This window comes from Kouleothrix sp., from assembly GCF_046328425.1.
Lineage (GTDB): Bacteria > Chloroflexota > Chloroflexia > Chloroflexales > Roseiflexaceae > Kouleothrix.
In genome coordinates this window covers 115343-169721 of the sequence record NZ_JAXLWP010000013.1, presented here as the reverse complement: position 1 = coordinate 169721, position 54379 = coordinate 115343, and the positions used below count along the sequence as shown (strand labels likewise).

Below are 54379 nucleotides of genomic sequence, written 5' to 3'. Positions count from 1 at the left end.
GGAGTGGTGCGGCGGCGGCACAACCAGCACGCTCGCCCCGGCCGGCACCTGCGCGCCCATGTCGAGCACCGCGAACTCGTCGGCTGTCCACAGCTGCGGCCCGGCGGCGCTGTAGCGCGCCTGCACCGCCCAGGTCGTCGCCAGGTTCAGCGCCACGATCAGCCCGGCCCCGGCGCACACGGCCGGCCACAGCAGCCAGCGCGGCCGCGCCAGGCGCCACAGCGCATGCCCGCCAGCCGCCAGCAGCAGCGCCAGCAGTGGCACGGCAAAGGTCGCGCCCTTGTAGAAGCCGTAGTAGTAGCCCACCGCAGCGGTGTACCCCTGGTACCCCGCCGCGCCCAGGCTCAGCGCCGCCAGCAGCGGCACACGCCGCGACGCAAGCGCCGTCACCAGCAGCGCCAGCGCCACCAGCAGCGCCAGCGCCACTAGCCACTCGCTGGCCACAAACGCCTCGCGGTTGAACGACGCGCTCAGGCCCAGCACATCGGCCTCGCCCACAAACTCGGTGATCTGAAAGCCCGTGGCGGCGTCGCCGATCTCTTGCAGAAAGCCCTGCTTGAAGAAAAAGAACGCCTGCGCCGCACCGCTCAGCCCCGCCGCCAGCACGCCAAGCGCGCCAATGCGCGCGGCGAGCTGCGAGCGCCGCACGCCCTGCGGCGGCCTGGCCAGCAGAAACAGCGCGGCCGGCGCAAGAAACGCCACGTACGCGGTGAGGGCCGGGTAGTAGCCGGTCGCCAGCCCCCCCGTCAGCAGCGCGCCGGCCCCGATCGCGCGCCGGCCGCCCCCGCGCAGCGCAGCGAGGCTACCTGCCAGCGCGGCGGGCAGCAGCGCCAGCCCGACGATGTGGTTCGAGAAGCTGTTGTACGCCACCCACAGCGGCAGCCAGCCCAGCGCGGCCAGCGCCGCGCCTAACAGCGCCGCCGGCCGCGCCATCCCCACCGCCCGGCCCAGCGCGTACGCCGCTGGCGGTATCAGCGCAAGCAGCAGCGCCATCATGCCGGCGTAGCTGCGCGCCGGGTCGGCCCCGGCCAGGCCGCTGGCCGCCGCGTGGAGGTACGAGAACGCGTGGATGCGGCCCGAAACCGGCGGCGTGGTGACGATCGCCACCAGCGGGTTGCGCGGCAGCAGCGCCAGGTCGCGCTGCGATGCGAGCTGGAGCACCCGCCCGAGCGGCACGTAGAACTCGGCGGCATCCCAGTTGCTGCCGATCGGCAGCGCCAGCCCCCAGCGCAGCGGCGGCAGCACCGCCAGCCAGAACGCCACGCCCGCCAGCGCCCAGGCCGCCAGCGGCGCGGCTTCGCGAACAAAGGCGCGGCGCGGCGAAGCCGCATTCGCGCAGCGCAGGGCTCGCTTCTTTGTGCTGGGGCGCAGCGCAGCCCACGCGTTCAGCGGCAGGGCCAGCAGCGCGAGGCCCGCCGCCACGCGCGTTGGCGCGAGCGCGGTGGTGGTGGTGAGCGCGGCGGTGACGCACAGCAACAGCGAGAGGCCCAGGTGTGGCATGAGCAGGGCGCGCTCGGCCCACGGGGCGGCCGGCAAAAGCAGCCGCGCGGGCGCGTAGCCCAGAAAGAAGCACAGCAGCAGCGCCAGCAAAGGGGGGGCCAGCAGATCGTACGTCGTGGCTAGATCCTCATGTCGCGAAGCTCAAGATGTCGATGCGCGATCGGCGCACCTCGATCCAGTCGCCCGGCTCAAGCTGCGACTTACCGATCGTCTCGGCGAGGCTCGCGGCGGTGACGCTGGTGCGCACACCGATCACGCCCACGCCAATGTCGAGCAGCAGCTCGGTGTACAGCGCCTCGTACGGCAGGTGCTCGCGCTCGGCCTCCCAGGCCGGCACCGCCAGCACGCGGCCATACGCCGTCGGCACGGTGCTGGCGCGCCCAGGCGCGAGGCCCTCCTCGGCCGCCAGGCCCTGGCGCGGCCGGCCCTCTTGCAGCCGTACGCTGCTCAGCAGAAACACCAGCTTGGCCACGCCTTCGCGCCCCTCCAGCGCCGGGTCGACGCGGTGGTGCCGGTCGACCACGCCGATCGGCGCGGGCGCGCCGGCCGGCCGCAGCACAATCAGCGGCAGGTAGCGCCGGCCGTCGGGGTGAAGCTGGCCGGGCACAAGGCCCTCGAAGACGCACGTCAGACCGAGTTTGTCGCTCTGGGGGAAACGCATGATCGTACTCTTGCTTGCACATGGCCGAATATCGAGTTCATTGTACCGCATTGCGCCGGTTCGTGCTCAGGCCGCAGCGGCGCGCGCTCGCCACCACCGAGCGGCGCAATCTCTCGCACGCTTTCCTTCAATCCCCGGCTTCGTACCGGCGCGATCTTTCCCGCCACTGCCTTTGCATCTGCGCGGGCACGCGAGACCGCGCCCCTTTCTTCAACGCCTCGCTCGGTATAGAAGTTCGACTCCATGTACGCGGAGTTTGCCTCCACACGCGCGGGGGTTCACTGCATGCACGCGGGGCTCGCCTTCACACGCTCGGGGGTTCACTGCACGCGTGCGGGGTTCGACGCCAGACACGCGGGGTTTGACTCCACAAGCACGGGGTTCGTCTTCGCACGCGCGGGGGTTCACTGCAGGCGTGCGGGGCTCGTCTTCACACGCGCGGGGGTTCAATGCATGCGTGCGGGGTTCGACTCCAGACACGCGGGGGTTCGCTGCAGGCGTGCGGGGTTTACATCGCTCTCCGCTCGACCGCTTTCCGCTCCCCATATAGGGGTCGGCGCTCCTGTCGCCTTGCGTTCCGGCCGCCCTCACGCCTCGGCGCTCTCGTCGGCCTCGGGCCGCTTGCTCAGCGCGTCGCGCAGATCCGCCACAAAGTCGCGCGGGCGCGCTGGGCTGACGATCAGCGGCGTGCGGTCGCGCCGCGCCAGTGCCACCAGCCGCTCGCGGTTGGTGGCCGCGAAGAAAACCGCGCCGTAGCGCTCGAGCTGGAACGGCCCCTGGTAGCCAAACACCCCGGCGTTGAACGATCGCCGCAGCCCGAAGCGCGGCACATCCGCCAGGCCCAGCGCCAGCGAAACACCGCTGACCTGCTCGAGCGGCACGCGCATCGCGCGCGGCCAGCGCCGCTTGATCACCAGCTGGGTGTCGTCGATCAGGTAGGCGGTGGGCTGCACCAGGTAGTTCAGCAGCAGCCAGATGAACAGCGCCAGCGCCACCGCCAGCGTGATCACCGCGCCCGTCACCGCCACGCCGTTCAATAGCATCCCGCTGAGGTACAAAAACAGCGCCGGAAGCGTCAGCACGCCGCCGAGCATCGCAATACCGCTGGTGATCTGCTCGGCGTAGCTGTCGAGCGGCGCCGCGTCGAATGTCGTCTGGCTCATACTTCCTCGGCCACACTTCCAGCTCTGCATGCGGGATTGCCCGCACCCTGCGTATCATACCACGACACAGCGAAAGCGTGCGACTGCCTGTTTCCCCCTTTGTGCTGCTGAATAATCTGTTATCAAACTGTTATCGTAATCGCTGCCTAGCGGCTTGTTATTCGTATTCGGCTGTGCTATAACAGCCCGTGTCGCTAGGAGAAGCATATGACATTGAAGCATTCAGGTTTGTCGCGTGTGGCCGCACTACTGCGACTACCTGTCGTCCGAATCTGGCTGCCTGCTCTGGTCATCAGCGCGGCGCTGACACTCGCGCTCGGCTTCCCGGCGCATCTCGACAGGTGGATCGGCGCGTCGGCGCTGCTGCTGCTGCTGATCGTCCTCGGCCAGGTGCTTTCCGTCGAGCTTGAAGACGGCAGCGCGCTCACACCCACGCCCGCGCTGCTGATCGCCGGCCTCACGCTGGTGGGCTGGCCGCTGCTGCTGCCGGCCGCGCTGCTCGCCTCGCTGGGCGGGCTGCTGGTCAAGCGCCGCTCGTTCGAGCAGGTACTGATCGAGGCCGGCAGCCGCTGCCTGATCGTCGGCTTCGCCACGCCGGTGTACCTGCTCAGCCAGCCGGCTGGCGCCCTGCCCTACAGCACGCCGGCCGGCCTGCTCGGCCTGCTGCTGATCGGCGCGATTGCCTACACGGTCAAGCTGATCATTGGCGTCGACGGCGGGCAGGAGCCGTTGCTGGCGCGGCTGCGCGGGCGCCTGCGCGCGCTACGCTGGTATGTCCTGGCGATGGTGCCGCTCGGTGGCCTGCTCGGCGTGCTGTGGTCGCTCAGCCCATACCTGTTTCTGCTGGGCCTGGCCCCGCTGATCGTCGCGCAGTACTTGTTCCGCAGCGCGGTGGCCCTGCGCCGCACCAGCGCCGACCTCGAGCGCACGGCGCGCCAGAGCGAGCGCCTCGCAACGCGCGTCGAGCGCCTGCAAGCCCTCGCCACCGCCATGCTCGGCACGCTCGACGTTCAGAGTATGCTCGAGCTGCTGTGCCAACGTTTGGCGGCCCTGCTCGACGCGCCCGCCGGCTGGGTGGTGCTGCTCGACGACAACGCCCAACCCCAGCTCATGACCCTGCACAACCTGCCGTACGGCGACAATACCACCATCGCCGAGCCGCGCAGCTTTCTCGCGCTGCTCGAGCGTGGCCGCGTGATGCTGGTGGCCGACGAGCGCGCCCAGGCGCTGGCCCCTGCCCCGGTGCCGCCTGGCGCGCCCGACTGGTCGGCCGTGCTGTGCATCCCGCTGCTCGGCGAGGGCGACGGCGTGGGCGCGACCATGCCGCTGCTTGGGGCGATCTGCCTGGCCTTCGACCGCGTGCGCGGCCTCGACGCCGACGAGCAGCGCGTGCTAAGCTCGTTCGCACACCAGGCCGCCGTCTCGATCGAAAACGCGCGCCTGTTCGACCAGCTGCGCCACAAGCAGGCCGAGCTGATCCAATCCTCGAAGCTCGCCGCAGTCGGCACGTTCGCCGCCGGCATCGCCCACGAGTTCAACAACCTGCTGGGCAGCATGCTGGGCTACGCCGAGCTGGGCTTCCAGAGCGACGACATAACCGATAAAGATCGCTCGCTCGAGGTGGTAGTGCAGGCGTGCCGGCGCGGCCGCAGCATCACGCGCGGCCTGCTCACCTTCGCCCGCCGCCAGGAACACCACCGCGCCATGGCCGATATCACCGACGCGGTCAACGAAACCCTCACGCTCGTCGAGATCGACCTGCACAAGTCGCGTATTCATGTCGTGCGCAACATCGAGCCAATCCCGCTCACCGTGTGCGACCTGGGGCAGCTCTCGCAGGTGGTGCTGAACCTGATCACCAACGCCCGCGACGCCATGCGCCCCGCCGGCGGCACGCTCACAATCAGCCTGCGCGAGCGCTTTGATCGGATCGAGCTGAGCGTCGGCGACACCGGCTCCGGCATTCCCGCCGAGCTGCGCGACAAAATCTTCGAGCCGTTCGTCACCACCAAGGGCGCGCTGGGCGGCAGCCAGACGCCCGGCACCGGCCTGGGCCTCTCGGTCTCGTACGGCATCGTGCAGGAGCACGGCGGCACGATCGAGGTCGAGAGCGCGCTCGGCCGCGGCACAACCATGACCGTGCGGCTGCCAATCATCACCGCCGAAACCTTCGAGCGCGAGCTGGCCGTGGGCGCCTAGCAGCAATGTGGGAGCGCGGGTGCGGCAAAGCCGCCCCACAGATGCTCTTTCGCGCTGTGGCTTTGGCACAGCGCGAAAAACGAATACCTTTAAAAAGCACCAAGGCACCAGGGCTCGTGCAACGTCTTTCGACGCCTCCCCCTACCCCTTCCCCTGACAAGGGAGGGGGTAACACATCTGGCTGTGTGGTGCGGTCGCGGCGGCGACCTCACCCCCCTTCCCCTTCTCCCGCGCGGGAGGGGGTAAGGGGGGTGAGGGCCGACGTTGCATGAGCCCTGACCAAGGCACCTGGCGGCCCACAAACCCCGCGCGCAATTTGGTATACTATCGGCATGAGCCAACCGATCACGCTTGTATCCTGGAATGTCAATGGCATCCGCGCGCTGGAGAAGAAAGGCTTCTCGGCGTGGCTGCAGTCGAGCGGCGCCGACATTGTGATGCTCCAGGAAACCAAATGCCACCCCGAGCAGCTATCGGCAGCGCTGCGGCAGCCTGCGGGTTTCCAGAGCGAGTGGTGCTGGGCCGAGAAAAAGGGCTACAGCGGCGTGGCGACGTTCTCGCGCCTGCCTGCGGCCACGGCTCGCGGCCTGGGCCAGCCGCACTTCGACAGCGAAGGGCGCGTGCTGATCAGCACCTTCCCGCAGTTTACGCTGTTCAACATCTACTTTCCTTCCGGCAGCAGCGGCATGGCGCGCGTCGCCTTCAAGCTCGAGTTCTACCGCCACGTGCTCGCGGTGCTGCGCGGCTACCTCGATGCCGGCCGGCCGCTGATCGTCGCCGGCGATGTCAACACTGCCTACGCCGAGATCGACCTCGCGCGCCCGCGCGAAAACCGCATGACCTCGGGGTTCCTCGCCGAGGAGCGCGCCGCGCTCGGCGAGTTCTTCGCCGCCGGCCTGGTCGACGCCTTCCGCCACGCCCGGCCGTCCGAAGCCAAGTACTCCTGGTGGTCGCAGGTCACCAACGCCCGCGAGCGCAACATCGGCTGGCGGCTCGACTACTTCCTGATCTCGCGCGACCTGCTGCCCTACCTGGTCGACGCCGACATCCACCCCAGCGTGCTTGGCTCAGACCACTGCCCGGTCAGCCTGACGCTGGCCTTGCCCGCCAGGTAGCCCGCTGCCAGGGGCGCCCGGCCAATGCCAGGCCATGCTATAATATCGCCAGCCTAGCACGTCCCATACCGGTACGATCATCGCTATTCGCATGCGCGCGTTGGCTGCTCGCTGGCACGCTCGGAATACCCAGCCTCAACCTACCCAAAGCCGCGAACAAGATATGGCGCCGGCAGCAGCACGCCGTGCGCCATGCTCCGAGGCTGCCAGGGTCGCCGTCGGCGAATCGCCACCAGCTGCGCAAACCCGTACGAGTCATTCATGCACGGCAAGGTCTGTATTGTCACCGGCGCGAGCTCCGGCCTGGGGCTGGCAATTGCCACCGGGCTGGCGCGCATGGGCGCCACGCTGGTGCTGGCCTGCCGCGACATGGCGCGTGGCGCAGCCGCACAGGCGCGTATCCAGGCGGCCACAGGCAGCCAGCTCATCGAACTCATGCGGCTCGACCTCGCCGAGCAGCAGTCGGTGCGCGACTTCGCCGCCGCCTACACCGAAAAGTTCAAGCGCCTGAATGTGCTGGTGCACAACGCCGCAGTGTTCGCCAGCCACCGCAGCGTCACGCCCGACGGCATCGAGACGATGTTTGCCACCAACCATCTTGGGCCATTTCTGCTGACGCACCTGCTGCTCGACGTGCTGCGCAACGGCGCGCTGGCGCGCGTGATCACCATCACCGGCCCGGCCGACACCCGGCTCGACCTGGCCGACCTGCAGAGCGAGCGAATGTTTCACGCCATCGACGCATTTGCGGCCTCGCGGCTGTGCAGCCAGATATGCTCCTTCGAGCTGGCCCGCCGCCTCGACGGGCGCGGTGTCACGTTCAACCTGGCGAACCCCGGCCTGGTGCGCAGCAACCTGATGCGCGAGGCTCCCGGCCTGGTGCGCTGGCTCTGGCGCGTGGCTGCCGCCTCGCCCGAGCGCGCCGCGCGCACCGCGATCTACCTGGCGTCGTCGCGCGAGGTTGCCGGCGTTACCGGCAAGCTATTCAAAGGCCGGCGCCAGGTCGCGCCTGCCCACGCCACGCGCGATCCCGAGCTGCGGCGCAAAGTCTGGGAGCTGAGCATGGAGCTTGCGCAGGTCGTCGGCTAATATCCGCGCCCTGCGCGCCGGCTCGCGCTGGCTGCAAGGCATATACCACAACCGACCGGTGTATCAAAGGCACATACGAAGGAGGTTTCGCGATGACGCGCCCGCCCGACGCTGGACACACCATGACCGACTACGAGGCCGAGCGGCGAAATTTCTCGCTTGAGGTACCGCCCGACTTCAACTGGGCCTTCGATGTGATCGACCGCTGGGCCGGCGACCCAGGCCACGAGGCGATGTTCTGGGTCGGCAACGACGGGGGCGAGCGCCGCCTGACATTCGCCGATTTCAAGCGCCGCTCGAACCAGCTGGCTAATGTGCTCGAGGCCTTGGGCGTGCGCCGCGGCGACCGCGTGTTCCTCATGCTGCCGCGCCTGGTCGAATGGTGGGAGGCGATCCTTGGCATCATGAAGGTCGGCGCGGTGTCGATGCCCGCCACGACGCTGCTGACGCCCAAAGACATCGCCTACCGCGCCAATCTGGCCGAAACGCGCGTGGTGATCACCGACGCCGCCAACGCCGCCAAGTTCGACGAAGTGCGCGCCCAGTGCCCCTCGTTCGAGGTGCTGATCGTCGTGGGCGGCGAGCGCGCCGGCTGGGTGAGCTACGAGCCCGCCGTGGCCGCCGCCGCCGATGCGCGCGCGCGCCTCGCCACCCCCAGCGCCGACCCGTGCATGATCTACTTCACCTCGGGCACCGTCGGCTACCCAAAGATGGTGCTGCACACCCACGCCTCCTACCCGATCGGCCACACGATCACCGGGAAATACTGGCTCGACCTGCGCCCCGGCGACCTGCACTGGAATATGTCCGAGACAGGCTGGGCCAAGGCTGCCTGGAGCAACCTGTTTGGCCCGTGGAACATGGGCGCGTCGCTGTTCATCTACGACGGGCGCGGCAAGTTCAACCCGCGCGAGACGCTCGAGTTCCTGCAAAAATACCCCGTCACCACCTTCTGCGCGCCGCCGACGATCTACCGCATGCTCGTGCTCGAAGACCTAGGCGCCTACTCGTTCGCCGCTCTGCGCCACTGCACCGGCGCGGGCGAGCCGCTCAACCCCGAGGTGATCGACACCTGGCGCGCCGCCACCGGCCTGACGATCCGCGATGGCTACGGCCAGACCGAGACCGTGCTGCTGTGCGCCAACTTCCCGCCGCTTGAGGTCAAGCCCGGCTCGATGGGCAAACCCTCGCCCGGCTTCGATGTGGCGGTGGTCGACCACGACGGCGCCATCCTGCCGCCCGGCAAAGAAGGCGATATCGGTGTGCGCATCGCGCCCGAGCGACCGCTCGGCCTGTTCCGAGAGTACTGGCGCAACCCCGACGCCACCGCCGGCTGCATCCGCGGCGACTGGTACATCACCGGCGACCGGGCGATCGTCGACGAGGATGGCTACTTCTGGTTCGTGGGCCGCGCCGACGACGTCATTCTCAGCGCAGGCTACCGCATCGGCCCATTCGAGGTCGAGAGCGCGCTGGTCGAGCACCCGGCCGTGGCCGAGGCCGCAGTCGTCGCCAGCCCCGACGACCTGCGCGGCGAGGTGGTGAAGGCGTTTGTGATCCTGGCGCCCGGCCACAGCCCCTCCGACGCGCTGGCGGCCGAGCTGCAAGAATATGTCAAAGGCGCCACCGCGCCCTACAAATACCCGCGCGAGATCGAGTTCGTCGCCGAGCTGCCCAAAACGATCAGCGGCAAGATCCGCCGCGTCGAGCTGCGCGAGCGCGAGCGCCAGAAGAAACAGGCCGGCTAGCCCATGCTCAAATTCTACGAAGACTATACCGTCGACAGCGAGCACGTCACGCCTGCGCGCACGATCGGCCCGGAGGACGTGCGCCAGTTTGCCGACGTGACCGGCGACCACCACCGGCTGCACCTCGACGCCGAGTTTGCGCGCGGCACGATGTTCGGCGAGCCGATCGGCCACGGCTTGCTCGGCTTGTCGCTGGTCAACGGCCTGGCTTACGGCAGCATCATCGACCCAGACTATGTCATGGCGTTTCTCGGGCTCGAGTGGAAGTTCGTGCGGCCAATTCGCATGGGCGCCACCGTACACGCGATTGTGCGCATCGCCGAGCGCAGGCCAACCAGCCACCCCGACCGTGGGATCGTCCGCGAGGCCATCCGCCTGGTCGACGCGCACGGCGACCCGCTTCAGACTGGCGAGTTTACGTTTCTGGTGCGGCGGCGGCCCGCGCTGTGAGCTGATGCAGCCTGCGGCAGAGGCACTTTCTAGCCTCGGTGCTCGGCTTGCGGCGCTCCGCGCCATAAGCGGAACCTTGGAAGGCACAGCCCTCCAAGGTTCTTTTACCAAGTCCGTTTGCTCACTTTCTTTTTGGTATGGCCTGCCCGGCTTTGCCGGGCAGGCCATACCAAAAAATTTCGGGGGCGGCAAAGCCGCCCCCGAACCCCCACCAAAAAAAGCAGAAGCAGGCACTATTCGCCGATCAAGACTGATCGGGCATGGGCGGCGGAATCGCCCCGGTGGCCAGCGCCCGCTCGCTTTGCGCGCCCTCAGGCTCGGGCGGCAGAACGATCAGCAGCTTGTCGATGCGCCGGCCGTCCATGTCCACTACCTCGAAGCGGTAGCCATTCCAGATCACATGGTCGCCCGCCTGGGGAATGCGCCCCAGCAGCGCCAGCACCAGCCCGGCCAGCGTCTCGAAGCTTTGCCCCGGCGCCAGGTCGGCGCTTTCGGGCAGGCCCAGCTGCTCGCGCACATCGACGTATGGCATCAGGCCGTCGACGAGGTAGCTGCCGTCGTCGCGCCGCACGATCGACTGGCCGGCTTCGTCGTACTCGTCGTCGATCTCGCCGACGACCTCCTCCAGAATATCCTCAAGCGTGATCAGCCCGGCGACCTGGCCATACTCGTCGATCACCATAGCCATGCCGCCGCGTTCCTGCTTCAGCTGCTGAAACACCACGATTGCACGCTGGCTCTCGAGTACGAAGCGCGCCGGCCGCAGCAGCTCGGCCAGGTCGGGTGGGTCAGGCCGGCCCCAGGCTTGCAGCAGGTCTTTCACATACAGCATGCCCACGATCTGGTCGAGCGAGTCGCGGTACACCGGCACGCGCGAGTAGCCCGCAGCCGCGATCGCCTCGAGCGCGGCGGCGAATGGCGTATCGGCCGCCACTGCGGCGATCTGCGTGCGCGGCGTCATCAGCGAGCGCACCGTGCGATCGGCAAAGCTGAACACATTGGTGATCAGCTCCTGCTCGGTCGCCTCGACCGTGCCTTCCGAGGCGCCCTCGCGCACCATGGCGATAATATCGTCCTCGGTGATCGGCGTCTCGGCCACGTTGTGGCGGCCAAGCACCCGCAGCACAAGTTCGGTCGAGAGCGTCAGGAAGCCCACAGCCGGCGATGCCGCGCGCGACACCAAGCCCATAAACGGCGCCACTGCGCTCGACACCGCCTCGGCGCTCTGCAGGGCCAGGCGCTTAGGCACCAGCTCGCCGACGATCAGCGAAAGGTAGCTCACCAGCAGCACCACCAGCGCCAGCGCCAGGCTGCGCGCGTAGGGAGCCAAGATGGGGATGCCCGCCAGCATCCCCTCGAGCGCCCCGCTTAGCCCGGCTCCGCCGAACACCGCCGCGCACGTGCTGATCAGCGTAATGCCCACCTGCACCGTCGAAAGAAAGCGGCTCGGATTCTCGGCCAGTGCCAGGGCTGCGGCCGCGCCGCGCTGGCCGGCCTGGGCCTGTTGCTCGAGCCGGCTCTTACGCGCCGACACAATCGCGATCTCCGACGCCGCAAAGAAGCCATTTGCCAGCGTCAGGCACAACAGAATCAGCAGCTCAAGCGCGATATTATTGGTCATGCATGCTCCTCGGCGGTGCCAGCCCACCTGCGCCAGCCGCCACAATCACCGCCGCCCGCATGATACCAAACCTGGCAAGCCCAGGCGCGCAAAAAAGCGGCCGCGCGATGCGCGGCCGCCAGGTACAGATTAGCAACAAAAGGCATTACTCGAGGTACGCCTGAAGCCGCGCACCCACCGCCGGCGAGCGCAAGTGCCGTAGCGCCTCGGCTTCAATCTGGCGCGTGCGCTCGCGGGTGATGCCAAACGTAACGCCCACTTCCTCAAGCGTTCGGCGGCGGCCGTCGGTCAGGCCGTAGCGCAGCTGCAAGATCGCGCGCTCGCGCTCGGGCAGCTCCATCAGCGCCCGGCTGAGATCCTGCTGAAGCATGCGCTGCGCCGCGATCTCCACCGGCGCCGACGACTCGTCGTCGGCCAGGTGGTCGCTGAGGTGGCCTTCGCCTTCGTCGCCCAGCGGCTGCTCGAGCGAGATCGGCTGGGCTGAAGCCTGCAGCAGGCGCTCGACCTTGCGCGGGCTCACGCCGAGCGCCTCGGCGATTTCCTCGGGGGTGGGGCTGCGCTCAAGCGCCTGCTCGAGCTGGTGCACCACTCGGCGCAGCTGGCCAATCGCGTCGCTCAGGTGCACCGGCAGGCGGATCAGCCGGCCCTGCTCGGCGATCGCTCTGGTCACGGCCTGGCGTATCCACCAGGTGGCGTATGTCGAGAAGCGGTTGCCGCGGGTGTAATCAAACTTTTCGACGGCGCGCATCAGGCCGATATTGCCCTCTTGCACCAGATCCATAAACGAGAGCGGGCCGCCGTGGTATTTCTTCGCAATGCTCACTACCAGCCGCAAGTTCGACTGAATCAGCCGGCGGCGCGCCTCCTCGCCCTGCGCAATCGCGCGCTCAAGCGCTATTCGCTCGCGCCACGGCGGGCTTTCCAGCTGGCCGAGCATCAGGCGTGCCTCGATGCCCTTGATGATCTCCTGGGCCAGCATCACCTCATCGGCAGCCGTGAGCAGCGACACCTGGCCAATCTCGCGCAGGTAGGTCTGCACCGAGTCCTCGATCGGCTCCGCATCGCGCTCGACCTCTTCGGCCACCACATCAGCCGCCTCCTCTTCCCACGCCTGGTCGGAAGAGTCGGCAGTGCTCGCGTTTGCAGAAGCGACGACGTATCCTGAGAGGGTGTTGAGCTGACTCATGTGTTGGTTCGCTCCGTGGCCAGCGCCAGGCAGCGCTCGCCAGCTGTGATGTGCTTCTGACTACTGTTCAGCACGCAGCTACACCGATTACGTAGGCAGCACGGCGCGTGGATGCATCGTTCAAGCCTGCTGAACATCTATAGTACCGTCACAGCGCCGCGAAAGTTGCGCTGGCGCACACGCGAACTCGTTATTCGCACCCTCCTAGACTTCACGATCGAGAATAAAGTCACCGATATCGATCAGCGCGCGCGCGGGCTGCGAAGGCGGAAATAGCGCCAGGTGCTCGTGTGCGCGCCTGACGATGCGGCGGGCTTCGTCCAGCGCACGGCTGACGCCGCCAGCGTCGATCACCGCCGCCACAAGCTGCGGCACGGCCGCCGGGTCGGGGCGGTTCGTGCGCGCCAGCTCGCGCAGCAGCGGGTTGTCGCTCTGCGCCACCGCGTAGAGCAGCGGCAGCGTCAGCGTGCCTTCGCGCAGATCGTTGCCGGCCGGCTTGCCCAGCGCAGCCTCGTTGCCGATGAAGTCGAGCACGTCGTCGACGATCTGGAAGGCGACGCCAAGATCGTGGCCGAATCGGCCCAGCGCCTCAACCTGCTCGGGCGCGCCGCCGCCTACGGCCATCCCGGCCTTGCAGGCGGCCTCGAACAGCGCCGCGGTTTTGGCGCTGATCTTGTAGAAATATTGCTTCAGCGCGACGTCGAGCGGCTCGACCTGCGTCACCGGCCGCAGCTCGCCTTCCACCACCGTCTGCGCGGCGTCGGCGTAGAATTTGATAATCCGCGGATCGGATTCGGCCGCAAGCTCGCCGGCCGAGAGCGCGAAGAAGTAATCGCCCAGCATCAGGGCGACATGCTGATCCCAGCGGGTGTGCACCGTCACGCGCCCACGCCGCCGCATCGTGTGATCGACCAGGTCGTCGTGCACCAGCGAGGCGGCGTGCAGCAGCTCGATCGCCACGGCTGGCCGGGCGGCACGCTCGAAATCATACGCGCCTAGCCGCGCCGACAGCAGCACCAGCATAGCGCGCAAGCGCTTGCCGCCCGACGAGACCGTGTAGGCGCCAGCTGCGGCCAGTGCGCGCGAATGCGAGGCAGTGCGCTCGAGCATCAGGTGCTCGATCGTTGCCAGATCATCGCCCAGCGCTGCGCGCCGGATGAGCTCCCCTACATTCATGGGCGCCGGCCGAACCCGCGCGGCAATATCTGGCACACCCGCGGCAGCGGCTGCGCGCGGTAGCGTGTGGGTGGCCATACCTGAAACCTTTCTAGCGCCGGTGCGGAAAACTTGTGATAGATAACACTGTTAAATATATCACAATTTCAATGAACGTCAAGAAACGGACTTGTTGAGCGCTTTAGCAACAGCAGCACTGCCAGATACTACGGTTCCGAGCACAAACAGGATTTATCGGCTTGAAACATCGCCCGAGCAGCGTATCGGGCAGCAGAACGGTGGCACGCGGCTTGCAATTGCCTCGCTGCCGTCCGGTATCGATAGCGGCTGCCTTCTGCTCAATATAACCCAGATCGAGTTGCGACATATGAGCGATCTCACGAGTTCTAGTAGCGTTCCAGCCGGGGCGGGGGCCGCAGGCGGAGCATCATTCTGGCAGCGGGTAACGCTCAAACAAGTCGCGATCGGCACCGCGATTGTGGCGCTGGTGGTCGCAGCGCTGGTGCTGCTCGCCGCGCTGCGCTACGTCTTCCTAATGCTGTTTCTTGGCATTGTGCTCGCCACCGCGCTGGCACCGGTGGTCGAGCGGCTGCGCAAATGGGGCGTACCCCAGAGCCTGGCCACGCTGCTCGCATTCAGCCTGCTGCTGCTGGCGATTTTTGGCATAGCTGCGGCGCTCATCCCATTTTTCGTCGGTCAGGTCGTGCAGGCGATCAGCGATCTACCCGGCTTTTACGCCGGCTTGCGCACCACCATATCGAACTCGCAATCGCGATTTCTGCGCGAGATCGGCGGCCAGCTTCCCAGCGACCCATTCAGCTCGCTCGCCAGCGAGAGCGGCACGCTCAATGCGCAGGTGGCCACGCTCACGCCGGCAATTGGCCGCGGCCTGCTCTTCAGTGCGCTGGTGGTGCTGATCAGCTACTACTGGCTATATTACCGCACCCTCGCGGTTCAGGCGATCGCCCTACTGATCCCGATCGACCAGCGCGCCGGCGCACTGGCGATCTGGAGCGAGAGCGAAGAAAAGATCGGCGCGTTCGTGCGCGGGCTGGCGATTCTCAGCTTTGTGATCGGCGCGCTCTCGGGCGTGGGCTACGTAGCGATCGGCTTACCATATGGCGTCACCATCGCGATCATCGCCGGCATCCTCGAGGCCGTGCCATACGTCGGGCCGCTCGTCACCTTGGTGCTGGCCGGCATCGTTGGGCTGACGGTATCGCAGCAGATGGCGCTGCTGGCAATTGGCATCGCAATGGTGATCCAGTTCCTCGAAAATACCATCGTTGTACCGCGCGTGATGGACAAGGCTGTGGGCGTCAGCCCGGTGGTGACGCTGCTGGCGCTGGCGGTGTTCAGCGACCTATTCGGCCTGCTGGGCGCGCTGCTGGCGGTGCCGCTAGCTGCTGTGATCCAGGTGCTGCTCGACCACGCAATGCTGCGCGCCAGCGCCCCGGCCGAGCAGAATATCGGCGGGCGCGACCGCCTGGCGCTGCTGCGCTACCAGGCGCAAGATCTAGCCAACGATCTGCGCGCGAAGTTCCGTAAAAAAACGAACGACACCGACCCGGAAGAAGATGTAGTGGAAGAAGAGCTGGAGTCGCTGCTGGTAGATCTCGATAGCCTGCTGGCGACCGCCCAGGAGCAGCGCCCATGAAGCGGCTTGCACAAATTACGCTGACGATCGGCGCCACATTGCTAGCGATCGGCCTGGTATGGGTGTTTCAGCCAACGCTGGCGTTGTTTGGCGGTTCGCTGGCGATCTCGGCGGCGCTGCGGCCGCTGGTGCAGCGCTTCGAAAGCCGCGGCATCAGCCGTGGCCGCGCCATTCTGATCTGGTACGCGCTGATCATGGCCGGCCTGGTAGTTGGCGCCCTAATCTACAGCGTCGGCATCGCCGACGAAGTATCGTCTGGCACCGAGCAGCTGCCACGCGCCTACACTGCGCTGATCGGCGCGTGGGCACACGGCACGCCAGCCCAGCAGGCGCTGGCGCGCAATCTGCCCGACTTCGAAACGCTCACGCGCGGCGCGATCAGCGGGGGTGGGCTGGCCACGCTGGGCAGCACCTTGCTTGGGCTATCGAGCAGCCTGCTTAACTTTCTGCTGTTTGCGTTTGCGGCGTTGAGCCTGGCCTACTACTGGCTGATCGAGGTTGCGCACTTCGAGCGGCTATGGCTCTCGTTCCTGCCGATCGCGGCGCGCGTGCCCGCCCGAAATATCTGGCGCAACGCCGAGATGGCCGTGGGCGCGTACATTCGCTCGACGGTGATCGCCATGGCGGTGGCGGCGCTTATGCTGCTGGCGCTATACCGCGTGCTACAGCTGCCATTCGCCACGCTGCTGGCGCTCGCCGGCGGGTTCAGCCAGCTCATCCCGCGGCTTGGCCCGGTGGTAGCGGTGCTCGCGGCATTCGGCGTGGCGCTAGCCGCGCTACCGCCGTGGCAGGCGTTTCTGCTGCTGCTCGCCGGCCTGGCGCTCCAATACGCCACGCACGTCTTCGCCGAGCGGGCCATGCAAGCCGACGCCCTGAAAGTCAATGCGCTGCTGCAAGTGCTGTTGCTACTGGCGCTGGCCGAGCTGGGCGGGCTGTGGGGAATGATCTATGCGCCGCCGCTGGCCGCGCTGATCCAGGTGCTCTACGCCGGATTTCTGGCCAGAGCCAGCGCCGTGCAACCGCCCGAGTCGCTGCTCGACACACTCAGCGCGCGGCTGGAGCGCCTCAGGAGCCTACCCGAAGCCGAGCGCGTCGACCTGATCAGCTCGCTGCGGCGCGGCGGCGAGCTGCTGAGCGAGACCCGCGCGCTGCTCGACGAGCACGAGCAGTTAGGGCAAAACGAGCACGCCATCGGCGCCAAAGCCACACCTGGCTAAAAACGTATGCGCCGCGGGTATCTCGGCAGCGACCACGGCATGCAGCCGGGCACAGCCGCGTGCGCGCGCCAGCGTTGCCACTGCTGCCACCAGCGCATGCCCGGCGCCGCGCCGCCGCAGGTCGCCACGCACCACCAGATCATCGAGCGTCGCGTACCAGCCGCGCGGCACCTGGTGGAAAGCCGACAGCGCAAGCCCGGCCAGCTGGCCATCGACTTCGGCTACCAAAACCGGCTTATCCGGGTCGTCCAGCCGGTCGTACAGCAGGGCCTCGGCCGCCACCACACGCGCGTCCTCCCACGATCGCCCGCCCAGCAGCATGTCGAGCGCCGCGCCGACATCCTCGCGCCTGGCGTAGCGCACCTGCACTGCGCCAGCCGGCGGCGTGGGCAGGCTCAGCAGCGCGGCCGCGCGGCGCTCGCGCCGCCAGCGATCGATCGCCTGAAGATGCGTGGGGAAGGCCATTGGATCGGGCAAGGCGTCGGTGGCGAAGACCCCCGCCTCGGTGGCGTCGTCGGCGGCCATCAGCGTGCCGCCGGTAGCGGTGGCCGCGTAGATGAGCAGCAGCCCAGTGCTCTGGCCCGCGCCGATTGAGAATACGCCCAGCAGATGATCGACCCGCACCAACAAGCCGGTTTCCTCGTGGCACTCGCGGATCGCGGCCTCCTCGGCGCTCTCGCCCAGCTCCATAAAGCCGGCCGGCAGCCCCCAGCAGCCAGCGCGCGGCTCGTAGCGCCGCCGCACCAGCACAACCTTGCCCTCGAGCGCCACCACCACGCCGACCGCCGGCACCGGGTTGCGGTACAGAATAAAGCCGCAAGCCGGGCACACCTCGCGCTCGCGGTCGTCGACGCGCCGGCGCTCCATTGGCGCCCCACAGCGCGCACAGTAGACGATTTGTGCCATGGTTCCTCCTGCGCTGCGATCCAAGGCGCTGTTGCTCGCTCGTCAGATCGCCTTCTGCCGCTCGCGCACTGTTTCGAGCCGCCCCAGATGGCACGCCTCACTCAGGCTGATCAGGTAGGGCAGATCGTCGCCATACTCGATCACGCTGATGCTGGCGTTCGTCACCCAGATGCGGTTGATGCGATCCATATTCATTCCCAGCGCGTCGGCCACCAGGATCTTCACAACCACGTCGTGCGTCGAGATCAGCACATTCCGGCCTTCGTACTCGCGGCACAGGTGCTCTTTGAAATCGAGCACGCGCTTGAGGATGTTGCTGAAGCTTTCGCCGTTGGGCATTTGCGCGCGGGTTGGGTGCCAGCGCCACTCGTATAGCCCGCTGGCGTAGCGCTCGATCACCTCGTCGGCCAGCAGCCCCTCCCAGTCGCCATGCGCGATCTCGAGCAGCGCCGGCTCGTAGGCCAGCGGAACCTGCGGGTGGTAGCGCGCAATCGCCTGAGCAGTGCGCGCCGCGCGCTGCAGCGGGCTGGTGAAGATTGCGTCGAACGGCTCGCGCTGCAGCCGGCCGGCCAGCGCCTCGGCCTGGCGTATGCCCAGCTCCGAAAGCGGCGCATCTTGCTGGCCCTGGTAGCGGCCGATCCGGTTCCATTCGCTCTCGCCATGGCGTACAATAATCAATCGCATATGTCACTCACATCCGGCTAGGGGCCGGGATCGCGGGCGCGCGGCCCAATGTCCCAGTCGGCGGCGGCGGCGAAACAGGCGCCACGCCGGTGTGGCAGGCAGCATTATAGCCGAAAGAGGCCATTCTATGACCAACCAGCACCATAGCGAGCTCTTCGTGCTCGCCAATGTCGACGCGCTGGCCGATCAGGCCGCGCAGCGCTTCGCGGCGCTGGCCGCGGCGGCAATCAACCGCCGCGGGCGCTTCAGCGTGGCGCTGTCGGGTGGCAGCACGCCGCGCGCGCTACACCAGCGCCTGGCCGCCGCGCCGCTGCAGCGCGCGATCGATTGGGAGCGCGTATTCGTATACTGGGGCGACGAGCGCATGGTTCCGCCCGACCACGCCGAAAGCAATTTCCGTATGGCCCGCGAGACGCTGCTGGCCCATGTGCCCATCCCGGCCGCGAATATCTTCCCGGTGCCCACAATCGGCGGCACACCAGCCGACGCGGCCCGCGCCTATGCCGAAACTATCGCCGCCGCGTTTGGCGCCGAGCAGCCGCGCTTCGACTTGATCCTGCTGGGCATGGGGCCCGACGCCCACACTGCCTCGCTGTTCCCCGGCCAACCCGAGCCCACCGCCCCCGGCGATGCCTTGGTGATTGCGGTCGGCGACGCACCAAAGCCGCCGCCCGACCGGGTGTCGTTCAGCTACCGGCTGCTCAATGCCGCGCGTGTGGTGATGTTTCTGGTGGCCGGCGCCGACAAGGCCGGCGCGCTGGGGCAGGTGCTGCAGGGGCCGCCCGATCGGGCGCGGCTGCCGGCGCAGGGGGTGCGCCCGGCAGAGGGCGAGCTGCTCTGGCTGGTCGATCAGGCGGCGGCCAGCGCGATCAGCCGCTGAGAACCAGCCGGTCGCACGGCCGGCTCCCGGCTGTGAGGCTACTCCGAAAACAGCTCGTCGATCGCGTCTTGGGCTTGCTGGCGCGTCACCTCGGGCCGGCCGACCGCGCGGTAGAACTCGGCGTCGTAGGCGCGGGTGCGCACCACCACCGGCATTGGCACGGCATGGCCCAGCACCAGCGCCTGCTGCCGCGTATCCAGGCTGGCCAGCACTGCCTTCAGGCTCGCGCTGCCGCTGACGCCGGTAAATACCGCGTCAATATCCTTCTCGTCGTTCAGCAGCGCCGTCACGCGGCTGCCGATCTGGCTCATTACGTCGGCGTCGATCGACGACGGCCGCTGATCAACAACCAGCAGCGTCACGCTGTACTTGCGCAGCTCGCGCGCAATCGTGCCGAAGATCGTCTGCTTTGCCGCCGCCGGGTTGAGGAACTTGTGCGCCTCCTCGATCGTGATCATCAGCTGGCGCGGCTTGTCGGCGGCGTTCTTGCTGCGGATGTACTGCTCGGTCTTCTCGACCCAGCGACGCCGGATGCGCCGCGTCAGCACATTCGCTGTCAGCATGTACGAGAGCGTGTCGCTGTAGCGGCCGAACTCCAGCACCACATGCCGGCCATGCTCGAGCTGGTCGATCATCCGGTCGATCACGCCAGCTGGCGCGCTTTCTTTCACAAAGCCCTTGCGCGCCACCTGCTCGAGCTTGCGCTTCAGCGCGCTGAGCGCGCCGGCGTGGCCGCCCGAGCTTTCGGCAAACTCGTTCAGCGCTTCTGCATCCATCGCCAGCAGCGCGCGCAGCCAGCTTTCTTTGAAGCGATCCACCAGCAAATACGCCGACTCGGCTGCCGTCGAGGTGAGGTTGAGCTCATCCTGCAGCAGCGTCACATCCTCGACCTCGATCTGATCGAGGCCAATCACCACCTCGGCGTCGAGTGGCACATTCCGATTGCGCGACGTCGCCGGATCGAGCGAGTACACCAGTACCTCGCCGCCAAACAGCTGGCGCAGGCCCTTCACAAAACCGCCCTGCTCCGAGGTGCTCTCCCAGCCATACTCGCTGTGCATGTCGAAGATCAAGTTCGACGCCACGCGCGCCTTGATCGTGCCGCAGATCAGCAGGCGCGTCAGAAAGCTCTTGCCCGTGCCGCTCTTGCCAAATACGCCATTCGAGCGCTCGACCAGGCGCTCAAGGTCGAGGCATACCGGCACATCCATGTCGAGCGGCCGCCCGATTTCGAAGTGCGTGCTGTCTTCCAGGCCGAATACGCGCTTGAAATCGTCTTCCTCGGCCTCAAGCACCTGTGCAAAATGCCGCGGGATCGTCTTGGGCGGCAGCAGCCCCTGGTTAACATCGCTCGGCAGCATCAACATCGGCTTGAGCGTAATCGAGCCATAGGTCGACGTGCCGGCCAGCACCTCGTGAATAAACGCATCCCCATTCGGTGGGTCGGCTAGTACTTTTTGGTTAGTTGCTTCAAGCACAACATCGGTTATCATAGAAAAGAATTCGTTTTTTTCGCCTTTGATCACCACGAACTTGCCAACGCGCATGTCTTCGACACTTTCGCGGCCTTCGAGCCGGGCGCATAGCCCCTCGACCAGCGAGCCGCTCGTGATGACACCCAGGCGATTACGAAGAGTAGGCGGCATACAGAACTCCAACCCGCTAGCACATCTCAGTTTGGCGCGATTCGACGGGGGAAGCGACAGGGAATGCCAGCAGAAAATCCGTCGTAGGTATGACGCAGCCCGTGTAGAACAAATATACCATTAAGCACGGCGGTGTCAAGCGCATACCAAACCGTGGTATATGCCCGCGCATTCCACCAAGCGACATAGGACGGGTCAGACGTGCCACATATCATCATCGCCGAAGACGAAGACGATGTTCGCGAATTTCTTACGCGCGCCTTCAGCCGCGCTGCCCCCGAGGCGCAGATCATCTCCGCCGCCAATGGCGCTTCCGCCTTGGATCTCGTGCAGGCCCACGAGTGCCATCTGCTGATCAGCGATCAGCGCATGCCCACCATGACCGGCATCGACCTGCTGCGGGCAGTTCGCGCCTGCGGCTACGTTTTCCCTTTTATTATGCTCTCGGCCGATGCGACTGTCGAGGCAGCCGCACTCCAGGCAGGCGTTACCGCGTTCTTCTACAAACCGCTGAGCCTGCGCCAGATCCGCGAGATCGTCGCAACATGGCTCGCACCACCTACCTACGTTTGATAATATCGCGGTAGCACGAGTGGCGCAATTCCCCGCCCAAACAATTTGACAGGCTATAGTCGCTGTGCTATACTCCACAATCGCTGTGCAAACAACAAAGCGATAATCGTTTGCACGCATCTCTGAGCCCTCTCTAAGGCGCGGCCTATGCCACGACCAGAATGGGGTTCGAGTTTTCTTTTGTGTTCAGGGCAAGAGTAAAGCGGGGTTCGCTGGACGCCCGCTGGGCATACAGATATAGAGCTTGTTTTGTTCCTGCCGTGTGTACGCACAGGCGCCTAAGGGAGGAAGTACACAGGATGCCGACTATCAATCAGCTGGTTCGCAAGCCTCGCAAGCCGGTCGTCAAGAAGACCAAAGCGCCCGCGCTGCGCTTCACCTACAACGCCATCAAAGGGCGGCTGACGCGCGGCAAGGGTTCGCCGTTCAAGCGTGGCGTATGTACCCAGGTGAAGACGATGACGCCCAAAAAGCCGAACTCGGCCCTGCGCAAGATCGCACGTGTGCGGCTCAGCAACGGCATGGAAGTGACGGCATATATTCCTGGCGAGGGCCACAACCTGCAAGAGCACTCGGTGGTGCTGATTCGCGGCGGCCGCGTGAAAGACCTGCCGGGCGTGCGCTACCATATCGTACGCGGTGTGCTCGACGCACAGGGCGTCGCCAACCGCAAACAGGGCCGCTCCAAGTACGGCACCAAGAAGGCCAGCGCGACGCCGGTGAAGAAGAAGTAGCACTCCAGTTCAGAGTTAGCGCTCAAATGAGGTGACCAATGCCCCGTCGAGGAACGATTGTCAAACGCATTCCCGCCCCCGACGCACGTTACAACAGCGTCGTGGTGCAGCAGTTTATCAACAAGGTCATGCAGCGCGGGAAAAAGAGCGTGGCCGAGCGGATCGTCTATCAGGCGCTCGAGCTCGCCGCTGATCGCCTGAAGAAGACGCCGATGGAAGTCTTCGAGGTGGCGCTGCGCAACGCCGGCCCGGCGATCGAAGTCAAGCCCAAGCGCGTCGGCGGCGCGACATACCAGGTGCCGGTTGAGGTCAAGAGCGACCGCCGCCAGTCGCTGGCGATGCGCTGGCTGCTGATCTCGGCGCGCGGCCGCACTGGCAAGCCCATGCACGAGCGCCTTGCCGCCGAGATCATGGACGCGTTCAACAACACCGGCAGCACGATCAAGCGCAAAGAAGATGTGCAGCGTATGGCCGAGGCCAACCGCGCATTCTCACACTACGGTAAGTTCTAAATCGAGAACCAGGAACCTGCGGGTTCGCCGAAATCGAGACCGTTGGATACACGCGGTTCCGGGTTCTCACAACACTAGAGAAGCCGAGGAAAGACAATCATGCCCCGCGAGATACCATTAGAGCGGACGCGAAATATCGGTATTATTGCGCATATTGATGCGGGAAAGACAACGACTACCGAGCGCATCCTGTTCTACACCGGCCGAACCTACAAGATCGGCGAGGTTCATGAGGGCACTGCCACCATGGACTGGATGGAGCAGGAGCGCGAGCGTGGTATTACGATCACCGCTGCGGCAACCACTGCCCAGTGGAAGGTCAACGACGACGTCTATCGCATTAATATCATCGATACCCCCGGCCACGTCGATTTCACCGCCGAGGTTGAGCGCTCGCTACGCGTGCTCGACGGCGGCGTCGTGGTGTTCGATGCAGTCGCCGGCGTTGAGCCACAATCCGAAACTGTTTGGCGCCAGGCCGATAAATACCGCGTGCCGCGCATCTGCTTCGTCAACAAAATGGATCGCACCGGCGCGAACTTCGAGCGCACCGTCGGGATGATCAAGGATCGCCTGGGCGCGAAGGCAGTGCCGATTCAGCTGCCGATCGGCGCCGAGGATCGCTTCCACGGCATCGTCGACCTGCTGACAAACAAGGCAGTGCTGTATCTCGACGACGCCGGCAAGCGTGAGGAGCTTTCCGAGATTCCCGCCGAAGTCGCCGCCCGCGCCGAGCAACTGCGCCAGGAGATGGTCGAGGCTATCGCCGAGACCGACGACGAGCTTACGCTGCTGTACCTTGAAGGCGAGGAGCTTGGTGTCGACGAGCTGCGCCGCGCTCTGCGCAAGGCCACGATCGAGGGCAAGCTGGTTCCGGTGCTCTGCGGCGCTGCGCTCAAGAACAAGGGCGTGCAGCGCGTGCTCGACGCGGTGGTGTACTATCTGCCGTCGCCGCTCGACATCCCACCGATCAGCGGCACGCTCCCCGGCCAGGTTCTAGGCGAGGAAGGTGTCGAGCCGATCACGCGCGAAACCAGCGAGACCGCGCCGTTCGCCGGCCTGGTGTTCAAGATCATGGCCGATCCGTATGTCGGCAAGCTGGCCTACTTCCGCGTCTACTCGGGCAAGCTCGAGGCCGGCTCGTATGTGCTGAATACCACGCGCGGCCAACGCGAGCGTGTCGGACGCCTGATCCAGATGCACGCGAATCACCGCGAGGAGATCAAAGAGGTCTACGCCGGCGATATTGGCGCAATGGTCGGGCCGAAGCAGACGTTCACCGGCGACACCATCTGCGATCCGGATAAGCCAATCGCGCTCGAGAGCATCCGCTTCCCCGAGCCGGTGATCCAGCTGGCGATCGAGCCCAAGACGAAGTCCGACCAGGATAAGCTTGGCATTGCGCTCCAGAAGCTCAGCGAGGAAGACCCGACATTCCGCGTCTTCACCGACGAAGAGACTGGCCAGACGATTATCGCCGGCATGGGTGAGCTTCACCTCGAGGTGCTGGTCGACCGCATGCGCCGCGAGTACAAGGTTGAGGCCAATCAGGGCAAGCCGCAGGTAGCCTACCGCGAGTCGATCAGCCAAATCGCCGATGTCGACTCTAAGTTCGTGCGCCAATCCGGCGGCAAGGGCCAGTATGGCCACGTCAAGCTGCATATCGAGCCGCTTGAGCGCGGAAAGGGCTTTGAGTTCGTTAACGCAATCGTCGGCGGCGCCATCCCGCGCGAGTACATCGGGCCGGTCGAGCAGGGCATCAAAGAAGCCATGCAGGGCGGCGTCATCGCTGGCTTCCCGGTCGTCGATATCAAGGCAACGCTGTACGATGGCTCGTTCCACGAGGTCGACTCGTCGGAAATGGCCTTTAAGATTGCCGCCTCGATGGGCCTGAAAGATGCCGTGCGTAAAGCTCGGCCGCAGCTGCTTGAGCCAGTGATGAAAGTCGAAGTGACTACGCCTGAGGATTTTCTCGGCACAGTGCTCGGCGACCTCAACTCGCGGCGCGGGCATGTCGAAGGTATGGAAGCGCGCGGCAATGCCCAGATCGTTAAGGCATTCGTGCCGCTGGCCTCGATGTTCGGCTATACCACTGATCTGCGATCGGCCACTCAGGGCCGCGCGACATCGTCAATGGAATTCGCCTACTACCAGCCGCTGCCTGAAAATCTGGCAAAAGAAATTGTCGACAAACGACGCGGATAATATCACGAGGGACGCAGGTCGCGGCTTGAAATATATCGAGCCACGGCTTGCGTGCCTCAGCCTCAACATTAAGGAGTGAGTCTCGTATGGGCAAGCAGAAGTTCGAGCGCACCAAGCCGCACGTCAACATTGGCACAATCGGCCACGTCGACCACGGCAAAACCACCCTCACCGCCGCCATCACCAAGGTGCTGGCCATGAAGGGCGCTGCCAAGTATACCTCCTACGACCAGATCGATAACGCGCCCGAAGAGCGCGCCCGTGGCATTACCATCGCCATCCGCCACGTCGAATATCAGACCGACAAGCGCCACTATGCCCACGTCGACTGCCCCGGCCACGCCGACTACATCAAAAACATGATCACCGGCGCCGCGCAGATGGACGGCGCCATCCTGGTCGTCTCCGCCCCCGACGGCCCCATGCCCCAGACCCGCGAGCACATCCTGCTCGCCCGCCAGGTGCAGGTGCCCGCCATGGTCGTCTACCTCAACAAGGTCGACATGATGGACGACCCCGAGCTGCTTGAGCTCGTCGAGCTTGAGCTGCGCGAGCTGCTCACCAAGAACAGCTTCCCCGGCGACGACATCCCGATCGTGCGCGGCAGCGCGCTCGCGGCGCTGTCGTCGGCCTCGACCGACCCGAACGCGCCGGAGTACCAGAGCATCCTCGAGCTGATGGACGCGGTCGACAGCTACATCCCCACACCCGAGCGCGCGGTCGACCAGCCGTACCTGATGCCGATCGAAGATGTGTTCGGCATCAAGGGGCGCGGCACGGTGGTGACGGGGCGGATCGAGCGCGGCAAGGTGAAGATGGGCGACACGATCGAGATCATCGGGATGAGCGAGGAAGCGCCGCGCAAGACGGTGGTGACGGGCGTGGAGATGTTCCAGAAGACGCTGGACGAGGGGATCGCCGGGGACAACGTGGGGGTGCTGCTGCGCGGCATCGAGCGGACGGACGTGGAGCGCGGGCAGGTGCTGGCGGCGCCGACGTCGATCAAGCCGCACACGAAGGTGAAGGCGAACGTGTACGTGCTGAAGAAGGAAGAGGGCGGGCGGCACACGCCGTTCTTCCCAGGGTACCGGCCACAGTTCTACATCCGGACGACGGACGTGACGGGGTCGATCTCGCTGCCGGAGGGGATGGAGATGGTGATGCCGGGGGACAACGTGGAGATGGGCGTGGAGCTGATCGTGCCGGTGGCGATCGAAGAAGGCTTGCGGTTCGCGATCCGCGAAGGCGGGCGCACCGTCGGCGCGGGCGTCGTCACCAAGATCGTCGAGTAAGCGAAGTATCTAGCGTGCCGAGTGCGGAGCAACCTCCGCACTCGACGCGCGTGTGCTTGCTACACAGGAGCGCAGAATGGCAAAGCAAAAGGTTCGCATCCGCCTCAAAGCGTATGACCACAAAATTCTAGATCAGTCGGCAAGGCAGATTGTCGAGGCGGCCGAGCGAACTGGTGCGCTTGTCGCCGGGCCAGTACCGCTACCGACCAAGATCGAGAAGTACAGCGTCATTCGCTCGTCGTTCATCGATAAAGACTCGCAAGAGCAGTTTGAGATTCGCACACACAAGCGCCTGATCGATGTGCTTGACCCAAGCCAGCAGACGATCAACGCGCTGATGAAGCTCAATTTGCCAGCGGGCGTCGATATCGAGATAAAGTTGTAGACGTGACGACCGACAGCCGGCGACCGAGCGTTTCACGTATGTCGGTGGTCGGCGGTCGGCAGTTCTGAGAAGCAGCCGCTGCGGCAGGTTCGCCATGAGTCCGCATGCTGCCGAGGTGCAATTATGATCGAAGGTTTGCTAGGCCGAAAAATCGGCATGACTCAAGTCTTTAGCGCAGCCGGCGAGGCCATTCCGGTTACGGTGATCGAAGTAGGCCCGTGCGTGGTCACCCAAGTGCGCAACAAGGATCGCGACGGCTACGAGGCTGTGCAGATCGGTTTTGGCGAGGCAAAGTCCAAAAGCCTCACCAAGCCCGAGCAGGGCCACCTAGCAAAAGCGGGGCGGCTGGTTCGCTATCTGCGCGAGTTCCGCGCCGATAACATTGCCGAGCACGAAGTCGGGCAGGTACTCACCGTCGATGTTTTTCAGCCCGGCCAGGTAATCGATGTCACCGGCACATCGAAAGGCCGCGGCTTCCAGGGTGTGGTCAAGCGCCACAATTTCCGCGGTGGCCCGAAGACCCACGGCCAGAGTGATCGCTGGCGCGCACCCGGCTCGATCGGCGCCGGCACCGACCCAGGCCGTGTCTGGAAAGGCACGCGTATGGCCGGTCGCATGGGCAACCGCCGCGTCACCGTACAAAATCTCCAGGTTGTCGAAGTCGTGTCCGACAAGCATATTCTCCTTGTCAAAGGTTCGGTTCCGGGCGCGAAGAATAGCTTGCTGATGGTTCGCCGGGCCGTGAAGGCTGCAAAATAGTTGTGGGCTGTGAGTTATTCGCGCGAAACACGGCATACTTCACAACTCATAACTGATGAACAGAGGATACGCGGTAATGGAAGCAAAACTCTTCAACCAATCCGGCGCCGAAGTCGGAACCATACAGCTAGATGAATATATCTTCGGCATTGAGCCGAACGTGCCAGTAATGCACCAGGCTATGGTTCGCCAGCAAGCCAATGCGCGCATGGGCACGCATAATACGCTTGGCCGCGGCGAAGTGGCCGGCAGCACGAAAAAGCTGTTCCGCCAGAAAGGCACCGGCCGGGCACGCCAAGGTTCGGTTCGCGCGCCTCATCGCAAAGGTGGCGGCGTGGCCCACGGCCCACATCCCCGCTCATACCGCCAGGCAATGCCTCGCAAGATGCGGCGGCTGGCGGTGCGCTCGGCGCTCTCGGCCAAGTACGCCGCTGACGAGATCCGCTTCATCGACTCATGGGCGTTCGAGCAGCCGCGCACGAAGTTGTTCGTGCAAAGCCTGGCCGCGCTTCAGATCAGCGGCAAAACGCTCGTCGTGCTCGATCGCAAAGATGCCGTCGTGCAAAAATCGGCGGGGAATATCACCGGCGTGAAGACATTGCTCGCCCACTACGTCAACGTCATCGACCTGCTGAGCTACGATAACATCATTATCTCGCGCGCGGCGATCGACGTACTGGCGAGCTTCCTGAGCCAGACCAACGCCGAGGCCACCTCGGCCACCGACGACGGAGAGGCCTAAATGAACGCGCATCAGATCATTATTCGGCCGCTAATTACCGAGAAAAATACCAACCTTATGTCGCTGAACAAGTACAGCTTCGAGGTTGACCGCTCGGCTAATAAAATGCAGATCAAGCAGGCGATCGAAGAGGTTTTCAACGTCACCGTCACCGCCGTTCATACCATGAACGTGCGCGGTAAGCTGCGCCGCCGCGGAATGCGCTATGGCTATACCGCCGATTGGAAAAAGGCGATCGTGACGCTGGCCGAAGGAAGCCGGATCGAGCTGTTCGAGGGCGTGTAATGAGTTTTGAGTTTTAAGTTTTGTGTGTCGAGTGTACCAACCATCAGCTCAACACACAGCGCTCGAAACTCAGCACTTCACGGAGTAAACCATGGGTGTTCGACGATACAAGCCAACCTCGGCCGGCCGCCGGAATATGTCGGTCGCGACGTTCGAGGAGATCACCAAGAAGAAGCCGGAGAAGCGCCTGCTTGCTCCGCTCTCAAAGAGCGGCGGCCGTAACAATTATGGGCGCATCACGACGCGGCATCGCGGCGGCGGCCACAAGCGCGCCTACCGCATCATCGACTTCAAGCGCAACAAGTTCGGCGTACCGGCGAAGGTTGCCGCGATCGAGTACGATCCCAACCGCAGCGCACGTATCGCACTGCTAAACTACGCTGATGGCGAAAAGCGCTATATCCTGGCGCCTCTGGGCCTGAATGTTGGCGATACCGTGATGAGCGGCCCCGACGCCGAGGTACGCGTGGGCAATGCGTTACCGCTACGTGCCATCCCGCTTGGCAGCCAAGTGCATAATGTCGAGCTCCAGCTCGGCCGCGGCGGCGTGATGGTACGCAGCGCAGGCGCCTCGGCACAGTTAATGGCCAAAGAAGGCAGCTATGCGACACTGCGCATGCCTTCGGGCGAGATGCGCCAGGTGCTGATCGACTGCCTCGCGACTATTGGCCAGGTTGGCAATCTCGATAATCAGAATATTCGCCTGGGTAAGGCTGGCCGTAAGCGCTGGCTCGGCCGGCGGCCCGAGGTGCGCGGGTCGGCGATGAACCCGCGGGACCATCCCCACGGCGGCGGCGAGGGCCGCGCGCCTCGTGGTATGTCGCCCAAGACCAAGTGGGGCAAGCCGGCGCGCGGCGTGCGCACGCGGCATAACCCCAGCACCGACCGCTACATCGTTCGGCGCCGTAAGCCGTAATCGTGAGGGTATGGGCGGCCCTACCCGCCCGCTGTTAGGTGGGAGTGCGCAGGCGCGTACCAGAGGCAGCGAGCCAATGCTCGACCTCTCCCTCCTCCCAAGATAAAGGAAGGGATGACATGTCTCGTTCGTCCAAGAAAGGACCTTACGTCGATATCAGGCTGCTCGGCCGGGTCGAAGATATGAACCGCGCGAATGAAAAGCGGGTGCTGCGCACCTGGTCGCGCGCGTCGACAATCTTCCCCCAGATGGTCGGGCATACCATCGCCGTTCACGATGGGCGCCGCCATGTGCCGGTGTATATCACCGAAAACATGGTTGGCCATAAGCTGGGCGAGTTTGCGCCGACGCGCTTCTTCCGCGGCCACGGCGGCAAAAAGGCCGACAAGCGCGGGAAGGTGAAGTAGCGATGCAAGCGAAAGCTATCAACAAGATGGTGCGCATCTCGCCGACAAAGGTGCGCCCGGTGATCGACCTCGTGCGCGGCAAGCCCGTGGAGCGCGCACTGGCGATACTGCGCTACATGCCGCAGAAAGCCGCTAAAGAGATCGCTCGCACCATCCAGTCGGCGGCGGCTAACGCCGAGAATAACTTCGAAATGGACCCCGAGACGCTGGTCGTTAAGACGATCTTCGCCGACGAGGGCCCGGCGTTCAAACGTATTATGCCGCGCGCGCGCGGCCGCGCCGACCGCATTCGCAAGCGCACGACACATATTACCGTGATCGTCGACGACGGCGAGGAGATTTAAATGGGACGTAAGGTACATCCAATCGGCTTCCGCTTAGGCTACATCAAAGACTGGCAGTCGAAGTGGTTTGCGGATCGCACCTATACCGATCAGCTGCACGAAGATTTCTTGCTGCGTCGGCTGATTATCAAAGAGCTTGCGAATGCCGGCGTCGCGCGCGTCGAGATCGAGCGCTCGGCAAACAAGATCGAAGTAACGGTGTACACCGCGAAGCCCGGTATTGTGATCGGCAAGCGCGGCGCCAAGGTCGATGAGCTGAAGTCCGACCTTGAGAAGCGCACCGCTAAAAAGGTCAAGCTCAATATCCAAGAGATCCACCAGCCCGAACTTGAGGCTCAGCTTGTGGCCGAAAGCATCGCCGAGCAGATCAACAAGCGCGTATCGTACAAGCGCGCGATGAAGCAGGCAGTGCAGCGCGCAATGCGCTTGGGCGCGCAAGGCGTGAAGATCAAGTGCTCGGGCCGCCTCGGCGGTGCCGAGATGGCACGTATTGCGAACGAGAGCGACGGCCGGGTACCACGCCACACGCTGCGCGCCGATATCGACTACGCCCAGGTGCACGCACACACGACGTATGGCCGCATTGGCGTCAAGGTGTGGATCTACAAGGGTGAAGTGTTCCCCGACGCAATGGGCAAGCTCCAGGTCGTGCAGACGGCTGCGGCACGCAACCAGGCGGCCGAAGAGGAAAATCGGCCGCGCCAGCGGAGCGGCCGTGGCGGCGGGCGCAACGAACGTGACCGCGGCGGCGAGCGTGAAGGCGGCGATCGCGGCGGTCGTGGCGGCGGCCGTGGCGGCCGTGGCGGCGGCACGCGCACGCGTGGTTAGAAGGAGCAACGACTATGTTGATGCCCAAACGCGTCAAATATCGAAAACAACAGCGCGGCCGCACCAAAGGCATGGCGCAGCGCGGGAACTCTGTGGCGTTCGGCGACTATGGCCTGATGGCGCTCGAAGCCACCTGGATCACGTCACGCCAGATCGAAGCTGCGCGCCGCGCGATCACCCACCACGTCAAGCGTGGCGGTAAAATCTGGATCCGGATCTTCCCCGACAAGCCAGTCACCGCCAAGCCCGCCGAAACCCGTATGGGTTCTGGTAAAGGCGCCGTCGATCACTATGTCGCGGTGGTCAAGCCTGGCCGGGTCATGTTCGAGCTGGGCGGCGTGCGGCCTGAAGTTGCGCACGAAGCACTGAGCCTGGCTGCGCAAAAAATGCCAATCAAGTGCAAGATCATCGGGCGTGAGGATGTGGAGGCCGGCGAATGAAAATCGACGAACTGCGCAACCTCGACTCCGACAAGCTGCAAAGCCAGCTTAAGGAGCACTACGAGGAACTCTTTAACCTGCGCTTTCAGCAGGTGATGGGCAAGCTGACTGCCAGTGGCCGCCCGCGGATCGTGAAGCGCGAGATTGCGCGTATCAAAACGATCCTGCGCGAGCGCGAGCTGGGCCTCTAACGACCAGGAGATCGAACGATGGCCGAAGGACGACGTCTCTACAAGATTGGCCGGGTGGTCAGCGATAAGATGGACAAAACTGTGGTGGTGGCAGTCGACTACCTGAAGCCGCACCCACTGTATCGCAAGATCATCCGCAAGACAAACAAGTTCCACGCGCACGACGAAAGCAATCAGTGCCATATCGGCGACGTGGTACGTATCGGCGAGACCCGGCCGCTCAGCAAGACCAAGCGCTGGGAAGTTGTCGAGGTCATTCAGCGCGGCGAGGAGAATTAGCAATGATTCAGCAGCAGACCCGCCTGAAAGTCGCCGATAATACGGGCGCGAAAGAGATCATGTGCATTCGCGTGATGGGCGGCTCGAGAGTGCGCTATGGCTTCGTCGGCGACGTCATTGTCGCGTCGGTCAAGGAGGCAACTCCTGGCGGCGCTGTGAAAAAGGGCGAAGTCGTACGCGCCGTGATTGTGCGCACCGCCAAAGAATATGTGCGGCCTGATGGTTCCCACATCCGCTTCGACGATAACGCCGCCGTAATCATCGGCAAAGAGAACAACCCACGCGGCACGCGTATCTTTGGCCCGGTGGCGCGCGAGCTGCGCGAAAAGGCGTTTATGAAGATTATTTCGCTCGCGCCCGAAGTGCTGTAGATTACAGATTACAGATTTCAGGCTTCAGATTGCAGAGCACGCTCAACTCGTGACTGCGATCTACAATCTGCAATCTGCTATCGAATTGGGGTTTGGACATGCACGTCAAAACTGGTGACGAAGTTCTGGTGATCACCGGGAAAGACAAAGGCAAGCGCGGTAAGATCAAAGAAGCGCGGCCGAAAGATCGCCGAGTGGTCATCGAAGGGCTCAATATCATCAAGCGCCACATGAAGCAGCGTGGCCCTGGTAAACCCAGCGGCATCATCGAGCGCGAAGCGCCGATCAACGCCTCGAATGTCATGCTGATCTGCCCGCGCTGTGGCCGCGCTTCGCGTACCGGCCATCGTTTCCTGGAAGAAACCGACGATCGTGGTCGCCAGCGCAAAGTACGCTTCTGCAAGGCGTGCAACGAGGCGATCGACGGGTAATAGCAATGAAAAGCGACGAGCTCCAAGCTACCGCGAGCAACACGCCCGCCTTCCGCTGAGCTGCTCGTACTTCATACCTTCGAGATCAAGGCCGGAGGGTTCAGTAGAGCTTTCCAAGCCCTTGAGGAGCAATTATGGCAACGCGACTCAAAGAAAAATACCAGAACGATGTCGTGCCAGCGCTGATGCAGGAATTCAGCTACAGCACGGTAATGCAGGTGCCGCGTCTCGAGAAAGTCGTGCTGAATATCGGCCTTGGCGAAGCGCTGCAGAACAACAAAGCGCTCGACGCGGCTGTGGGCGACCTGACGGCGATCAGTGGGCAGAAGCCGGTGATCACAAAAGCAAAAAAATCGATCGCCGCGTTTAAGCTGCGCCAAGGTCAATCGATTGGCGCAATGGTCACGCTGCGTGGCCCGCGCATGTTCGACTTCCTCGATCGGCTGATGAACCTGGCACTGCCGCGCCTACGCGATTTTCGGGGTGTCAGCCGACGCTCGTTCGATGGCCGCGGCAACTACAGCCTGGGCCTGCGCGAGCAGATCATCTTTCCTGAAATCGACTACGACAAAGTCGATAAAATTCGCGGTCTCGAGGTGGCGATTGTGACAACCGCACCCGACGACGCCCAAGGCTATGCGCTGCTCAAGCGCCTCGGCATGCCATTTCGTGATTAGCACGGGCCAGGAGCAGGGGCCACGCCAACGCCCCGCTCACCAGCCCGGGCATAGGAGGAATTCACATTGGCCAAGAAATCTCTGATCGTCAAAGCTCAGCGGACGCCCAAGTACCAGGTTCGCGCGTACCATCGCTGCAGGCTGTGTGGCCGATCACGCGCCTACATGCGTAAGTTCGGCATGTGTCGTATCTGCTTCCGCGAGAATGCACTCAAGGGGCTGATTCCAGGCGTTACCAAATCAAGCTGGTAATGCTGATTGTCGAGCAAGCCATGTATTTATCCAGCCCAAAACAGATGCTGGTCTTCAAGGAGGAGCGTCGTGAGCGTTAACGACCCAATTGCAGATATGCTAACTCGCATCCGCAATGCGTGCATGGCCCGCCACACGACAGTGGCAATTCCCGCCTCGAAGATGAAAATTGCAATCGCGGATATCCTGAAGCGCGAAGGCTTCATTCGCGATTACGAGGTTCAGAAGGGTCAGCCCGCCGATACGATTGTTATTACGCTAAAATATACAAGCGACCGTCGCCCGGTTATCACTGGCCTGAAGCGCGTGAGCAAGCCCGGTTTGCGTATCTACACAGGTCGCGCCGATATTCCGCGCGTGCGCGGCGGGCTGGGGTTGAGCATTCTATCGACCCCGCGCGGCGTGATGGCCGGCCACGAAGCGTGGCAGCAGCATGTCGGCGGCGAAGTGCTTTGCTACGTTTGGTAGCGGGGAGCAAACAAGCTATGTCGCGTATTGGTAAAAAGCCGATCTCGATCCCCAAGGGCGTTGAGATCAATGTCTCTGAAGGCAACTACGTCAAGGTCAAGGGCCCGAAGGGTGCGCTTGAGCAGCAGCTGCCCGAAGAGGTCACGATCGAGCAGCAGAATGGCGTTCTGACGGTCAGCCGGCCGTCAGACGATCAGCGCCTGCGCGCACTGCATGGCCTGACGCGCTCGCTGCTGGCGAATATGGTGACCGGCGTGACCGACGGCTACCAGCGGGTGCTGGAGATCAGTGGTGTTGGCTTCCGCGCCTCGCGCGAGGGCAAGAATATCATCCTGCAGGTTGGTTTCTCGCACCCCATCCGCGTCGTGCCGCCCGAAGGCATCACCTTCGAAATCCTCGACCGCAAAAGCGCCAACGAGCCGCAGCAGGTGATCATCCGCGGCATCAATAAGCAAACGGTCGGCGAAGAGGCTGCGAAGCTGCGCAACCTGCGCCCGCCGGAGCCCTATAAAGGCTACGGCATCCGCTACCGGGGCGAGAAGGTGCGCCGCAAGGCCGGCAAGACCGGAAAGACCAAGTAGTTATGAGTGCTGGGCTACCCGGCCTGCATGGTTCGGCTTCAAGCGCGAAACGCTACGCCGCTCGCTCAGCACTGATCAGACAGGGGATATAATCTCTGTCACCAGGAGAAACCGAACTATGGCAGGACGTTCACCACGAGAGCTGCGAATCCGGCGGCACCTGCGCGTACGCAAGCGCGTCGCCGGTACTACCGAGCGCCCACGCCTGAGCGTGTTTCGCAGTAATATCCATATTTATGCTCAGGTCATCGACGACAGTGCCAACCATACCCTGGTTTCGGCGTCGACGCAAGACGCAGAGCTAGCCGCGTCGATCAAGGGGAAAACCAAGATCGAGCGCGCCAAAGCGGTAGGCCAACTGATTGCTCAGCGCGCCAAAGCCGCTGGTGTCGATAAGGTCGTGTTCGATCGCGGCGGCTTTCAGTATCACGGCCGGGTACAGGCGCTGGCCGATGCCGCGCGCGAGGCCGGCCTGAACTTCTAATGAGTAGCCAGCCGGCAGATCGCAGCTGCCAGCACTACGAGTACTCGTTGTATGGTAGCTGCATACTGCATACCGGCTACTGATAACTGGAGGAATTGTGGCACAGAAACGCATCAACGCCGACGATCTTGAGCTCGAAGAGCGCGTGGTTCAGATCAACCGCGTTTCAAAAGTCGTCAAGGGCGGCCGGCGCTTCAGCTTCAGCACCGTCGTTGTGGTAGGCGACGGCAAAGGGCATATTGGTGTCGGCATGGGCAAAGCCGGCGAGGTACCCGAGGCGATCCGCAAGGGCGTCGAGGCGGCCAAGAAAAATGTCATTCGCATCCCGCTGAGTAACACCACGATCCCACACGATATCGAGACTGAGTTCTCGTCGGCGCGGGTACGGCTGCTCCCAGCGGCGCCCGGCACCGGCGTTATCGCCGGTCGCGGCGTACGGCCGGTGGTCGAGGCTGCGGGCATTAAAGATATTTTGTCGAAGAGCTACGGCAGCAACAACCCGGTCAACGTGGTGAAGGCAGCATTCAAAGCGCTCAGCGAGCTGACCTCGCTCGAGGAGCAGGCGCGCATGCGCGGGATGACGCCGCACGAACTGCACCAGCGACGTGTGCGCGCCGCCGAGGCGCAGGAGGCTTCGTGATGGCCAAGCTACAGATCACCTATACAAAAAGCGCGATTGGCTACAGCAAGGATCAAAAAGACACGATCAAGTCGCTGGGCCTGCGCAAGCTGTATAGCACCGCCATCCACGACGATACACCGGCGATTCGTGGCATGGCCTTCAAGGTACGCCATTTGGTGACTGTCAAAGAGCTTGGCGACGAGGTGGCCGCATCTACACCGGCACCAACCGCCCGGCCACGCGCTACTGCAACATTGGCGCCAGCTGCCGAGCCCGCCGTGCCGCAGGCCAGCGCAGCCGACGATCTCGTGATCATTGAGGGGATCGGCCCCAAGATCGCAGGCGTGCTCAACAACGCCGGCATTACCACATTTGCGCAATTGGCGGCAACCGAGGCAAGCACACTTGCCGAGATCCTGCAGCGCGCGAACTTGCGGCTCGCCGACCCCACCACCTGGCCCGAACAAGCTCAACTGGCGGCCGACGGCAAAATGGAAGCGCTTAAAGCCTTGCAAGATAGCCTCAAAGGCGGGCGGCGCGAGTAATATTCGCACTTTGAACGCCTGAAGGCAAAGGAATAGAGCCATGAAATTGCATGATCTAAAGCCAGCACCAGGGGCGCACCGCGAACGCAAGCGCGTTGGGCGAGGCCCCGGCTCGGGCAAAGGTAAAACGGCTGGTAAAGGTATGATGGGCCAGAAGGCTCGCTCGGGGCCGGGGCCATACCGAACCTTTGAGGGCGGCCAGAACCGTATGGTGCGGCGCATGCCCTACCTGCGTGGCTTCAAGAACCTATGGCGAACGGAATACCAGGTGCTGAACATCGGCGATCTCAGCGAGCTTCCAGCCGAGCACGAGCTGACGATCGAAGATCTGATCGCCTCTGGTACGATTAGCAAGCATAAGCCGCTGAAGATCCTGGGCGAGGGCGACCTGAATGTCAAGCTAACGGTGCAGGCGCACAAGTTCAGCACGAGTGCGCGCGCCAAGATCGAAGCGGCCGGCGGTACGGTAGTCGAATTGCCGTGGGAAACCGAGCGACGCAGCCGCAGCGCCGGGCCGAACCCGGCCATGCGTAACCGAAAGTAGGTACCTGGCGAAGAGCAGCGGCGCTAGTAGAATTGGTCTATCGCCGCCCGCTCAATCGCAAGGGCCTCGTTGAGGAGACATCGTCGATGCTACAATCGGTTTTACGAGCGCTGCAGCTGCCCGACCTACGCCGGCGCATCACTTTTACGCTGCTGATGCTGCTGGTATTCCGGCTGATCGCACACATCCCTGTGCCGAATATCGATGCAAGCGCGCTTGCGACCCTGCAGCAGGCGCTGCGCGATAATCAACTAGCCGCGCTTTTGAATATCTTCGCCGGCGGCGCGCTGCAAAATCTCTCGGTTGCAGCGATGGGCGTATACCCATATATCACCGCTCAGATCATTGTTCAGCTGCTGACGCCGCTCATTCCTGCACTGGAAGAAATGCAGAAAGAAGGCGAACAAGGCCGCATGCGCATGAACCGGATCACCTTCTGGGTAACGGTGCCAATGGCATATCTCCAAGCTTATGGCCAGACATTGACAATTGTGCGCGGCGTGAGCGGTGGCCAGAATGTGTTCCGCAGCGAATTTAACATTTTCAGCAATTTCTTCCCCACCTTTACCATCATCACTGCCATGGTGGCCGGCACGATGCTACTAGTGTGGCTCGGCGAGCAGATCCAAGAGCGCGGCATTGGCAACGGCATCTCGATGATCATTTTCGGTGGGATTGTTTCGCGCCTGCCCAACCTGATCAGCCAGGCCTTTACCACCGGCTCGCTTGGTGATGTTACGACCATCATTGGGCTGATCGCATTTTTGGTGATTGGCCTATTCACAATTATCGGTATTGTGCTCGTGCAAGAGGGCCAGCGCCGCATCCCAGTGCAGTATGCCAAGCGAGTACGCGGCAACCGCGTGTATGGCGGTCAGAGCAGCCATATTCCGCTTAAGGTCAATATGTCGGGGATGATCCCGCTGATCTTTGCGCAGAGCATTATTATCTTTCCCGGCACACTGGCTTCGTACGGTTGCCCCGAGCAGGTAGCGCCCGAGGGCGCAAGCTTCCTGAAGCAAGCGGCGTGTTTTACCTATCAAACATTCAGCCCGCAGTTCGGGCGCGGCACGCTGATCTACTCCATTCTGCTCTTTTTGCTGGTGGTTGGTTTCACCTACTTCTATACCATGGTTATCTTCAACCAGCAGAATATCCCCGACTCGCTTCAGCGCAACGGCGGCTTCATTCCGGGCATCCGGCCAGGCAAGCGAACCGAGGAGTACCTGAGCAAAGTAGTATACCGTATCACGCTGGTCGGTGCGTTCTTCCTCGGGCTTGTGGCGATCCTGCCATTTTTAACCCAGCAGGTCACTGGCGTACAGATCGGGCTCAGCGCGACCGCACTACTGATTGTGGTAGGCGTAGCGATTGATACCATGCGCCAGCTTGAGGCGCAGCTTGTGATGCGCAACTACGAAGGCTTTATCAACCGCTAGATGTGGAAAGGTGGCACGGCCGGCAAGGTGGCTTGGTAGCTCGATGACGAGTGGAAAGAGCTTGGCATGGATGTTATTCTACTTGGTGCTCCTGGAGCCGGCAAAGGCACTCAGGCACAGTATCTCGAACAACATACCGGGCTAGTCCATGTCGCAAGCGGAGATCTGTTCCGCGCAGCATTGCGCCAGGGTACCGAGCTTGGTATGCTGGCAAAATCATACATGGATCGCGGGGAACTGGTACCCGATGAGCTGGTCATTCGCATGATCATCGAGCGAATCAGCCAGAGCGATTGCGCCAATGGCGTGATTTTCGACGGCTTCCCACGAACCCGCGACCAGGCATTGGCGCTCCAGAGCGAGCTCGTCGACCATGGGCGCACGATTGATTATGTGTTATACTTGCGCGTGCCCGACGATGTGTTGCTGCGCCGTATAGCCGGCCGGCAAACTTGCAAAACCTGCGGGTATATTTATAATATATACTATTTCCCGTCGAAACGACCGGATGTATGCGATCATTGCGGCGGGAAATTATATCAGCGTAGCGACGACACGCTTGAAACTGCGCGGCATCGCCTGCAAGTGTATTTTGCACAAACGCGCCCGCTGATCGAGTACTATCGCGAACAAGGTAATCTGATCGAGATCGACGGCCAGCGCGAAATCTCGCTGGTAACCGAGACAATGACCGCAGCATTGGGTTTGAATGGCAGTGACACTGAAAAACCGATCTGAGCTTGAACTGATGCGCCGGGCCGGGCGCATTGTTGGTGAGTGTCACTTGCTCCTACGCGATGCAGTACGCCCAGGGGTAACAACCGCGCAGCTGGATCGGCTGGTTCACGACCATATCGTGCAACAGGGCGGTATACCATCGTTTTTGGGCTACCCGGGGGTCACGCCATTTCCGGCCGCGACGTGCATCTCGATCAACGACGAGTTGGTACATGGCATCCCCGGCCCCCGTGTGCTGCGCGAGGGCGATATTGTCAGCGTCGATATTGGCGCGATCTGGCAGGGCTACCATGGCGACTCAGCCTGGAGCTACCCAGTCGGCAGAGTATCGCCAGCGGCGCGCGGGCTGCTTGAGGTAACCGAGCACACGCTGTATCACGCGCTCGAGTTCGCGCGAGCCGGCGCGCGCCTAAACGATATCTCGCACGCTATTCAGAGCTACGCCGAGGCGCGTGGCTACGGAGTGGCGCGTAAATACATCAGCCACGGCATTGGCCGGCGGCTGCATGAAGACCCGCAGATCAAAAACTACGGCGAGCCCGGTAAAGGCATGCTCCTACGCCCAGGAATGACCTTTGCGATCGAGCCGATGATCACGCAAGGTCACTACGAGACGCGCGAACTAGCCGACGGCTGGACTGTGGTGACGCTCGACGGCAGCCTGGCGGCGCACTACGAGCATACGATTGCCATTACCGAGCACGCAGGGCCGGAAATACTAACCCGGCAAGACTGAACGATCATCAAAGGAGAGGTATGACCAAGAAGAAGGACGCCATTGAGATGGAGGGAACTATTACTGAGCCGCTTCCTAATGCGATGTTCCGTGTGCAACTGGAAAACGGCCACGAGGTTCTGGCGCATATCTCGGGGCGCATGCGGATGAACTACATCCGTATTCTCAAAGGCGACCGCGTGCTGGTTGAGCTATCGCCGTACGACCTGACGCGCGGGCGCATTACGTATCGCTACAGATAACCGAGCGGTGAAAGCAAAACAGCTGCCCGCTGAAAAAAGTGGGGCAGTGTATGTGTGTGTTTATTCAACATATGTTGGTAGTGGTGCGGGGCTTCGCCCGCTGTGATGGTTAGGAGATCGATATGAAAGTTCATGCGTCGGTCAAACCGCGCTGCGAATACTGCCGCGTGATCAAGCGCAAGGGCGTACTGCGCGTCATTTGCAGCCGGCAGCCGCGGCACAAGCAACGGCAGGGCTAGCGATCGGGCCGAACAGGCACTGTACGAAGCCGAGGATGGACGAGATGCAACCACACAGCGCCAAGGCGCAACCCGCGAATCTTCGATCCACCTCCTATATCAACAGCTAAGGGGAGCATATGGCACGTATTGCCGGGGTGGATATCCCGCGGAACAAAAAGATCGAAGTGTCGATCACCTATATCTTTGGGATCGGCCGGTCGAATGGCATGGACATTCTGAGGAAGGCAAATGTGAACCCGAGCACACGGGTGCGCGAGCTTACCGAGGAAGAAGTTGGTCGCATTCGCGAGGTTGTCGATCGAGAGTACCGGGTTGAAGGTGACCTGCGGCGCGAGATTCAGCTGAATATCAAGCGCCTCATGGACATCGCCTGCTACCGTGGGCTGCGCCACCGCAAGGGCATGCCAGTGCGCGGGCAGCGCACGCGTACAAACGCGCGCACACGCCGCGGGCGCAAGGGCCAGGCGATCGGCATCAAGAAGAAGACCACGAAGAAGTAACAGTATCGTTCTCAACCTTGGCAGCTGCACGTGCTGCCAGCGCGGTTGATCAGCGCACTATTCGGAGGAATAATGGCTAAACAGCAGCCAAAGGCAGGCACCGCTGCCGCCGCCAAGCGCCAACGTGGCAAGCGCCGTGAGAAGAAGAATGTGCCGCGCGGGCAGGCGCATATCCAGAGCACTTTTAATAACACGATCGTTACGATCACCGACCCATCAGGCAATGTGATCTGCTGGTCGAGCGCCGGCCAGAATGGCTTCAAGGGCTCGCGCAAGAGCACCCCGTACGCCGCGCAGATCACCGCAGAGATCGCGGCGCGCAAAGCCCTGGAGAACGGCATGCGCTCGCTCGAGGTGTTCGTAAAGGGCCCGGGCGCTGGCCGCGAGGCGGCGATCCGCTCACTCCAATCGAATGGCCTGCAGGTAACGGCGATCACCGACGTAACGCCGATCCCGCATAATGGCTGCCGCCCGCCCAAACGCCGGCGCGTCTAATGAGGAGGGTTTGAGAAACTCATGGCTCGTTATCGTGGACCAGTAGGTAAAATCAGCCGCCGCCTTGGCATCGGCATTACCGATAAAGGCCAGCGTATCCTGAACAAGCGCGCGTTTCCGCCAGGCCAGCATGGGCCGAGCGCGCGGCGCCGGCAGGTGTCGGATTACGGCCTGCAGCTGCTCGAGAAGCAGAAGGCGCGCTACATGTACGGCCTGCTCGAGCGCCAGTTCCAGCGTGTGTTTGAGAAGGCCCAGCGCTACCCCGGTGAGACTGGCGCACACCTATTTATTTTGCTTGAGCGCCGGCTCGACAACGTGGTGTACCGCCTAGGAATCGCCAGTACGCGCCAGCAGGCGCGCCAGCTCGTGAGCCATGGCCATGTGACGGTCAATGGCCGCAAGACGAACATTCCGTCGTTCACCGTGAAGGTAGGCGACACGATTGCAGTGCGCCCCGAAAGCCGGCGCCTGACATACTTTAAGAACCTGGTGGATAGCGGCGAGCTCAACCGCCGTAACACGCCCGATTGGCTGCGGCTCAACGCGGCCGACCTGGCTGGCGAAGTCGTGAGCATGCCGCGGCGCGAAGACGCTGAGCCGGAGATCAACGAACAGCTCATCGTCGAATACTACAGCCGCTAAAAATTGCAGATTGCAGATTGCAGATTGCTGCGCACTCGATGAGGCAATTTACAATCTGCACTCTGAAATGTGCAGAGGAGGCGATCCATGCTAGATATCGCCATGCCCAAAATTGAGGTCGTTCAGGCGGCTGAGAATTACGGACGGTTCAAGATCGAGCCGCTCGACCCGGGCTACGGTCATACATTGGGAAATGCGCTGCGCAGGGTGCTGCTGTCGTCGATCCCTGGCTCGGCAATTACAAAGATAAAAATCGATGGGGTGTACCACGAGTTTTCGACCATCACCGGCGTGAAAGAAGATGTCACCGAGATTGTGTTGAACATCAAGGGCATCCGCCTGCGCTCGTACGCCGAGCGGCCTGTAAAGGTGCTGCTCACCAAGCAGGGCGCTGGGATCGTTCGCGCCAGCGATATTGACACGCCGAGCAATGTTGAGCTCGTCAACCCCAATCACTATATTTGCACGCTGGACTCGGACGATGCGCACCTCGAGATCGAAATGACCGTCGAGCGCGGGCGCGGCTACCTTCCGGCCGATCAGCGCGACGCGCTGCCCATCGGCGAGATACCGGTGGATGCAATCTTCACGCCGGTGCCGAAGGTGAACTATGTCGTCGAGAATACCCGCGTGCAGCAGGCCACCGACTACGACCGGCTGCTGATCGAGATCTGGACCGACGGCACGATCAAGGCCGGCGACGCGCTGAGCCATGCCGCGCAGGTGCTGGTGCAATATTGCCAGACGATCTCGGCATTCAATCAGCTGACGGTCGATGCCGACGTGGCCAAAGCGCCAGACGGGCTAGCGATCCCGGCCGACATCTACGATACGCCGATCGAGGAGCTGGATCTTTCGACCCGCACGTACAACTGCTTGAAGCGCGCCGACATCACCAAAGTCGGTCAAGTGCTTGAGATGGACGAAAAAGCGCTACTGTCGGTACGCAACCTGGGCCAGAAGTCGATGGAGGAGATCCGCGACAAGCTGATCGAGCGGGGCTACATCCCGCAGCCCAGCGTGCTGCCAGCCGGCAACGGCGCCGCAGGAGAATAAGACGAACTGGGCAAGGAATGGTGAATAAGCCAGATTGGCCGCGTGCCGAGCGCTATGTCACCGTTCTTTGGCCCGCCCTTAGAGGATACGAACCATGCGACACCAACGAGTCGGCCGCAAGCTAGGTCGCTCCGCCGAGCACCGCAAATCGCTGCTACGCAACCTGATGATCGAGCTGATCGAGCATCGCAAGATCCAGACGACCGCCGCGAAGGCGAAAACTGTTCAGCCCGAGATTGAAAACTTGCTGGCACTGGCGCGCCAAGACACCCCGCAGGCGCGCAAGGTTGCGCTGTCGCGGCTCGACAGCAAAACAGCGATGCGGCTGCTATTCGACTTCGCGCCCGAGCAGTACGCCGGCCGCAATGGCGGTTTCACGCGCATTACCAAGCTGGGGCCGCGCCAGGGCGACGCCGCCGAGATGGTGTTGCTCGAACTGCTCTAGCGCTACGCTCGCGGCAGAAGCCTGGCATTGCCAGGTGGCCAGCCAATCGTACAGGCATGCGCAATATCGCCCTGAAAATAGAGTACGACGGGACTGACTTTGTCGGCTCGCAGTGGCAAAACAACGGCCGTTCGGTGCAGGGCGAGCTCGAAGGCGCGTGGCAGCAGCTGACGCAGGAGCAGCGGCGTATTCAGCTGGCAGGGCGAACCGACGCGGGAGTACACGCGCGCGGCCAAGTCGCAAACGTGCGCACAGAAACAGCGCACGATCTGCCGACGATCCAGCGCGGGCTAACGGCGATCCTGCCTGAAGATGTAGCGGTGCTGGAGGCGTGGGAAGTAGGGCCAGACTTTCACGCACGGCACACAGCAATTCGCCGCGACTACCGCTTTTTGATCGACAACGGGCCGGTTGCCTCGCCGCTGCTACGACGCCACGCGGTTCACGTGGGCGGGAAGCTACAGGCCGAGGCGGTGCACGAGGCGATGCAGGTGCTGCTAGGGACGCACGATTTCGCGGCGTTCGCCGGGGCAGGCCAGGCAGGCTCGACGGTACGCACGTGCTATATGGCAAGCTGCCAGGTGATCGCAGCGTGGCAGCAGCCGCTGATCGCCATCGACATTGCGGCAAATGCATTTCTTCGCCACATGGTGCGTAATATCGTAGGCACACTGCTGCCGGTTGGTGGAAATAGACGAGGGAACGATGACTTGGCAGCGGTGCTCGCGAGCCGCGACCGCCGCCGGGCCGGGCGCACCGCGCCAGCCCACGGCCTGTATCTTATGTCGGTGAGTTATCCATAAGGAACGAGCATGAAGACCTATTCGCAGAAAGCTTCGGAAGTTCAGCGCGACTGGCATGTGGTCGACGCGACCGGCCAGACGCTGGGCCGCCTGGCAACACAGATCGCGACGCTGCTGCGCGGCAAGCATAAGCCGACGTTCAGCCCCAACCTCGACGGCGGCGATTTTGTCGTGGTGGTGAATGCCGAGAAGGTGCGCCTGACGGGCCGCAAAGAAAATCAGAAGATGTACTACCGCCACTCGGGCTACCCCGGCGGCTTCAAGGCGATACCATACCGGCGCATGATGGCGACCCACCCCGATCGCATTCTGCGCTTCGCGGTCAAGGGGATGCTGCCGAAGACGCGCCTGGGGCGGCAGCAGATACTGAAACTGAAGATCTACGCCGGCCCGACGCACCCGCACGCCGCGCAGCAGCCGAAGGTATACGAGCCGCGCCCACGCGGCTAGCACGGACTTATCGTATTGCGTATGCTGCCCTCGGGGCGCTGGCGTGGCGCAATACGCAATATCGATAATTGTGTGAGGAATGCATGACTGAGAAACGCTACTATCAGGGCACCGGGCGCCGCAAGACTGCGGTAGCGCGGGTGCGGCTGTTCCCCGGCTCGGGCGAGTTTGTGGTGAACGGCAAGAATATCACCGAGTATTTCGGCCACCGCGAGCTATTCGCACGCGAGCTGGCGCGGCCGCTCGAGCTGACCGGCAACGCCACGTCGTTTAACGTGCTGGCGAAGGTGCGCGGCGGTGGCGCTGCCGGCCAGGTAACGGCGGTACGCCACGGCATTGCGCGCGCGCTGCTGGATCTGAACGGCGAGCTACGGCCGACGCTGAAGAAGGCCGGGCTGCTGACGCGCGACCCGCGCATGAAAGAGCGCAAGAAAGCAGGCCTCAAGCGCGCCCGCAAGCGGCCACAGTACACCAAGCGATAATATCAACTCCGTTTGATCACTTTCTTTGTGCGATGCCATTGTCCATGGCATCGCACAAAGAAATTTCGGGGGCAGCGAAGCCGCCCTCGAACCCTACATACAGCAAGTGATTAGCCGAATGTGGTATAAGACCAAGCCCGCTCTGAGCAACAGAGCGGGCTTGTTTGCGCATGATGAAACCGACAGGCGCTACTAGGCGGGTGGGTCGGCGGCAGGCTGTACGTAGCGCGTCACATATTCAAGCAGCATCTCGATATCAAAGGGCTTGGCAAGATACTCGATTGCCGCAACGCCCATCACCTGCTCGGCCGCACGCGGGCTGGCGGTCATCAGCACCACCGGAATATCGTTGACGCCCTGCTGCTGGAGCATTTCGAGCAGCCGGAGACCATCCATCTGGGGCATGTACATATCCATCAAGATAAGCGCGGGCGGCTGGTCGACAATCAGGGCCAGCGCCGCTGCACCGTTCGATGCCGAGCGAACCTGATAGCCCTCATCTTCGAGCAGCTCCACGATAAGGTTCAGGATATGCGCTTCGTCATCGACGACAAGGATATGACCAGAGCGCTGCATAGCTCTCCTCATGGCACAACAGCCAGATCGACTGGGCTATTATAGCATGCTTGCATGGCGTACGTGCTTGGCCGTCGCTCGGGCATATGAAAAGCGTATCTCACTTTAGGCGTTGGGCCTAGCGTGGATGCAGCACCGCGCGCAGCGCCTCGGCGTGTTCGGGCGCGCCAAGAAGCAGTGGGCTCTCGGCGCTGCGGCCATCGAGGATCGTCTGGCAATCGAACGGCGCCCCGGCCAGATCGATCGCCGTGCCGCCGGCCGCGTACAAGATAGCCAGGCCAGCCGCGACATCCCAGATCGAGTATTTGCTGATCAGCGCGCCGATCGCGCTGCCGCGCGCGGTGTAGCAAAACGTGCCGACAGTCGCGCCGATGCTGCGCGTCTTGCCGATAAAATCGAGGGTATAGCGGCGATGTGAGTTCGAGGGGGTTGAAATCCAGTCGTCGCCGGTAAATGGGCGCGGCTCGGCCACATGGATCGGCTGGCCATTCCAGAATGCGCCGCCCGTCGGGCCGGCCCAGTAGCAGTCGTCGAGCAGCGGCAGATAGATCACGCCAAGGTACGGCCGGCCGTGGCGCAGCAAGCCTAGCGAAACACCCCAGATTGGCAGGCCGGCGATGAACACAGCCGTGCCGTCAAGCGGGTCGATCGCCCATAAAAACTCCTGGTCGATCGAGCGGCGAGTCTGTTCTTCGCCAATAATGCCGTGATCCGGAAAGCGCTCGGCCAGGCGGGTGGTCAGCAGGCGCTCGATCGCCAGATCGGCCTCGGTGACCCAGCTGCGATCGGGTTTGCGCTGCGCCGCCACGTGGTTGAACGAGCGCAATGCGACCGCCCCGGCCTCGCGCGCCCAGGCGATCGGCTCCTCGATAGAAATATTAGTCATCGTCCTCCTCCAAATCCAGATACGCGCGAGTGTATGGTATCATATCTGGCCGGCATCACAAAGAGGAGCGCCACGTGGAAGTCGCCGACGGAATTTTTCAGATCCAGCTGCCGCTGCCCTTCCCGCTGCGGATCGTCAACTGCTATGCGCTGCGTGACGGGGCGGAATGGACGATCGTCGACACGGGGCTACACTACCCGCCAGGCGAAGCGGCCTGGCAAGTCGCTTTCGAAGCGTTCGGCATACGGCCGGCGCAGATCGGGCGAATTGTGCTGACGCACGCGCACCCCGACCATTTCGGCATGGCTGGATGGCTAGCCGGGCAAAGCGGCGCGCCGGTGCTGCTGGCACCCGGGGAAAACGCCTTCGCCGAGCGCGTGTGGCACAACGGCGCAGCCAACGAGCAGGCGATCGTCGAATTCTTCCGCGCACACGGGCTGCCGGCAGGCCTAGCCGAGCAGGTGCGCGAGACCATGGCCGAGAACCGCGCGATGACCACGCCCTGGCCCGAAGTTACAGCGCTGGCGCCGGGCACGGCGATCGAGATTGGCGCGCGGCGGTTCGAGGCGATCGCCACGCCAGGGCACAGCGACGAGCACCTGGTGTTCTACTGCGCCGATGAGCGGCTGATGCTGTGTGGCGACGCCGTGCTCACCAAGATCACACCGAACGTCAGCCGCTGGCCCGACGGCAACCCAAACCCGCTGGCCGATTTTCTGAGCTCGCTGGAGCGGCTGGGCGATCTGGACGTAGCGCTTGCGCTGCCGGGGCATGGGCCGCTGATCGACAAGTTTGGGCAGCGGCTGGGCGAGCTGCGCCAGCATCACCACGAGCGGCTCGAGATGATGGCGCGGGCCGCCGGCGACGGCGCGACCGCGTTCGAGGTATGTACGCGCGTATTCCCCACCAGCACGCTCTCACCGCACCAGCTGCGCTTCGCGATTGCCGAGACGCTGGCGCACCTGGAGCACCTGGTGAGCATAGGCCAGGCCGAGCGTATCGAGCAGCCGGCGATCATGTATCGCGCCGCCTAGCCGGGCAGGGGCGCTGAGTATAGGCTGACGAAGCGAATGCAATACCAAGCAATCTTGTTCGATCTTGACGACACACTGTACGACCTGCGCTCGTACTGGCGCGTGCGGCTAAGCGAGGCGCTCGCCGAAATTAGCACGCGCTACCCGCAGCTCGAGCGCGACGCCCTGGTGCGCGAGGCCATCGCGCAAAAAGTGTACATCGACAAAATGCCGGGGTTTTTGCGCAGCCTCGGCATCGACGACGAGCCGCTGATCGCCGGAACGCACAACAGCTTTGGCCGCGACTGGTTTGCGCGGCTGGTGCTCCACGACGACGCACCGGCTACGCTTGAGGCGCTGCGGCCGCACTACAAGCTTGGGTTGGTGACAAACGGGCCAAGCCGCACGCAGCGCCCGAAGATCGAGCAGTTCGGGCTAGGCGCCTTTCTAGACGTGCTGATCGTATCGGAGGAGGCCGGCGTCGCCAAACCCGACCCGGCGATCTTCCGCCTGGCGCTGGAGCAGCTGGACGTAACGCCAGCGCAAGCGCTGTACGTTGGCGACTCGCTGGAGTTCGACCTACCGGGAGCGGCGGCTGCGGGCATGCCGTTCATCTGGATGAACCCGCGCAATGAGCAGCTGCCGGTGCACCTGCCGCGCCCGCTAGCCGAGATCACGCGGCTGACCGAGCTGGTGCAGCTACTGCTCTGAGCCAGCAGGCTGGCGGGCCATGCTGTGATACTCGCGATTAGGGCGCAGCTCGAGCGCGCTGGCAACGCGGTTGCTGTAGTTGAAGAACGCCGCGGTTTGGATGATATCCATCACATCTTCGTCGCTGAAGCCGTGCGCGCGCAGCTCGTCGATATCGGCATCCGAGCAGGTATCGGACGCGCGCGTTATCTTGACGGCAAAATCGAGCATGGCGCGCTGGCGCGGCGTAAGCGCTGCAGCGCGGTAGTTCGCCGCAACCGTATCGGCCAGCACCTCGTCTTTGGCGCGCACGCGCAGCACCGCCCCGTGGGATGTCAGGCAGTAGAAGCAGTGATTCTGCGCCGACACCGCCACCGCGATCATTTCACGCTCGGCCTTGGTCAGCCCCGAGTCCTCGATCATGATCGAGTCGTAGAGTGCCACGAAGCCGCGCAGCTGCTGTGGGCGCAGCGCGTAGGCGCGGTACACATTCGGTACGAAGCCGGGCTTGGCGCGCATCTGATCGAACAGCGCGCGGACATCGTCGGGCAGCTGCGCCTCGTCGGGCACCGCCAGGCGGCTAATGCGGGCGTTGGGCTGGTCGCTCATGGTAAGACCTCCTGTGATACTCTCGTAAGAACTCGATTGGCGTAACGTAAGAAGTGGGCTCGATACTCTATGCAAGGCAGGCAGTAGCGCGTAGAGAAAGGGGCCAGCAATGTTCGCCAATATGATCCGCAGCTGGAATGCGATGTCAACCTACCGCAAGATCCGGCGCGTGATCTCGCTCGGGCTGATCGCATTCGGCATATGGGCGCTCTCGCCATACTTGTATACCAGGCGTGTGAACGAAGCCTTTCCCGTGCCAGGGCCAGCCGCGATGAGCGAGCCCACCGCCATGGCCGCGCAAGATGCGATGGCCAAGCCCACCGCGATAGCCAATGCGATGAGCGAGCCCACCGCCATGGCCGCGCAGGATGCGATGGCCAAGCCCACCGCGATGGCCAATGCGATGAGCGAGCCTACCGCCATGGCCGCGCAAGATGCGATGGCCAGGCCCACCGCGATGGCCAATGCGATGAGCGAGCCTACCGCCATGGCCAATGCAATGAGCGAGCCGGTGGCTCTTTCGCGCGGCAGCTTTGTGCCCGGCAGCACACCAGGCGACCGCGCCAGCGGCAGCGCAACGGTGTATGCAATCGAGCACGGAACGCAAGTACTGCGGCTAGAAGACTTCGCAACCACCAATGGGCCGGATCTGTTCGTGGTATTGTCGGGCAATGCCAACCCCGACGCCGACGGCATTGGCGCAAAAGAGCACTACGTGCAGCTGGCCGCGCTGAAGGGCAACCAGGGCAACCAGAACTACGATCTGCCGACGAACCTCGACTTAGGCCAGTATAAGTCGGTGGTGATCTGGTGCCGCACCTTCAACATCGTGTTTGGCTACGCGGCGCTGCAGCCGGCTAGCTAGTACACACCTTACATCCGCCGTACGACCAGCACGCGCCTGCCAGCGCGATCCCAGCGCTGCAGCACAAACCCCGGCTGGCCAAGCTGGCCGGGGATAGCTTCGAGCAACGGCAGAATACGTGGAGCATCGGCGAGGCTGCTGAAGCGAAACTTGCCGACGCGCGCTACGATACTCGGCTGGCCTGGTCGGCGCTCGACGACGAGCTGGGCTTGCGCCTCCGCCGGCGGCAGCGCCGCCAGCAGGTAGATCGACGGCGTATCGATAGCATCGGTATCGAACCACACCTCATCGAACTGTGCGGCGTAGCCGGCCGCGCGCGCGCAAGCATCGATCAAGGCATCGTAATTAGGCGTAGCCGGCGCCAGGCCCGCCGCCGGGCGAAGCAGCCAGCCAGCCATGGGCCAGCAGATCAGCGCCGACAGCGCCAGGGTAAGCCCGCGCTGCGCCGGCTGGCGCCAGCGCGGGCCGGTGCCACGGCCAATCGCCCATAGCAGCGCCGCCGCGCCGGCGCCCACCAGCAGCGCCAGCAGCGGTACGAGCAGCACGGCAGGTGGCGAGCCAGCTGGGAGCGCCGCGCCGGCTGGAAGCGGCGCAATCAGCAGCGCGCCTGCCAGCAGCCACCAACCGGCGGGCACAGCCGGGCGCGGCGTTAGCGGCCCAGGTGCGCGGCGAAGACCAAGGGCCAGCCGCAAGGCAAACAGCCCCAGACCCAGCAGCAGCAATGGAACGGCGGCGCTAGCAACCGGCGGGTAGCCGCCGAGCGCATCGGCGCGGCCGCCAATGCCGGTGGCGGGGCCGCCTGGCGCCCTCAACAAAGCACCGTAGGCTTGCCACCAGGCCGCGAGCCGGCTCGGCTCGGCATTCATTCTCAGGCCAATGGCCGGGTTCGCCAACACAGCATAGCCAAATGGCAGCCAGAGCAGCGCCAGCAGCGCCAGTGCCGGCCAGCAGCGCGCAAACCAGCCCCGGCCATACCGGAGCCGCGCCAGCAGCAAAGCCACAAGCACCAGCAGCGGCAGCGCCAGGCGCAGCGAGCGATCGGCATACACCGCAACGCCAGCGGCCAGCGCCAAGCCGGAAGCCGAGGCACGGCCGGCATACCCAACGAACCGCAACGCCGCCAGCAGCGCCAGCACCCACAGCGCCGGCGCCAACGCCTGCGGCGCGGCGACGCGCCCAAGGCCGATCAGCCAAGGCGCCGCAGCAGCAAACAGCCCGGCCAGGGCAGCGGCGGCACGCGGGATCTGCAGCCGCAGCGCGAGGGCGTAGCAGAGCGGGGCCAGCAGCGCGCCGGCAAGCGCGGCAACCAGCCGCCCAGCAAGCGGCGTAGCGCCGAGCAGCGCGACCAGCGGCAGCTCAAGGTAGGTCAGCAGTGGAGCATCCCACCCACCCAGCCCCTCGATCGCGGCGATCGGCAGCACCTGGCCGAGGTGATCGCGCCCGGTTGCCAGCAGGTGCCAGGCGTCGGCCAGGCTTACGGCCTCGGCCGGGCCAAGCGCAATCGGCGATCGCCAGAGCGCGGCCAGGCGCAGCGCCAGCGCCAGCACAAACAGCGCCGCCTGTGGGCCAAGCCCATTGGCCGCGCACCAGGCCCCGAGCAGCGCCGCCAAGCCCAGCAGCGCTGTAGCGAGCAGCGCTGCCGCCACCAGGCGCGGCGAAAAGCCAAGGGGATACGCGCGCAGTTCGACAACCTGCACGCCGAGGTAGCGATGGTCGTCGAACGGCGAGCGATCGGCGGTGCTACGCAGCACCAGCGCCGCTGTGCCGGGCGGTAGCTCGGCATGGTAGCTGGTAGGCAGCTCTGGCACATCGAACGCCGCCAGGGGCTGCGTATCGGCTAGCAGCGCCACATGCGGCGGCGCCCGGCCAGGCCAGCGTGGCGCGGCCAGCGTCAGCTGAATATCGATCGGCGCCGAGCTACGCCAGATCGGCACTACCAGGCGGTCGCCCGTCCAGCGATAGGAGGTTTGATCGCCCTGCTGGGCATACCAACCGCGCACGTCGGCCCAGCGTATCGGCGATTGCGCGCTCAACACCAGCAGCAGCGCGGCCCACAGGCCCAGCAGGGCCAACGGCAGATGCCAGTAGCGGTTCATCGTCTCTCATCAACAGGGCGCGGTTGATGCGCGCATTATACCGCCAGCGCCAAAACGCACAATCTCATGTTATACTGCTGCGCAACGATACAGCTTCGTAACGGTGCATAAGTACGCGGAGGCCCGCGTAAAGAGATGTTCTGAGGGCACGGCCCTCTACGATGGTCTTTTGCCGTTCGCTGCCGCTATGGCTGCAAACGGCAAAAGGCGGTTTTCGGTGGCGAGTGCACCGCCCCACGCCCCACCGCGTAACCTGTGTAACGGTGAGGACATGCCGCACCTGTCGTTTGTGACACCGGCAGCACTCGCGCTGCTGGCGCTCGCGCCACTGCTGTGGGCGCTGGCGCTGCTGACGCCCCGCCGCGTTGCGCGCTGGCGCTTTTGGGCGAGCCTGCTGCTGCGCAGCGCCATGCTCGTGGCGCTGGTGCTTGGGCTAGCCGGCGCACAGCTAGTGCAGCCGGTGCGCGCGCTCACCACGGTGTTTCTGCTCGACGCCTCGGACTCGATCGCCCCAAGCCAGCGCGAGCGCGCGGTCCAATATATCGACCAGGCGCTGCGCAAGCTGCCCAGCGGCGACCGCGCGGCCGTGGTGGTCTTCGGCGCCGGCGCGCTGGTCGAGCGCGCTCCAGCCCGCTTATCGGCGCTAGGCCAGATCAACTCGCTGCCGGTCAGCACCCGCACGAACATTCAGGAGGCTATGCAGCTCGGGATCGCGCTGCTGCCAGCCGACTCGCAGAAGCGGCTGGTGCTGCTCTCGGATGGTGGCGAAAACAGCGGCCACGCGGTCGAGGCCGCGCGGCTGGCGCTCGCGCGCGGCGTGCCGCTCGACGTAGTGACGCTCCGCAGCGAGCGCGGCGCCGACGTCATTCTTACCGCCGTCGAGATGCCGGCGCAGGCGCGCGAGGGGCAAGAGGTCGCGCTGACAGTTGCGCTGACCTCGAACATAGCCACGCGCGGCCGCCTGCAGATCCTCGTCGACGGGCAGCTAGCGCGCGAGCTGGACGTCGCCATCCCGGCCGGGGCGAGCAGCGTGGCGGTGCGGCTGCCATCCGGCACGGCGGGCTTCCGGCGAATCGAGGCCAGGCTCGCGGCCGATGGCGACACCGAGCCACAGAATAACCGCGCCGGGGCTTTCACCGAAGTGCTCGGGCCGCCGCGCGTGCTGCTGATCGCCGCCGACCCCACGCGCGCCGCGAACCTCCAGGCCGCGCTTGAGTCGACTGGCGTGCGAACCGACCTACGCGCGCCGAACCAGGCCCCCGCCAGCCTCGACCAGCTGAGCAACTACGCCGGGGTGGTGCTCGTCGATACGCCCGCGCGCGACGTGCCGCGCGAGCTGCTACGCGCGCTGCCCAGTTATGTGCGCGACCTGGGGCGCGGCCTGGCCATGATCGGCGGCGGCGAATCGTTCGGCGCCGGCGGCTACCGGCGCGCGGTGCAGGACAACAGCGGGGCAAGCATCGAAGACGCGCTGCCGGTGAACCTCGACCCGCTTGACACTGCGCAGCAGCCTGACCTGGCGCTGATGCTGGTGATCGACCGCAGCGGCAGCATGGGCGAGCCAGGCGGCGGTAGCCGCACCAAGCTCGATCTGGCCAAGGAGGCGGTATACCAGGCCACGCTCGGCCTGAGCAAGCGCGACCAGGTGGGCCTGGTGGTGTTCGACGACGCGGCCGAGACGATCCTGCCGCTGCAAAAGCTGCCATCGACCGTGGAGATCGAGCAGGCGCTTGGCCGCTTCGACCAGGGCGGCGGCACCGATATTCTGCCTGGCTTGCAGACAGCGGCGAACGCGATCAGCGGAGCCAACGCCAAGATCAAGCATATTATTCTGATGACCGACGGCCTGGCGCCCAGCAACTACAGCCAGCAGGTCGACGAGCTGCGCGCGGCGGGTGTGACGATCTCGACTGTGGCGATCGGCAGCGACGCGAACCCAAACCTGGAAGACATTGCCACGCAAGGCGGCGGGCGCTACTATAAGGTGGAAAACGCCGCCGCCATCCCGCGGATCTTTCTGCAAGAAACCGTGATCGTGGCCGGGCGCGACATCATCGAAGGCAAATTCACGCCGGCCGTGGCGCTGCAGGCGCCGGTGGTGCGCGGGCTTGGCGGGCTGCCACCGCTGTATGGCTACAATGGCACCGAGATCAAGCAGGCCGCGCGCGCCATTCTGGTGACACCCGACGGCAAGCCGATCCTGGCGCAGTGGCAGTATGGCCTGGGGCGCGCGGTGGCGTGGACGAGCGACTTCAAAGGCCAGTGGGGCCGCGAGTGGGTCGGCTGGGATCAGTTCCCGCGCTTCGTGGGCGGCCTGGCCGATATGCTGCTGCCGCCGCGCCCGTCCGGCACGCTCACGCTGCGAGCCAGCGCCAGCGCCGGCCAGACCGCGTTTGAGCTCGACGCGCAGGACGACCAGGGCCGCACGGTTAACCAGCTCACGATTCGGGCGCAGCTGGTCGCGCCCGATAATACCAGCGCCCCGCTGAACTTCAGCCAGATCGGCCCCGGCCGCTACCGCGCCACCGCCCCCGCCGACACGCCGGGCGTATACCTGGCGCGGCTGGCGGCTACAAACGCCGATGGCCAGCCTATTGGCACAGCCGCCA

General features: G+C 64.0%; 64 protein-coding genes and 1 pseudogene (2 of these 65 cut by a window edge). 52 read left to right on the top strand and 13 right to left on the bottom strand.

Annotated features, from left to right (window positions below; all coding sequences use genetic code 11):
- The 3 genes from U0177_RS14075 to U0177_RS14065 form a co-directional block, all read right to left on the bottom strand.
- Positions 1–1590, bottom strand: the 5' portion of a protein-coding gene (locus tag U0177_RS14075; protein ID WP_409571269.1) for a hypothetical protein. It extends 1425 nt beyond the left edge of the window; 1590 of the gene's 3015 nt are visible here — the first part of the coding sequence; the start codon lies at positions 1588–1590; its stop codon lies beyond the left edge, outside the window.
- Positions 1591–1627: 37 nt separating this feature from the next.
- Entirely contained in the window at positions 1628–2161 is a 534-nt protein-coding gene (locus U0177_RS14070; RefSeq protein WP_409571268.1) for a hypothetical protein, read from the bottom strand.
- 587 nt (positions 2162–2748) lie between these two features.
- Positions 2749–3324 carry a PH domain-containing protein gene (locus U0177_RS14065; protein ID WP_409571267.1) on the bottom strand — a complete coding sequence of 192 codons (576 nt, stop codon included), beginning with the start codon at positions 3322–3324 and terminating at the stop codon, positions 2749–2751.
- A gap of 207 nt (positions 3325–3531) precedes the next feature.
- On the opposite strand from U0177_RS14065, the gene U0177_RS14060 reads away from it, so the two are divergent.
- From U0177_RS14060 to U0177_RS14040, 5 genes are all read left to right on the top strand, one after another.
- On the top strand, positions 3532–5523 hold the full coding sequence (locus tag U0177_RS14060) for a sensor histidine kinase (protein ID WP_409571266.1): 1992 nt from the start codon (positions 3532–3534) through the stop codon (positions 5521–5523).
- A gap of 332 nt (positions 5524–5855) precedes the next feature.
- Positions 5856–6638 (top strand): exodeoxyribonuclease III, encoded by a 783-nt coding sequence (locus U0177_RS14055; protein ID WP_409571265.1) that lies wholly within the window; start codon positions 5856–5858, stop codon positions 6636–6638.
- A 261-nt stretch (positions 6639–6899) separates the two neighbouring features.
- Entirely contained in the window at positions 6900–7727 is an 828-nt protein-coding gene (locus U0177_RS14050; RefSeq protein ID WP_409571264.1) for an SDR family NAD(P)-dependent oxidoreductase, read from the top strand.
- Positions 7728–7819: 92 nt separating this feature from the next.
- Positions 7820–9475, top strand: coding sequence for an AMP-binding protein (locus U0177_RS14045; RefSeq protein ID WP_409571263.1), 1656 nt, complete (start codon positions 7820–7822; stop codon positions 9473–9475).
- A 3-nt stretch (positions 9476–9478) separates the two neighbouring features.
- A complete protein-coding gene (locus U0177_RS14040; RefSeq protein ID WP_409571262.1) occupies positions 9479–9925 on the top strand; it encodes a MaoC family dehydratase in 447 nt (148 codons plus the stop codon).
- Between the two features lie 244 nt (positions 9926–10169).
- Here U0177_RS14040 and U0177_RS14035 read toward each other — a convergent pair whose 3' ends face one another.
- From U0177_RS14035 to U0177_RS14025, 3 genes are all read right to left on the bottom strand, one after another.
- Entirely contained in the window at positions 10170–11546 is a 1377-nt protein-coding gene (locus U0177_RS14035) for a hemolysin family protein (RefSeq protein WP_409571261.1), read from the bottom strand.
- A 145-nt stretch (positions 11547–11691) separates the two neighbouring features.
- Entirely contained in the window at positions 11692–12732 is a 1041-nt protein-coding gene (locus tag U0177_RS14030) for an RNA polymerase sigma factor RpoD/SigA (protein ID WP_409571260.1), read from the bottom strand.
- Positions 12733–12936: 204 nt separating this feature from the next.
- Positions 12937–13908: a polyprenyl synthetase family protein gene (locus U0177_RS14025; RefSeq protein ID WP_409571259.1), complete on the bottom strand. Its 972-nt coding sequence runs from the start codon at positions 13906–13908 to the stop codon at positions 12937–12939.
- 367 nt (positions 13909–14275) lie between these two features.
- On the opposite strand from U0177_RS14025, the gene U0177_RS14020 reads away from it, so the two are divergent.
- Both U0177_RS14020 and U0177_RS14015 read left to right on the top strand, forming a co-directional pair.
- Positions 14276–15565, top strand: a complete 1290-nt coding sequence (locus U0177_RS14020) for an AI-2E family transporter (protein ID WP_409571258.1) — start codon at positions 14276–14278, stop codon at positions 15563–15565.
- Complete coding sequence (locus U0177_RS14015) at positions 15562–16782, top strand: AI-2E family transporter (protein WP_409571257.1); 1221 nt, start codon at positions 15562–15564, stop codon at positions 16780–16782. The genes U0177_RS14020 and U0177_RS14015 overlap by 4 nt, the downstream gene beginning before the upstream one ends.
- Here the strand turns inward: U0177_RS14015 and U0177_RS14010 are convergent.
- Both U0177_RS14010 and U0177_RS14005 read right to left on the bottom strand, forming a co-directional pair.
- Positions 16735–17688, bottom strand: a complete 954-nt coding sequence (locus U0177_RS14010; protein WP_409571256.1) for a GNAT family N-acetyltransferase — start codon at positions 17686–17688, stop codon at positions 16735–16737. The genes U0177_RS14015 and U0177_RS14010 overlap by 48 nt on opposite strands.
- Before the next feature lie 42 nt (positions 17689–17730).
- A complete protein-coding gene (locus tag U0177_RS14005; protein ID WP_409571255.1) occupies positions 17731–18372 on the bottom strand; it encodes a histidine phosphatase family protein in 642 nt (213 codons plus the stop codon).
- A 127-nt stretch (positions 18373–18499) separates the two neighbouring features.
- On the opposite strand from U0177_RS14005, the gene pgl reads away from it, so the two are divergent.
- Complete coding sequence (gene pgl, locus U0177_RS14000; protein ID WP_409571254.1) at positions 18500–19252, top strand: 6-phosphogluconolactonase; 753 nt, start codon at positions 18500–18502, stop codon at positions 19250–19252.
- Positions 19253–19290: 38 nt separating this feature from the next.
- Here the strand turns inward: pgl and U0177_RS13995 are convergent, their stop codons facing one another.
- Positions 19291–20898, bottom strand: a complete 1608-nt coding sequence (locus U0177_RS13995; protein ID WP_409571253.1) for a helicase HerA domain-containing protein — start codon at positions 20896–20898, stop codon at positions 19291–19293.
- A 201-nt stretch (positions 20899–21099) separates the two neighbouring features.
- Between U0177_RS13995 and U0177_RS13990 the strand changes: the two genes are divergently transcribed.
- The 40 genes and pseudogenes from U0177_RS13990 (at position 21100) to rpsI (ending at position 45035) form a co-directional block, all read left to right on the top strand.
- The gene (locus U0177_RS13990) at positions 21100–21471 is read left to right on the top strand and encodes a response regulator (RefSeq protein WP_409571252.1); all 372 of its coding nucleotides are present in this window, start codon (positions 21100–21102) and stop codon (positions 21469–21471) included.
- A gap of 299 nt (positions 21472–21770) precedes the next feature.
- Positions 21771–22205, top strand: a complete 435-nt coding sequence (rpsL, locus tag U0177_RS13985; RefSeq protein ID WP_409571251.1) for a 30S ribosomal protein S12 — start codon at positions 21771–21773, stop codon at positions 22203–22205.
- A gap of 38 nt (positions 22206–22243) precedes the next feature.
- Positions 22244–22717, top strand: a complete 474-nt coding sequence (gene rpsG / locus U0177_RS13980) for a 30S ribosomal protein S7 (protein ID WP_409571250.1) — start codon at positions 22244–22246, stop codon at positions 22715–22717.
- Positions 22718–22816: 99 nt separating this feature from the next.
- The gene (fusA, locus tag U0177_RS13975; RefSeq protein ID WP_409571249.1) at positions 22817–24922 is read left to right on the top strand and encodes an elongation factor G; all 2106 of its coding nucleotides are present in this window, start codon (positions 22817–22819) and stop codon (positions 24920–24922) included.
- Positions 24923–25008: 86 nt separating this feature from the next.
- Positions 25009–26214, top strand: a complete 1206-nt coding sequence (gene tuf / locus U0177_RS13970; protein WP_409571248.1) for an elongation factor Tu — start codon at positions 25009–25011, stop codon at positions 26212–26214.
- 76 nt (positions 26215–26290) lie between these two features.
- Entirely contained in the window at positions 26291–26599 is a 309-nt protein-coding gene (gene rpsJ, locus U0177_RS13965) for a 30S ribosomal protein S10 (RefSeq protein ID WP_409571247.1), read from the top strand.
- Between the two features lie 123 nt (positions 26600–26722).
- Positions 26723–27358 (top strand): 50S ribosomal protein L3, encoded by a 636-nt coding sequence (gene rplC, locus U0177_RS13960; protein WP_409571246.1) that lies wholly within the window; start codon positions 26723–26725, stop codon positions 27356–27358.
- Between the two features lie 76 nt (positions 27359–27434).
- On the top strand, positions 27435–28100 hold the full coding sequence (gene rplD, locus U0177_RS13955) for a 50S ribosomal protein L4 (protein WP_409571245.1): 666 nt from the start codon (positions 27435–27437) through the stop codon (positions 28098–28100).
- Positions 28101–28385, top strand: coding sequence for a 50S ribosomal protein L23 (gene rplW / locus U0177_RS13950; RefSeq protein WP_409571244.1), 285 nt, complete (start codon positions 28101–28103; stop codon positions 28383–28385).
- 91 nt (positions 28386–28476) lie between these two features.
- The gene (gene rplB / locus U0177_RS13945) at positions 28477–29301 is read left to right on the top strand and encodes a 50S ribosomal protein L2 (protein ID WP_409571243.1); all 825 of its coding nucleotides are present in this window, start codon (positions 28477–28479) and stop codon (positions 29299–29301) included.
- Positions 29302–29420: 119 nt separating this feature from the next.
- Positions 29421–29708, top strand: coding sequence for a 30S ribosomal protein S19 (gene rpsS / locus U0177_RS13940; RefSeq protein WP_409571242.1), 288 nt, complete (start codon positions 29421–29423; stop codon positions 29706–29708).
- 2 nt (positions 29709–29710) lie between these two features.
- On the top strand, positions 29711–30052 hold the full coding sequence (gene rplV / locus U0177_RS13935; RefSeq protein ID WP_409571241.1) for a 50S ribosomal protein L22: 342 nt from the start codon (positions 29711–29713) through the stop codon (positions 30050–30052).
- Positions 30053–30880, top strand: a complete 828-nt coding sequence (rpsC, locus tag U0177_RS13930) for a 30S ribosomal protein S3 (protein ID WP_409571240.1) — start codon at positions 30053–30055, stop codon at positions 30878–30880.
- A gap of 14 nt (positions 30881–30894) precedes the next feature.
- A complete protein-coding gene (gene rplP / locus U0177_RS13925; RefSeq protein ID WP_409571239.1) occupies positions 30895–31320 on the top strand; it encodes a 50S ribosomal protein L16 in 426 nt (141 codons plus the stop codon).
- Positions 31317–31511, top strand: a complete 195-nt coding sequence (gene rpmC, locus U0177_RS13920) for a 50S ribosomal protein L29 (protein ID WP_409571238.1) — start codon at positions 31317–31319, stop codon at positions 31509–31511. Before rplP ends, rpmC begins: the two co-directional genes overlap by 4 nt.
- 18 nt (positions 31512–31529) lie before the next feature.
- The gene (gene rpsQ, locus U0177_RS13915; RefSeq protein WP_409571237.1) at positions 31530–31790 is read left to right on the top strand and encodes a 30S ribosomal protein S17; all 261 of its coding nucleotides are present in this window, start codon (positions 31530–31532) and stop codon (positions 31788–31790) included.
- Between the two features lie 2 nt (positions 31791–31792).
- Entirely contained in the window at positions 31793–32161 is a 369-nt protein-coding gene (gene rplN / locus U0177_RS13910; RefSeq protein ID WP_409571236.1) for a 50S ribosomal protein L14, read from the top strand.
- Positions 32162–32259: 98 nt separating this feature from the next.
- Complete coding sequence (gene rplX, locus U0177_RS13905; RefSeq protein ID WP_409571290.1) at positions 32260–32592, top strand: 50S ribosomal protein L24; 333 nt, start codon at positions 32260–32262, stop codon at positions 32590–32592.
- A gap of 134 nt (positions 32593–32726) precedes the next feature.
- Positions 32727–33269, top strand: a complete 543-nt coding sequence (rplE, locus tag U0177_RS13900) for a 50S ribosomal protein L5 (protein ID WP_409571235.1) — start codon at positions 32727–32729, stop codon at positions 33267–33269.
- Between the two features lie 66 nt (positions 33270–33335).
- The gene (locus tag U0177_RS13895; RefSeq protein WP_409571234.1) at positions 33336–33521 is read left to right on the top strand and encodes a type Z 30S ribosomal protein S14; all 186 of its coding nucleotides are present in this window, start codon (positions 33336–33338) and stop codon (positions 33519–33521) included.
- 69 nt (positions 33522–33590) lie between these two features.
- The gene (gene rpsH / locus U0177_RS13890) at positions 33591–33989 is read left to right on the top strand and encodes a 30S ribosomal protein S8 (RefSeq protein WP_409571233.1); all 399 of its coding nucleotides are present in this window, start codon (positions 33591–33593) and stop codon (positions 33987–33989) included.
- 17 nt (positions 33990–34006) lie between these two features.
- On the top strand, positions 34007–34570 hold the full coding sequence (gene rplF, locus U0177_RS13885; protein ID WP_409571232.1) for a 50S ribosomal protein L6: 564 nt from the start codon (positions 34007–34009) through the stop codon (positions 34568–34570).
- A gap of 118 nt (positions 34571–34688) precedes the next feature.
- Positions 34689–35054, top strand: a complete 366-nt coding sequence (gene rplR, locus U0177_RS13880; protein WP_409571231.1) for a 50S ribosomal protein L18 — start codon at positions 34689–34691, stop codon at positions 35052–35054.
- A gap of 97 nt (positions 35055–35151) precedes the next feature.
- Positions 35152–35694 carry a 30S ribosomal protein S5 gene (gene rpsE / locus U0177_RS13875; RefSeq protein ID WP_409571230.1) on the top strand — a complete coding sequence of 181 codons (543 nt, stop codon included), beginning with the start codon at positions 35152–35154 and terminating at the stop codon, positions 35692–35694.
- Positions 35694–35870: pseudogene (gene rpmD / locus U0177_RS13870) on the top strand (50S ribosomal protein L30); the annotation flags it as partial. The gene rpsE and the pseudogene rpmD, both read left to right, overlap by 1 nt.
- Complete coding sequence (locus U0177_RS13865; RefSeq protein ID WP_409571289.1) at positions 35853–36221, top strand: DUF4332 domain-containing protein; 369 nt, start codon at positions 35853–35855, stop codon at positions 36219–36221. The pseudogene rpmD and the gene U0177_RS13865, both read left to right, overlap by 18 nt.
- 40 nt (positions 36222–36261) lie before the next feature.
- Positions 36262–36765 carry a 50S ribosomal protein L15 gene (gene rplO / locus U0177_RS13860; RefSeq protein WP_409571229.1) on the top strand — a complete coding sequence of 168 codons (504 nt, stop codon included), beginning with the start codon at positions 36262–36264 and terminating at the stop codon, positions 36763–36765.
- 86 nt (positions 36766–36851) lie between these two features.
- Positions 36852–38204 (top strand): preprotein translocase subunit SecY, encoded by a 1353-nt coding sequence (secY, locus tag U0177_RS13855; RefSeq protein WP_409571288.1) that lies wholly within the window; start codon positions 36852–36854, stop codon positions 38202–38204.
- A 66-nt stretch (positions 38205–38270) separates the two neighbouring features.
- Positions 38271–38942, top strand: coding sequence for an adenylate kinase (locus U0177_RS13850; RefSeq protein WP_409571228.1), 672 nt, complete (start codon positions 38271–38273; stop codon positions 38940–38942).
- Entirely contained in the window at positions 38914–39678 is a 765-nt protein-coding gene (gene map / locus U0177_RS13845; protein WP_409571227.1) for a type I methionyl aminopeptidase, read from the top strand. Before U0177_RS13850 ends, map begins: the two co-directional genes overlap by 29 nt.
- Positions 39679–39698: 20 nt before the next feature.
- On the top strand, positions 39699–39920 hold the full coding sequence (infA, locus tag U0177_RS13840) for a translation initiation factor IF-1 (RefSeq protein WP_409571226.1): 222 nt from the start codon (positions 39699–39701) through the stop codon (positions 39918–39920).
- Positions 39921–40042: 122 nt separating this feature from the next.
- Positions 40043–40159: a 50S ribosomal protein L36 gene (gene rpmJ / locus U0177_RS13835; protein WP_409571225.1), complete on the top strand. Its 117-nt coding sequence runs from the start codon at positions 40043–40045 to the stop codon at positions 40157–40159.
- A gap of 119 nt (positions 40160–40278) precedes the next feature.
- Positions 40279–40662, top strand: coding sequence for a 30S ribosomal protein S13 (rpsM, locus tag U0177_RS13830; RefSeq protein ID WP_409571224.1), 384 nt, complete (start codon positions 40279–40281; stop codon positions 40660–40662).
- A gap of 72 nt (positions 40663–40734) precedes the next feature.
- Entirely contained in the window at positions 40735–41157 is a 423-nt protein-coding gene (gene rpsK, locus U0177_RS13825) for a 30S ribosomal protein S11 (RefSeq protein WP_409571223.1), read from the top strand.
- A gap of 21 nt (positions 41158–41178) precedes the next feature.
- Entirely contained in the window at positions 41179–41799 is a 621-nt protein-coding gene (gene rpsD, locus U0177_RS13820; RefSeq protein ID WP_409571222.1) for a 30S ribosomal protein S4, read from the top strand.
- A gap of 87 nt (positions 41800–41886) precedes the next feature.
- On the top strand, positions 41887–42855 hold the full coding sequence (locus tag U0177_RS13815; protein WP_409571221.1) for a DNA-directed RNA polymerase subunit alpha: 969 nt from the start codon (positions 41887–41889) through the stop codon (positions 42853–42855).
- Between the two features lie 94 nt (positions 42856–42949).
- On the top strand, positions 42950–43300 hold the full coding sequence (rplQ, locus tag U0177_RS13810; RefSeq protein ID WP_409571220.1) for a 50S ribosomal protein L17: 351 nt from the start codon (positions 42950–42952) through the stop codon (positions 43298–43300).
- A gap of 56 nt (positions 43301–43356) precedes the next feature.
- The gene (gene truA / locus U0177_RS13805) at positions 43357–44103 is read left to right on the top strand and encodes a tRNA pseudouridine(38-40) synthase TruA (protein WP_409571219.1); all 747 of its coding nucleotides are present in this window, start codon (positions 43357–43359) and stop codon (positions 44101–44103) included.
- Positions 44104–44112: 9 nt separating this feature from the next.
- Positions 44113–44553, top strand: a complete 441-nt coding sequence (gene rplM, locus U0177_RS13800; protein ID WP_409571218.1) for a 50S ribosomal protein L13 — start codon at positions 44113–44115, stop codon at positions 44551–44553.
- An 83-nt stretch (positions 44554–44636) separates the two neighbouring features.
- The gene (gene rpsI / locus U0177_RS13795) at positions 44637–45035 is read left to right on the top strand and encodes a 30S ribosomal protein S9 (RefSeq protein ID WP_409571217.1); all 399 of its coding nucleotides are present in this window, start codon (positions 44637–44639) and stop codon (positions 45033–45035) included.
- Positions 45036–45227: 192 nt separating this feature from the next.
- On the opposite strand, the gene U0177_RS13790 is transcribed toward rpsI, so the two are convergent.
- The gene (locus U0177_RS13790) at positions 45228–45611 is read right to left on the bottom strand and encodes a response regulator (RefSeq protein WP_409571216.1); all 384 of its coding nucleotides are present in this window, start codon (positions 45609–45611) and stop codon (positions 45228–45230) included.
- A 118-nt stretch (positions 45612–45729) separates the two neighbouring features.
- Positions 45730–46497, bottom strand: coding sequence for an inositol monophosphatase family protein (locus tag U0177_RS13785; protein ID WP_409571215.1), 768 nt, complete (start codon positions 46495–46497; stop codon positions 45730–45732).
- A gap of 74 nt (positions 46498–46571) precedes the next feature.
- Between U0177_RS13785 and U0177_RS13780 the strand changes: the two genes are divergently transcribed.
- Both U0177_RS13780 and U0177_RS13775 read left to right on the top strand, forming a co-directional pair.
- Entirely contained in the window at positions 46572–47531 is a 960-nt protein-coding gene (locus U0177_RS13780; protein WP_409571214.1) for an MBL fold metallo-hydrolase, read from the top strand.
- Positions 47532–47567: 36 nt separating this feature from the next.
- Positions 47568–48221, top strand: coding sequence for an HAD family hydrolase (locus U0177_RS13775; RefSeq protein WP_409571213.1), 654 nt, complete (start codon positions 47568–47570; stop codon positions 48219–48221).
- Here U0177_RS13775 and U0177_RS13770 read toward each other — a convergent pair.
- Positions 48210–48809 carry a peroxidase-related enzyme gene (locus tag U0177_RS13770; protein WP_409571212.1) on the bottom strand — a complete coding sequence of 200 codons (600 nt, stop codon included), beginning with the start codon at positions 48807–48809 and terminating at the stop codon, positions 48210–48212. The two genes, U0177_RS13775 and U0177_RS13770, sit on opposite strands and share 12 nt — an antisense overlap.
- A gap of 109 nt (positions 48810–48918) precedes the next feature.
- Between U0177_RS13770 and U0177_RS13765 the strand changes: the two genes are divergently transcribed.
- Positions 48919–49674, top strand: coding sequence for a DM13 domain-containing protein (locus U0177_RS13765; protein WP_409571211.1), 756 nt, complete (start codon positions 48919–48921; stop codon positions 49672–49674).
- A gap of 8 nt (positions 49675–49682) precedes the next feature.
- Here U0177_RS13765 and U0177_RS13760 read toward each other — a convergent pair whose 3' ends face one another.
- Positions 49683–51770: a hypothetical protein gene (locus U0177_RS13760; protein ID WP_409571210.1), complete on the bottom strand. Its 2088-nt coding sequence runs from the start codon at positions 51768–51770 to the stop codon at positions 49683–49685.
- Positions 51771–52041: 271 nt separating this feature from the next.
- Between U0177_RS13760 and U0177_RS13755 the strand changes: the two genes are divergently transcribed.
- On the top strand, positions 52042–54379 hold the 5' portion of the coding sequence (locus U0177_RS13755) for a VWA domain-containing protein (RefSeq protein ID WP_409571209.1). Its footprint extends 548 nt past the window's final position; the window shows 2338 of its 2886 coding nt (coding positions 1–2338); its start codon is at positions 52042–52044; its stop codon lies off the right edge, out of view.

Bases quoted from the DNA above. Each gene is read 5' to 3' on its own strand.
- rpsJ (WP_409571247.1), top strand. From the start codon at position 26,291: ATGGCAAAGCAAAAGGTTCGCATCCGCCTCAAAGCGTATGACCACAAA.
- rpsI (WP_409571217.1), top strand. From the start codon at position 44,637: ATGACTGAGAAACGCTACTATCAGGGCACCGGGCGCCGCAAGACTGCG.
- rplD (WP_409571245.1), top strand. From the start codon at position 27,435: ATGGAAGCAAAACTCTTCAACCAATCCGGCGCCGAAGTCGGAACCATA.
- U0177_RS14030 (WP_409571260.1), bottom strand. From the start codon at position 12,732: ATGAGTCAGCTCAACACCCTCTCAGGATACGTCGTCGCTTCTGCAAAC.
- rplW (WP_409571244.1), top strand. From the start codon at position 28,101: ATGAACGCGCATCAGATCATTATTCGGCCGCTAATTACCGAGAAAAAT.
- rpsD (WP_409571222.1), top strand. From the start codon at position 41,179: ATGGCTCGTTATCGTGGACCAGTAGGTAAAATCAGCCGCCGCCTTGGC.
- rplM (WP_409571218.1), top strand. From the start codon at position 44,113: ATGAAGACCTATTCGCAGAAAGCTTCGGAAGTTCAGCGCGACTGGCAT.
- U0177_RS14010 (WP_409571256.1), bottom strand. From the start codon at position 17,688: ATGGCACAAATCGTCTACTGTGCGCGCTGTGGGGCGCCAATGGAGCGC.
- U0177_RS13770 (WP_409571212.1), bottom strand. From the start codon at position 48,809: ATGAGCGACCAGCCCAACGCCCGCATTAGCCGCCTGGCGGTGCCCGAC.
- U0177_RS13790 (WP_409571216.1), bottom strand. From the start codon at position 45,611: ATGCAGCGCTCTGGTCATATCCTTGTCGTCGATGACGAAGCGCATATC.
- pgl (WP_409571254.1), top strand. From the start codon at position 18,500: ATGACCAACCAGCACCATAGCGAGCTCTTCGTGCTCGCCAATGTCGAC.
- U0177_RS14065 (WP_409571267.1), bottom strand. From the start codon at position 3,324: ATGAGCCAGACGACATTCGACGCGGCGCCGCTCGACAGCTACGCCGAG.
- rplC (WP_409571246.1), top strand. From the start codon at position 26,723: ATGATCGAAGGTTTGCTAGGCCGAAAAATCGGCATGACTCAAGTCTTT.
- map (WP_409571227.1), top strand. From the start codon at position 38,914: ATGGCAGTGACACTGAAAAACCGATCTGAGCTTGAACTGATGCGCCGG.
- U0177_RS13765 (WP_409571211.1), top strand. From the start codon at position 48,919: ATGTTCGCCAATATGATCCGCAGCTGGAATGCGATGTCAACCTACCGC.
- U0177_RS13785 (WP_409571215.1), bottom strand. From the start codon at position 46,497: ATGACTAATATTTCTATCGAGGAGCCGATCGCCTGGGCGCGCGAGGCC.
- rpsC (WP_409571240.1), top strand. From the start codon at position 30,053: ATGGGACGTAAGGTACATCCAATCGGCTTCCGCTTAGGCTACATCAAA.
- rplF (WP_409571232.1), top strand. From the start codon at position 34,007: ATGTCGCGTATTGGTAAAAAGCCGATCTCGATCCCCAAGGGCGTTGAG.
- U0177_RS13995 (WP_409571253.1), bottom strand. From the start codon at position 20,898: ATGCCGCCTACTCTTCGTAATCGCCTGGGTGTCATCACGAGCGGCTCG.
- secY (WP_409571288.1), top strand. From the start codon at position 36,852: ATGCTACAATCGGTTTTACGAGCGCTGCAGCTGCCCGACCTACGCCGG.
- U0177_RS14070 (WP_409571268.1), bottom strand. From the start codon at position 2,161: ATGCGTTTCCCCCAGAGCGACAAACTCGGTCTGACGTGCGTCTTCGAG.
- rpsL (WP_409571251.1), top strand. From the start codon at position 21,771: ATGCCGACTATCAATCAGCTGGTTCGCAAGCCTCGCAAGCCGGTCGTC.
- tuf (WP_409571248.1), top strand. From the start codon at position 25,009: ATGGGCAAGCAGAAGTTCGAGCGCACCAAGCCGCACGTCAACATTGGC.
- rplB (WP_409571243.1), top strand. From the start codon at position 28,477: ATGGGTGTTCGACGATACAAGCCAACCTCGGCCGGCCGCCGGAATATG.
- rpsM (WP_409571224.1), top strand. From the start codon at position 40,279: ATGGCACGTATTGCCGGGGTGGATATCCCGCGGAACAAAAAGATCGAA.
- rplX (WP_409571290.1), top strand. From the start codon at position 32,260: ATGCACGTCAAAACTGGTGACGAAGTTCTGGTGATCACCGGGAAAGAC.
- U0177_RS13850 (WP_409571228.1), top strand. From the start codon at position 38,271: ATGGATGTTATTCTACTTGGTGCTCCTGGAGCCGGCAAAGGCACTCAG.
- fusA (WP_409571249.1), top strand. From the start codon at position 22,817: ATGCCCCGCGAGATACCATTAGAGCGGACGCGAAATATCGGTATTATT.
- rplE (WP_409571235.1), top strand. From the start codon at position 32,727: ATGGCAACGCGACTCAAAGAAAAATACCAGAACGATGTCGTGCCAGCG.
- U0177_RS14040 (WP_409571262.1), top strand. From the start codon at position 9,479: ATGCTCAAATTCTACGAAGACTATACCGTCGACAGCGAGCACGTCACG.
- rpsQ (WP_409571237.1), top strand. From the start codon at position 31,530: ATGGCCGAAGGACGACGTCTCTACAAGATTGGCCGGGTGGTCAGCGAT.
- rplN (WP_409571236.1), top strand. From the start codon at position 31,793: ATGATTCAGCAGCAGACCCGCCTGAAAGTCGCCGATAATACGGGCGCG.
- rplV (WP_409571241.1), top strand. From the start codon at position 29,711: ATGCAAGCGAAAGCTATCAACAAGATGGTGCGCATCTCGCCGACAAAG.
- U0177_RS14035 (WP_409571261.1), bottom strand. From the start codon at position 11,546: ATGACCAATAATATCGCGCTTGAGCTGCTGATTCTGTTGTGCCTGACG.
- U0177_RS14045 (WP_409571263.1), top strand. From the start codon at position 7,820: ATGACGCGCCCGCCCGACGCTGGACACACCATGACCGACTACGAGGCC.
- U0177_RS13815 (WP_409571221.1), top strand. From the start codon at position 41,887: ATGCTAGATATCGCCATGCCCAAAATTGAGGTCGTTCAGGCGGCTGAG.
- U0177_RS14020 (WP_409571258.1), top strand. From the start codon at position 14,276: ATGAGCGATCTCACGAGTTCTAGTAGCGTTCCAGCCGGGGCGGGGGCC.
- rpmC (WP_409571238.1), top strand. From the start codon at position 31,317: ATGAAAATCGACGAACTGCGCAACCTCGACTCCGACAAGCTGCAAAGC.
- rplQ (WP_409571220.1), top strand. From the start codon at position 42,950: ATGCGACACCAACGAGTCGGCCGCAAGCTAGGTCGCTCCGCCGAGCAC.
- rpsS (WP_409571242.1), top strand. From the start codon at position 29,421: ATGTCTCGTTCGTCCAAGAAAGGACCTTACGTCGATATCAGGCTGCTC.
- U0177_RS14060 (WP_409571266.1), top strand. From the start codon at position 3,532: ATGACATTGAAGCATTCAGGTTTGTCGCGTGTGGCCGCACTACTGCGA.
- rplO (WP_409571229.1), top strand. From the start codon at position 36,262: ATGAAATTGCATGATCTAAAGCCAGCACCAGGGGCGCACCGCGAACGC.
- U0177_RS14055 (WP_409571265.1), top strand. From the start codon at position 5,856: ATGAGCCAACCGATCACGCTTGTATCCTGGAATGTCAATGGCATCCGC.
- truA (WP_409571219.1), top strand. From the start codon at position 43,357: ATGCGCAATATCGCCCTGAAAATAGAGTACGACGGGACTGACTTTGTC.
- U0177_RS14015 (WP_409571257.1), top strand. From the start codon at position 15,562: ATGAAGCGGCTTGCACAAATTACGCTGACGATCGGCGCCACATTGCTA.
- infA (WP_409571226.1), top strand. From the start codon at position 39,699: ATGACCAAGAAGAAGGACGCCATTGAGATGGAGGGAACTATTACTGAG.
- U0177_RS13760 (WP_409571210.1), bottom strand. From the start codon at position 51,770: ATGAACCGCTACTGGCATCTGCCGTTGGCCCTGCTGGGCCTGTGGGCC.
- U0177_RS13775 (WP_409571213.1), top strand. From the start codon at position 47,568: ATGCAATACCAAGCAATCTTGTTCGATCTTGACGACACACTGTACGAC.
- U0177_RS14005 (WP_409571255.1), bottom strand. From the start codon at position 18,372: ATGCGATTGATTATTGTACGCCATGGCGAGAGCGAATGGAACCGGATC.
- rpsG (WP_409571250.1), top strand. From the start codon at position 22,244: ATGCCCCGTCGAGGAACGATTGTCAAACGCATTCCCGCCCCCGACGCA.
- rplR (WP_409571231.1), top strand. From the start codon at position 34,689: ATGGCAGGACGTTCACCACGAGAGCTGCGAATCCGGCGGCACCTGCGC.
- rpsK (WP_409571223.1), top strand. From the start codon at position 40,735: ATGGCTAAACAGCAGCCAAAGGCAGGCACCGCTGCCGCCGCCAAGCGC.
- rplP (WP_409571239.1), top strand. From the start codon at position 30,895: ATGTTGATGCCCAAACGCGTCAAATATCGAAAACAACAGCGCGGCCGC.
- U0177_RS14025 (WP_409571259.1), bottom strand. From the start codon at position 13,908: ATGAATGTAGGGGAGCTCATCCGGCGCGCAGCGCTGGGCGATGATCTG.
- U0177_RS14050 (WP_409571264.1), top strand. From the start codon at position 6,900: ATGCACGGCAAGGTCTGTATTGTCACCGGCGCGAGCTCCGGCCTGGGG.
- rpmJ (WP_409571225.1), top strand. From the start codon at position 40,043: ATGAAAGTTCATGCGTCGGTCAAACCGCGCTGCGAATACTGCCGCGTG.